Source organism: Bifidobacterium sp. LH_730, from assembly GCF_056355835.1.
This window is the reverse complement of sequence record NZ_JBKETB010000009.1, coordinates 57672-115342: the sequence shown is the minus strand read 5'-3', so window position 1 is coordinate 115342 and position 57671 is coordinate 57672. Positions and strand designations below refer to the sequence as shown.

Annotated in this window: 46 protein-coding genes and 2 tRNA genes (2 of these 48 cut by a window edge); 13 read left to right on the top strand and 35 right to left on the bottom strand. The window is 62.7% G+C overall.

Annotated elements, in window-relative coordinates; genetic code table 11:
- The 4 genes from AC1AUD_RS10550 to AC1AUD_RS10535 form a co-directional block, all read right to left on the bottom strand.
- Positions 1–553, bottom strand: the 5' portion of a protein-coding gene (locus AC1AUD_RS10550; RefSeq protein WP_476574341.1) for a LacI family DNA-binding transcriptional regulator. The gene continues 476 nt to the left of window position 1, outside the view; the window shows 553 of its 1029 coding nt (coding positions 1–553); its start codon is at positions 551–553; its stop codon lies off the left edge, out of view.
- Positions 554–854: 301 nt separating this feature from the next.
- Positions 855–1745, bottom strand: a complete 891-nt coding sequence (locus tag AC1AUD_RS10545; protein WP_476574340.1) for a carbohydrate ABC transporter permease — start codon at positions 1743–1745, stop codon at positions 855–857.
- A complete protein-coding gene (locus tag AC1AUD_RS10540; RefSeq protein WP_476574348.1) occupies positions 1742–2563 on the bottom strand; it encodes a carbohydrate ABC transporter permease in 822 nt (273 codons plus the stop codon). The genes AC1AUD_RS10545 and AC1AUD_RS10540 overlap by 4 nt, the downstream gene beginning before the upstream one ends.
- Before the next feature lie 295 nt (positions 2564–2858).
- Complete coding sequence (locus tag AC1AUD_RS10535; RefSeq protein ID WP_476574339.1) at positions 2859–4211, bottom strand: ABC transporter substrate-binding protein; 1353 nt, start codon at positions 4209–4211, stop codon at positions 2859–2861.
- A 337-nt stretch (positions 4212–4548) separates the two neighbouring features.
- Between AC1AUD_RS10535 and AC1AUD_RS10530 the strand changes: the two genes are divergently transcribed.
- Positions 4549–6708 (top strand): alpha-galactosidase, encoded by a 2160-nt coding sequence (locus AC1AUD_RS10530; RefSeq protein WP_476574338.1) that lies wholly within the window; start codon positions 4549–4551, stop codon positions 6706–6708.
- Positions 6709–6864: 156 nt separating this feature from the next.
- Here AC1AUD_RS10530 and AC1AUD_RS10525 read toward each other — a convergent pair whose 3' ends face one another.
- From AC1AUD_RS10525 to dnaB, 6 genes are all read right to left on the bottom strand, one after another.
- Positions 6865–8979, bottom strand: coding sequence for a glycoside hydrolase family 36 protein (locus AC1AUD_RS10525; protein WP_476574337.1), 2115 nt, complete (start codon positions 8977–8979; stop codon positions 6865–6867).
- Between the two features lie 265 nt (positions 8980–9244).
- A complete protein-coding gene (locus AC1AUD_RS10520) occupies positions 9245–11008 on the bottom strand; it encodes an ABC1 kinase family protein (protein WP_476574336.1) in 1764 nt (587 codons plus the stop codon).
- 38 nt (positions 11009–11046) lie between these two features.
- Entirely contained in the window at positions 11047–11268 is a 222-nt protein-coding gene (locus tag AC1AUD_RS10515) for a phasin family protein (RefSeq protein WP_476574335.1), read from the bottom strand.
- Between the two features lie 199 nt (positions 11269–11467).
- On the bottom strand, positions 11468–12220 hold the full coding sequence (locus AC1AUD_RS10510; RefSeq protein ID WP_476574334.1) for a type 1 glutamine amidotransferase: 753 nt from the start codon (positions 12218–12220) through the stop codon (positions 11468–11470).
- Positions 12221–12236: 16 nt separating this feature from the next.
- Complete coding sequence (locus AC1AUD_RS10505) at positions 12237–13742, bottom strand: MurT ligase domain-containing protein (RefSeq protein WP_476574333.1); 1506 nt, start codon at positions 13740–13742, stop codon at positions 12237–12239.
- A gap of 2 nt (positions 13743–13744) precedes the next feature.
- Positions 13745–15190 carry a replicative DNA helicase gene (dnaB, locus tag AC1AUD_RS10500; RefSeq protein WP_476574332.1) on the bottom strand — a complete coding sequence of 482 codons (1446 nt, stop codon included), beginning with the start codon at positions 15188–15190 and terminating at the stop codon, positions 13745–13747.
- Positions 15191–15536: 346 nt separating this feature from the next.
- Here dnaB and AC1AUD_RS10495 point away from each other — a divergent pair, with 346 nt between their 5' ends.
- Positions 15537–16865: an MATE family efflux transporter gene (locus AC1AUD_RS10495; RefSeq protein WP_476574331.1), complete on the top strand. Its 1329-nt coding sequence runs from the start codon at positions 15537–15539 to the stop codon at positions 16863–16865.
- Between the two features lie 218 nt (positions 16866–17083).
- Here AC1AUD_RS10495 and AC1AUD_RS10490 read toward each other — a convergent pair whose 3' ends face one another.
- The 4 genes from AC1AUD_RS10490 to ftsY form a co-directional block, all read right to left on the bottom strand.
- Positions 17084–18922 (bottom strand): [protein-PII] uridylyltransferase family protein, encoded by a 1839-nt coding sequence (locus AC1AUD_RS10490; RefSeq protein ID WP_476574330.1) that lies wholly within the window; start codon positions 18920–18922, stop codon positions 17084–17086.
- Between the two features lie 144 nt (positions 18923–19066).
- The gene (locus tag AC1AUD_RS10485) at positions 19067–19405 is read right to left on the bottom strand and encodes a P-II family nitrogen regulator (protein WP_476574329.1); all 339 of its coding nucleotides are present in this window, start codon (positions 19403–19405) and stop codon (positions 19067–19069) included.
- Position 19406: 1 nt separating this feature from the next.
- Entirely contained in the window at positions 19407–20690 is a 1284-nt protein-coding gene (locus AC1AUD_RS10480) for an ammonium transporter (RefSeq protein WP_476574328.1), read from the bottom strand.
- Between the two features lie 216 nt (positions 20691–20906).
- The gene (ftsY, locus tag AC1AUD_RS10475; RefSeq protein WP_476574327.1) at positions 20907–22100 is read right to left on the bottom strand and encodes a signal recognition particle-docking protein FtsY; all 1194 of its coding nucleotides are present in this window, start codon (positions 22098–22100) and stop codon (positions 20907–20909) included.
- A gap of 75 nt (positions 22101–22175) precedes the next feature.
- On the opposite strand from ftsY, the gene AC1AUD_RS10470 reads away from it, so the two are divergent.
- A complete protein-coding gene (locus tag AC1AUD_RS10470) occupies positions 22176–22871 on the top strand; it encodes a TetR/AcrR family transcriptional regulator (protein ID WP_476574326.1) in 696 nt (231 codons plus the stop codon).
- 68 nt (positions 22872–22939) lie between these two features.
- Positions 22940–23974 carry a glycosyltransferase family 2 protein gene (locus AC1AUD_RS10465; RefSeq protein WP_476574325.1) on the top strand — a complete coding sequence of 345 codons (1035 nt, stop codon included), beginning with the start codon at positions 22940–22942 and terminating at the stop codon, positions 23972–23974.
- 15 nt (positions 23975–23989) lie between these two features.
- On the opposite strand, the gene AC1AUD_RS10460 is transcribed toward AC1AUD_RS10465, so the two are convergent.
- Complete coding sequence (locus AC1AUD_RS10460) at positions 23990–24808, bottom strand: GntR family transcriptional regulator (protein ID WP_476574324.1); 819 nt, start codon at positions 24806–24808, stop codon at positions 23990–23992.
- A gap of 212 nt (positions 24809–25020) precedes the next feature.
- Between AC1AUD_RS10460 and AC1AUD_RS10455 the strand changes: the two genes are divergently transcribed.
- The 3 genes from AC1AUD_RS10455 to AC1AUD_RS10445 all read left to right on the top strand — a co-directional run bounded on the left by AC1AUD_RS10455 (position 25021) and on the right by AC1AUD_RS10445 (position 28874).
- A complete protein-coding gene (locus AC1AUD_RS10455; protein ID WP_476574323.1) occupies positions 25021–26250 on the top strand; it encodes an alpha/beta hydrolase family protein in 1230 nt (409 codons plus the stop codon).
- Between the two features lie 49 nt (positions 26251–26299).
- A complete protein-coding gene (locus AC1AUD_RS10450) occupies positions 26300–27571 on the top strand; it encodes an MFS transporter (protein WP_476574322.1) in 1272 nt (423 codons plus the stop codon).
- A 121-nt stretch (positions 27572–27692) separates the two neighbouring features.
- Positions 27693–28874, top strand: a complete 1182-nt coding sequence (locus AC1AUD_RS10445; RefSeq protein ID WP_476574321.1) for an MFS transporter — start codon at positions 27693–27695, stop codon at positions 28872–28874.
- Between the two features lie 116 nt (positions 28875–28990).
- On the opposite strand, the gene AC1AUD_RS10440 is transcribed toward AC1AUD_RS10445, so the two are convergent.
- The 3 genes from AC1AUD_RS10440 to AC1AUD_RS10430 form a co-directional block, all read right to left on the bottom strand.
- A complete protein-coding gene (locus AC1AUD_RS10440) occupies positions 28991–30304 on the bottom strand; it encodes an ABC transporter substrate-binding protein (protein WP_476574320.1) in 1314 nt (437 codons plus the stop codon).
- Positions 30305–30371: 67 nt separating this feature from the next.
- On the bottom strand, positions 30372–31478 hold the full coding sequence (locus AC1AUD_RS10435) for a glycoside hydrolase family 36 protein (protein ID WP_476574347.1): 1107 nt from the start codon (positions 31476–31478) through the stop codon (positions 30372–30374).
- On the bottom strand, positions 31459–32487 hold the full coding sequence (locus AC1AUD_RS10430) for a hypothetical protein (RefSeq protein ID WP_476574318.1): 1029 nt from the start codon (positions 32485–32487) through the stop codon (positions 31459–31461). The genes AC1AUD_RS10435 and AC1AUD_RS10430 overlap by 20 nt, the downstream gene beginning before the upstream one ends.
- A gap of 182 nt (positions 32488–32669) precedes the next feature.
- On the opposite strand from AC1AUD_RS10430, the gene AC1AUD_RS10425 reads away from it, so the two are divergent.
- Together AC1AUD_RS10425 and AC1AUD_RS10420 are read left to right on the top strand one after the other, a co-directional pair.
- On the top strand, positions 32670–33239 hold the full coding sequence (locus AC1AUD_RS10425) for a LacI family DNA-binding transcriptional regulator (RefSeq protein WP_476574316.1): 570 nt from the start codon (positions 32670–32672) through the stop codon (positions 33237–33239).
- Positions 33203–33736: a substrate-binding domain-containing protein gene (locus AC1AUD_RS10420; RefSeq protein ID WP_476574314.1), complete on the top strand. Its 534-nt coding sequence runs from the start codon at positions 33203–33205 to the stop codon at positions 33734–33736. The genes AC1AUD_RS10425 and AC1AUD_RS10420 overlap by 37 nt, the downstream gene beginning before the upstream one ends.
- Before the next feature lie 31 nt (positions 33737–33767).
- Here the strand turns inward: AC1AUD_RS10420 and AC1AUD_RS10415 are convergent, their stop codons facing one another.
- Complete coding sequence (locus AC1AUD_RS10415) at positions 33768–33980, bottom strand: hypothetical protein (protein ID WP_476574312.1); 213 nt, start codon at positions 33978–33980, stop codon at positions 33768–33770.
- Between the two features lie 101 nt (positions 33981–34081).
- A tRNA-Lys gene (locus tag AC1AUD_RS10410) sits at positions 34082–34154 on the bottom strand.
- Positions 34155–34378: 224 nt separating this feature from the next.
- Between AC1AUD_RS10410 and AC1AUD_RS10405 the strand changes: the two genes are divergently transcribed.
- Positions 34379–35707, top strand: coding sequence for an ATP-binding protein (locus AC1AUD_RS10405; RefSeq protein WP_476574310.1), 1329 nt, complete (start codon positions 34379–34381; stop codon positions 35705–35707).
- A gap of 111 nt (positions 35708–35818) precedes the next feature.
- On the opposite strand, the gene AC1AUD_RS10400 is transcribed toward AC1AUD_RS10405, so the two are convergent.
- The 3 genes from AC1AUD_RS10400 to AC1AUD_RS10390 form a co-directional block, all read right to left on the bottom strand.
- The gene (locus tag AC1AUD_RS10400) at positions 35819–36106 is read right to left on the bottom strand and encodes an Lrp/AsnC family transcriptional regulator (protein ID WP_476574308.1); all 288 of its coding nucleotides are present in this window, start codon (positions 36104–36106) and stop codon (positions 35819–35821) included.
- Positions 36107–36265: 159 nt separating this feature from the next.
- Complete coding sequence (locus tag AC1AUD_RS10395) at positions 36266–37237, bottom strand: nucleoside hydrolase (protein ID WP_476574306.1); 972 nt, start codon at positions 37235–37237, stop codon at positions 36266–36268.
- 101 nt (positions 37238–37338) lie between these two features.
- Positions 37339–38751, bottom strand: a complete 1413-nt coding sequence (locus AC1AUD_RS10390) for an MFS transporter (RefSeq protein WP_476574304.1) — start codon at positions 38749–38751, stop codon at positions 37339–37341.
- Positions 38752–38911: 160 nt separating this feature from the next.
- On the opposite strand from AC1AUD_RS10390, the gene AC1AUD_RS10385 reads away from it, so the two are divergent.
- The 3 genes from AC1AUD_RS10385 to AC1AUD_RS10375 all read left to right on the top strand — a co-directional run bounded on the left by AC1AUD_RS10385 (position 38912) and on the right by AC1AUD_RS10375 (position 40671).
- The gene (locus AC1AUD_RS10385) at positions 38912–39694 is read left to right on the top strand and encodes a GntR family transcriptional regulator (RefSeq protein ID WP_476574303.1); all 783 of its coding nucleotides are present in this window, start codon (positions 38912–38914) and stop codon (positions 39692–39694) included.
- Positions 39695–40048: 354 nt separating this feature from the next.
- Complete coding sequence (locus AC1AUD_RS10380) at positions 40049–40399, top strand: type II toxin-antitoxin system RelE/ParE family toxin (protein WP_476574301.1); 351 nt, start codon at positions 40049–40051, stop codon at positions 40397–40399.
- Positions 40396–40671 (top strand): helix-turn-helix domain-containing protein, encoded by a 276-nt coding sequence (locus AC1AUD_RS10375; protein ID WP_476574300.1) that lies wholly within the window; start codon positions 40396–40398, stop codon positions 40669–40671. Before AC1AUD_RS10380 ends, AC1AUD_RS10375 begins: the two co-directional genes overlap by 4 nt.
- A 159-nt stretch (positions 40672–40830) precedes the next feature.
- Here the strand turns inward: AC1AUD_RS10375 and AC1AUD_RS10370 are convergent, their stop codons facing one another.
- From AC1AUD_RS10370 to AC1AUD_RS10315, 12 genes are all read right to left on the bottom strand, one after another.
- Positions 40831–42315 (bottom strand): glycoside hydrolase family 1 protein, encoded by a 1485-nt coding sequence (locus AC1AUD_RS10370; protein WP_476574299.1) that lies wholly within the window; start codon positions 42313–42315, stop codon positions 40831–40833.
- 104 nt (positions 42316–42419) lie between these two features.
- The gene (yicI, locus tag AC1AUD_RS10365) at positions 42420–44846 is read right to left on the bottom strand and encodes an alpha-xylosidase (RefSeq protein ID WP_476574297.1); all 2427 of its coding nucleotides are present in this window, start codon (positions 44844–44846) and stop codon (positions 42420–42422) included.
- A gap of 161 nt (positions 44847–45007) precedes the next feature.
- Complete coding sequence (locus AC1AUD_RS10360) at positions 45008–45880, bottom strand: carbohydrate ABC transporter permease (RefSeq protein ID WP_476574296.1); 873 nt, start codon at positions 45878–45880, stop codon at positions 45008–45010.
- 3 nt (positions 45881–45883) lie between these two features.
- A complete protein-coding gene (locus tag AC1AUD_RS10355; RefSeq protein ID WP_476574295.1) occupies positions 45884–46846 on the bottom strand; it encodes a carbohydrate ABC transporter permease in 963 nt (320 codons plus the stop codon).
- A 100-nt stretch (positions 46847–46946) separates the two neighbouring features.
- The gene (locus tag AC1AUD_RS10350; RefSeq protein WP_476574294.1) at positions 46947–48251 is read right to left on the bottom strand and encodes an ABC transporter substrate-binding protein; all 1305 of its coding nucleotides are present in this window, start codon (positions 48249–48251) and stop codon (positions 46947–46949) included.
- Positions 48252–48449: 198 nt separating this feature from the next.
- On the bottom strand, positions 48450–49475 hold the full coding sequence (locus AC1AUD_RS10345; protein ID WP_476574292.1) for a LacI family DNA-binding transcriptional regulator: 1026 nt from the start codon (positions 49473–49475) through the stop codon (positions 48450–48452).
- A gap of 112 nt (positions 49476–49587) precedes the next feature.
- Positions 49588–51468 carry an amylosucrase gene (locus AC1AUD_RS10340; RefSeq protein WP_476574290.1) on the bottom strand — a complete coding sequence of 627 codons (1881 nt, stop codon included), beginning with the start codon at positions 51466–51468 and terminating at the stop codon, positions 49588–49590.
- A 300-nt stretch (positions 51469–51768) separates the two neighbouring features.
- Positions 51769–52056 carry a toxin-antitoxin system antitoxin subunit gene (locus AC1AUD_RS10335; protein ID WP_476574288.1) on the bottom strand — a complete coding sequence of 96 codons (288 nt, stop codon included), beginning with the start codon at positions 52054–52056 and terminating at the stop codon, positions 51769–51771.
- Between the two features lie 273 nt (positions 52057–52329).
- Positions 52330–52402, bottom strand: a tRNA-Ala gene (locus AC1AUD_RS10330).
- Positions 52403–52603: 201 nt separating this feature from the next.
- The gene (locus AC1AUD_RS10325) at positions 52604–53281 is read right to left on the bottom strand and encodes a DedA family protein (RefSeq protein ID WP_476574287.1); all 678 of its coding nucleotides are present in this window, start codon (positions 53279–53281) and stop codon (positions 52604–52606) included.
- Positions 53282–53348: 67 nt separating this feature from the next.
- A complete protein-coding gene (locus AC1AUD_RS10320) occupies positions 53349–54020 on the bottom strand; it encodes an HAD family hydrolase (protein WP_476574285.1) in 672 nt (223 codons plus the stop codon).
- A 208-nt stretch (positions 54021–54228) separates the two neighbouring features.
- A protein-coding gene (locus AC1AUD_RS10315) for a Spy0128 family protein (RefSeq protein WP_476574283.1) crosses the window boundary here: on the bottom strand, positions 54229–57671 show its end. Its footprint extends 4126 nt past the window's final position; the window shows 3443 of its 7569 coding nt (coding positions 4127–7569); the start codon falls outside the window, past its right edge; the stop codon is at positions 54229–54231.

The following is a 57671-nucleotide window of genomic DNA, read 5'->3' as shown; positions in this document are numbered from 1 at the left end:
TGTGGCCGAGAGACAACAGATAATCGGTGATCCGCCGGCCCGCCCGGTTCTCGCATAGGTCGATCTGATCCAGTTCCGGTTCACGATCGCCGGCGATGATGACCTTGGTCACGCTATCGGGCAGCATGCCAAGCGCACGCACCGCCAGATCGTCATATTTGAGCACGATGACGCCGCTGGGATTCTGGTCCATCGTCATATTGATCGATGCTTTGATGCCCGCGTCGCTGTCATCATCCAGCTTCGTGATGCTCAATGGATAGTTGTGGGCGCGGCTTTCGTCCTCAATGCCTTGGATCGTCATGGCCGAGCCATACAGCGTGGTGTTCGTGGTGAGCACCACCAGCGATTTCATGGAGGAGTTCACCAGTCCACGCGCCACACGGCTGGGATGGTAGTCAAGCAGTTTGATGGCGTGCGCGATGCGCTCGCGGCTCTCCTCGCTCAGTTTGGGAGAGTTATTGAGATACCGGGAAACCGTCGATACGGAGACTTTGGCAAGCGCGGCCACGTCCTTGATAACCGGCGCTCGTTTTTCCTTCGGTCGCTGCATATGAATCTGCCCATCTTTCATATTCCCCATATTCCCAGAACATATGTATACGGGGGAGGGGATTTAAGAAACGCGTGCTGATATGAAAATCCCGGGACCGACGGGAAGGAGGAAGGAGAAACGTCGGTTCCGGGATCTTCTGGACTGCTTCGCGCAGCCGGCGCCTGTAAACAGCCCACCGGGCTGTTTACTTAACGGCGCCTCCGGCAATTACGGACTCGCCTTATGGCGAGGCTCATCATTACCTTCGCTCGGCTTTCGCCTCGCTCAGGCGTCGCCTGTAAACAGCCCACCGGGCTGTTTACTTAACGGCGCCGCCCGTGATGCCCGAGATGATCTTGCGCTGGCCGATGACGAAGACGATCAGCAGCGGGAGGGTCATCAGGATGATGTAGGCGAAGATGAGATGCCAGTTGTTGAGGTACAGACCGGCCGACGCCACATTGTAGAGGTTGAGCGGCAGGGTATCCATCTTGCCCGACAGGATGAACAGCGAGTAGAACACATCGTTCCAGATGTAGAGCACCACGAGGATCGTGGAGGAGGCAAGCGTCGGGGCGAGCAGCGGGAAGATGATCTTGAAGAAGATCTTCATCGGGCTGGCGCCATCGATGCGGGCGGATTCCTCAAGCGACACCGGGATGGTTCTGATGAAGCCGGTGATGAAGAAGATCACCACGGACAGGTAGATGCCCACGTACACGAAGATCATGCCGGGAGCGGTGCCCGAGATGCCCATCATCTTGAGCAGCATCATGATCGTCACGACGGACGGCGGCAGGATGACGCCGGAGATGAACAGCGCATAGAGCATGGCCATGCCCTTGGAAGCGCGGCGACCGAAGATCCACGCGGCCATCGAACCGAAAAGCAGCGCGATGAACACGGACGGCACGGTGACGATCAACGAGCCAAGCAATGCCGACAGGATCTTGCCATCGGTGATGACTTCCTTGAAGTTGTCGATCATATGCCACTGGCTGGGCAGAGACATGCTCGGCACCACGGCCTCGGCCTGCGTCTTGCCGGCCGTGACGATGAGGATCCAGAACGGAATCGCCAGGAAGATCAGCATGAGGAGGATGACCAGCACCGCGTGCCCGATCTCGCGGCCCCTCGACTTCTTGCGGACGCCGCCGACATGGCTGTTGGTCTTGACGACACCGCTTTCGCTAAAGGTTGCGCTGCTCATAGGATCTTTGCCTCCCTCTTACGCAGATAGATGACCAACGGGATGGCGATGATCATCACCATCACGAACAGCACCAGGGACATGGTGGTGGACTGCGAATACAGGCCCTTGCCGAAGGTGCGCCAAATGAACAGGTTCAGGATTTCCGTGGAGCCGCCGGGGCCGCCGTTGGTGGTTGCCTGGACGACATCGAAGGAGTTCATCGAGCCGAGCAGTGCGGTGGCCACGTTGAAGGTCATGGCCGGAGCGACCAGCGGGAACTTGATCTGCCAGAAGGTCTTCCAAGCGTTGGCGCCGTCGATGGAGGCCGCCTCGAGCACCTCGGCGTCGATGGTCTTGAGACCGGCGAGGTAGGTGAGCATTGCGAAGCCCATCCACTTCCAGCCATGGATGAGGGTGACCACGACGATGGTCCATGTGGTCGAGCCAAGCCATTGGATCTCGACTGTGTGGCCGGCGAAGAAGCTGAGGATCTGGTTGAGCACGCCGTCGCTCTTGAGGATGGCCTGCCAGATATAGCCGGCGCCGAGGGCGGACATGATCACGGGGATGAAGAACATCGTGCGGGCGAAGCGGTTGAGGCGGGTGTCCTTCTCGAGGAGCACGGCCAGGCCCAAGCCGAAGACGTTCTGGAAGATGGCCACCAGCACGGCGTAGATCAGGGTGACCTTGATGTCCGCAAGCAGGGTGCCGCTTTCGAACAGGGATTTGAGGTTTTCGAGCCCGTTGAAGTTAATCGTCGCCTTGAACGCGGACCAATCGGTGAACGCGTAGACGAAGTTCATGATGGTGGGGACGAAGAAGAACACCACCAGCATCAGGCCCGCCGGGACGATGTAACGCAACGGATAGTTCTTGCGTTCCAATGCCCTGGTGCCTTTGATGCGTTCCTTATCGGGCGAGGCGCTCCCATGCCTCGTCCCGGTCGAAACACTTGCAGTCATTGTCTGTTTCCTTATGTCGGATCTTCCGCCGACGCGGACGGAATGGATTGTTGGGATATCACACACATGGATGGACCCGGCCGGATGGCTGGCTGAGCGGAAGCGGAAGCCGCCATCCGACCGGGTCTATGTCGTTGTCAGGAGCCTTGGCCCTTGCGGGCCACGGATGTCAGAATCCCTCGGCGCCCTGGGCCTTGGCGATCTGGGCGAACTGATCCTGGGTGGTCTTGGCCACATCCTCCGGGGTCATGGTGCCGTTGACCATGTTGGCCAGGTTCAGATACAGATCGGGGTTGGCGATGGCCTGGGACTGCATGGAGCCGACGGCGTTGGACAGCGCCTCGAAGGCATCCAGCGAAGCCTGCGGCACGGTGTCCGGGGTGTCGACGCCCTTGATGATGGAGACCAGGTTCTGGTCCTTGATGAAGTTCTCGTAGTCGGAGCCGAGCCAGAAGGAGATGAACTGGCGGGCCGCGGCCTCGCGCTTCTCATCGCCGCTCTTGAAGGCGACGATGCAGTTGCCCTGCTGCGGGATGGACGTGGCGACGTTGCCTTCCTTGGAGATCGGGAAGAAGCCGATGGTCTCGTCGAGCTTGGCCTTGTCGTTGTCGGCGAGCGCCGCGATGGAGGCGAACATCGAGTTGGTCTGGATGATCATGCCGGTCTTGCCATCGATCAGGGCCTGGGCCTGATCGACGTCCTTGGCGGAGCCGGCGTCCTTGTTGTAGAAGCCGTCGTCGAACAGGGACTTGTATTCCTTGATGGCGCCGAGGATGTCATCGCCCTCGAAGCTGTCCTTGTTGGCGTTGACGTTATCCCACAGGCCATCCTGGGCGGCCTCGGCGAGCTGGACGTTCACGGCCCACTGGGTGCCCCACTGGGAGCCGGCCATCTCGAAGAGCGGCGATTCGGCGGCCTTGGTGTCCTTGATCTTCTGGGCGGCGGCCTTGAACTCATCCCAGTTCTTCGGGGTTTCGGTGATGCCGGCCTTCTCGAAGACCTTCTTGTTATACCACACGCCTTCGGTGTCGGGCGCGGACACAAGCGCGCCATAGTAGGAGCCGTCGGTGGCCTTGCCGCCGGCGTCGGCGATGCCGTCCGCATACTTGTCGAGCCACGGGGCGTCGTCAAGCTTCTGCAGCTTGTTCTGCGCGACGAAACCGGCCAGGGTGGAGGGCACGGCCTGCCAGAACATGACGTCGGGGGCGTCGCCGGTGGTGATCTTGGTCTGCACGTTGGACTCGTAGTTGTCCGGGATGGTCTGCAGATCGATCTCGGCGCCGGTGGCCTTCTCGAAGTCCTCGATGACCTTCAGCGGGATCTTGTTGGAGTTCTGCGCCGCCCAGAAGGTCAGCTTGACGCCGTCGAGCTTGGTGTCCTCGGCCGGCCAGTAATCGGCGGCGGACGTATCGGTGTCATCGCTGCCGGAGGTCGTGGCAGCCGGGTTGCCGCAGCCGGCCATCAGCATGCCAAGCGCGGCGACCGAGGCGACGGCGGCGGTTGCTTTCTTCCAATTCCTCATCGTTGAGCCTTTCTTAAGGTCCAGGGTTGTTCTCCTTCGGAACAGCCATCTTCGGCAAGAGACCCATCTGACGCTGACCTCGCATCATTGCGTCCCTTATCGACATAACTCAGTATAGGTGGTATCGATTCCACGTCAAATTTCATCGGAGTGTCGACAGCACGTACAACCGGAATGCAGTGCATAAAATACCAATAAATTCATTGAAAAAGCTCATACTAGGGTTCTAAAAAAGCAAACGCCTAGAAGACTCTCGCAACATTTGCACACATCTAATGGCATCGGTACCATCATGTATGTTGTATAAGCGAAGCTCAAGTTCACAACGAGGTACACCATGCGCTCACAGACTCTCACACTTATCCAGCCGCATGCCGGCAACACCGTCGCCACGCACCTGTCCCTGGGATGGCATGACGGAGCGCTGCCCCATGTCTTCGCCATCGGCCGTTCGACGGATGCGCCGACGGCGCCGTCCGCCGAGGCATACGGCGCGCTGTTCCCGCAGACGCTCGACGCCGGCCTGTCCATCAGCGAGTTCCCCAGCATCCTGCCTTCGCAGGCTGAGGGATGGACCGGCATGCCGGCCATCCAGATTTCGCGCGGCGGGGTCGAGGTCTTCCCCCGTCTGCGCGTCACGGACGTCATCCACGACGCCTCCTCATGCACCATCACGGCATCCGATGACGAGGCAGGTGTCTCGCTCACCGCCGCGGTCGGCATCGGCGACGACGGCCTTATCCGACTCGATGCCGCCCTGACGAACCTTGCGGACGCGCCTCTGTCCGTCTCCCGGCTGACCCCGGTGCTGCCGTTGCCTCCCCAGGTGTGCGAGGTCGAGACGTGCACGGGGCATCATCTGCGCGAGCGCGCGCTGCAACGCCAGCCGCTGACCGAGGGACTGTTCGCCAAGGACTCGCATATGGGCCGCCCCGACTTCAATTCGGCCACGCTGCTCAGCGCTGGCGAACGGGGCTTCGGCTTCGAGCACGGCCTCGTCTTCTGCGCCCATGTCGCGTGGAGCGGCAACAGCACGGTGTTCGCCGAGCGCACGCCCTACACACATGGCGTGATCGGCGGCGGCGAGCTGCCGTATGCCGGTGAAATCACGCTCGCCAAGGGCGAGACCTATGCCTCGCCGACGCTGCTGGTCGCCGTGGGTGACGGTCTGAACGACGCCTCGGCGCAATACCACGCCTATGTGCGCGCGCATCACCCGCAGCTGGCCAAGCGCCCGCGTCCCGTCACCCTCAACACCTGGGAGGCCATGTATTTCGGGCAATCCGAGGAGAAGGTCATCGCCCTGGCCGACCGCGCCGCCACCATCGGAGTTGAGCGCTTCGTCATCGACGACGGCTGGTTCCTCGGACGTCGCGACGACACGAAGGGGCTCGGCGACTGGCAGGTGGACCGCGGCGTGTGGCCGAACGGGTTCACGAAGGTCGCCGAGCATGTGCATGGCTTGGGCATGGAGTTCGGCGTGTGGTTCGAACCCGAGATGGTGAACCCGGATTCCAACGTGGCGCGCGAGCATCCCGATTGGATCCTTGCGCCGAATGACTCTCGCCTGCCGATGGAAGGGCGCAGCCAGCAGGTCCTCGATCTGACGAATCCGGACGCGGCGCAATACATCGAGCAATCGATCGATGCGCTGGTGGGCGAATATGGCATCGACTACATCAAATGGGACCACAACCGATTCCTGACCGAACCGCTCTCCCGCCGTTCCGGTCTGCCCGCCGTGCACCGGCAAACCAAGGCCTTCTACGCCATCGTCGACGCGCTCAAGGCGCGGCACCCCGGATTGGAGATCGAGAGCTGCTCGTCGGGCGGCGGCCGCATCGACGTGGGCGCGCTGACGCACACCGACCGCGTGTGGGCCTCGGACTGCACCGACCCCATCGAACGCACGGATATCCAGCGGGGCACCTCGCTGATCGTGCCGCCGGAGATGCTTGGCGAACACATCTCCGAATCCCCGAATCACGCGACGCGACGCGCCACCACGCTCACCACGCGTGCCGCCGTCGCCTTCTTCGGGCATCTCGGCATCGAGTGGAACATCATGAAGCTCTCCGACGAGGGAATGGCGCAGCTGCGCCGGTGGGTGGAGCTCTACAAGGCCCGCCGCGATGCGATCCCCGCCGGTACCGTCGTGCATGTCGACAATCCGGACCCCGCCGTGCGTGTCGACGGACTGGTTTCCCCGGACCGCTCGCATGCGGTGTTCCGCTTCGCCGCAGTCGCCAGCTCCCAGGAATATCCCTATGGACTGACCCGCTTCGCCGGCCTCGACGCCTCCGCCGTGTACCGCGTGCGCCCGGTCGGCGGCACAGCGCTTTATGAAGGCGAGTCCAGCCCCAACTGCCGCACCACCTTGGGCTGGTGGAGCGACGAGGGCATCGACGTGCCCGGCGCAGCCCTGATGGAATGGGGCATCCGCCTGCCGCAATTGGCCCCCGAGCATTGCGTGCTTGTGGAACTCACCCGGCAGTGACATAAGTGACTGGCGTCTGCGATTAAGCGCAATGGGGCCGGCATCCTACGAACGGATGCCGGCCCCATTGCATTGACCATCGGCGAACCACTTGCACAATATGGTGGCCCGCCTTCCGCTGCGGAAGGCGGGCCACCGTATGCAATAGAGGATCTATCAGCGCAGCTCGAAGGTGCGCGAGACATACCCGGCGCCGGCAGGCACGGTGACGATCAGCTCGCCAGCCGTCTCATCCCAACGCACGGGCCAGTCGGCGAAGTCACCGCCGACCGGGAACACCGGAGCCACCTCGACGGCGCGACCGGCCAGATGCGGCATGGCCAGACGCACCTCGCCGCCCTCGGCCTCGCGCGCCCACACGGTCACCAGCGTGCGGTCGGCGGCCTTGACCCCCAGCGCCAGCACCTTGTCGTCCCAACCGGGCAGACCGAGCGGCCAGAACGGCTCGGAGCCGCCAATCACCGGCTGCACATGCTCCTTGTAGGCCTTGATGCCGGCCGTCACAATGCCCAACTGCGCCGGATCCATGCGGTTGATATAGCCGGAAAGGAAGAAACGGCCCAGGAACGTCGTGTTGATGTTGAACGCCGTCTGTTCGGCGGTCATATCGGACTGCGGATACGCCCAGCTGGCCGCCTGCTCGGGCAGCATCATCATCGGCGCGGCGGCCGCGATGGCCGGGTAGAGACGATAATCCTGCTGATCGGAGGTCGACTGCACCTGGAAGCGGGAGGTCTGCGCGAAGTCCTCGCGCATGCCGCCGGAGGAGCAGTTCTCGAGGATCACCTCGGGATGGCGCCGGTGGATGCCCTCGACCCATGCCGAATAGGCACGGTTGTGACCCAACAGGCCATCGCCCGGCGCATCGGCGTTGAGATCCGTGCCGGCGCCCGGCGAGACGTTGTAGTCCATCTTGAAATAGCCGATGCCATAGTCGTCGACGAGACGATCGACCACGGAGTCGAGATGGGCGCGGGCCGCGGGGTCGCGCAGGTCGAGGATATAGCGCTGCTGTTCGACCAAGCGGCGGCCGTTGCGCTGGAAGAAGGCGGAATCCGGCAGCTTGTCGGCCATCGGGGATTTGACGCCGATGACCTCGGGTTCCAGCCAGATGCCCGGCACCATGCCGTGGTCCTTGATGGAATCGATGACCTCGACGATGCCCTTTTCGCCCGGGAAACGGGTCTTCGAAGGCATCCACTCGCCCACCGAGGGCCACCAGTCGCCAGAATCGTCATACCAACCGCAATCGATGACGAAGATCTCGACGCCCGTCTTGGAGGCCGCCTCGATCAGCGGCAGCAGCTTGGCGGTGGTGGGGTCGCCGTTGATCGTGTTCATATAGTCGTTGAACACGGTGCGCACCACGGCGTTGTCGGAGTGAGGCGCGCGCATCGCACGGCGGTAGGCGGTCAGCTGGTCGACCGCGCTCTGGAAGTCGGAGGCCAGCGCCACGGAGGCGGGCACCGTATCGAATTCCTCGCCGGAAGCAAGGGTCTTGGACCACGAATGGTCCACATTGGTCGGGCCGGACAGCGCGAAATAACCGTCGACGGTGTTGTCGCCGACCTCGTAACGCCAGGCGCCGTTGTGCTCGATCTGGAACAGCCACGTCAGGCCAAGCTCCTTGTTCTCGAGCACGGCGAGCGGCGTGTGCTTGCCGGTGGACCATGTGCCGGTGGAGACCACGCGATGCTCGCTGCGCGGATCGTGCCCGGTGAGCTCCTGGGCCAGCACCGGGAACAGGCCGCGCACATCGACGGCATGCCAGCGTCCCTCGCCCAGCCAGTCGTAGTCGCCTTCGGTGAGCGTCCAGCCGTCAAGGCCGGCCGACTTGCCCTCGGGAGCACCGAAGGAGGCGACGAGGCTGGTCACCGACTCGAGATACACCTCCTGGGGGCCTTCGTTGCGAACCGCCACATGGGTGCGCAGCATCGCCACGTCGTCAGGCAGTTCGTAGGAAACCGTCACTTTGAGGTTGAGCTCAGGATGGCGCAGCACCACGTCCAGCCGCTTGCGATGATTCGCCGCGTCGACGCATTCCTCGTGCGATTCGTAGCGCAGTTCACGCCCGACCGAGGTATGAATCAGCCGGTCGTCGGCAATCCAATGCCCGGTGCCTGCCACCAGCAGTTCCGCCAGCGGCAGACGACGCGGAAAGACGGCCTCCACATCGCCTGCGGCGACCTTCTCGACGGCAATCGCACCGTTCTCATCGATGGAAAAGTCGAGGGACAACCGATCGTTGCCCCACACGAACCCTTGCGCCATATGATCCTCCATTGCATCGCCGGGTGACATCTTGTGGTATCGATTCCACATCATATTGGATAGCTTATACAACACCAAATCAACAGCGTCTCTAAATCTCGTGGTATCAATACCAACAAACAAGCCATGCAAGCTCGGACGCACGGCCCCATTCACAATCGCCACAGTGGCCTTTTATAACTTTTTATATCCTTTATATCTTTTATATCTTTTATATCTTTTATAGCTTCGCTTAACTATATGCGGGGCCCACGGCCGCCCAAACTCACCGCCTCCGCGGGCGGCGACCCTTCCAGATGATGTCGATCAGAATCCAGCACGACACCAGGAAGGCGATGACGTAGCCAAGGAAGCCGACGACGGGGATGCCGAAGATCACGGGCTTCATGCCGGCGAAATAGACGATCGACGAGCCGACGAACAGACCGACGACAATCAGCGCCATCGTGAGACGGTTGACCATGTCTCCGAGCTTGCGCATCGGGTCCTCGGAGCCGACGAGCTCCATATTGACCCGCAGCTGCCCGCGCGTGAGCATGCGTGCCGCGACCTTGAGCTCGCTGGCGGCGGCCAACGCCCCGTGCAGCGCGCGCCGCCCCTCGACGGCCAGCGACTGCGTTTCGTCCTTGACGCGCTGGTCGAGGGTCTTGCTGGCGGCGATGTGTTCGGAGATGATCTCGATCATGTTCACGTCGGGGATGAACTCGTCGAGCAGCCCTTCGAGCGTGACCAGCGCGCGGCCGACCGTGGTGACGGAGCTCGGCACCTCGATGCCGTGCCGCTGCGCCATCGAGGTCATCTCCGTCAGGAAGGCCGCGATGTCAAGGTCCTTGAGCTCCACGGTGCCGAATTCCTTGACGATCACATCGAGGTCGGCGAGCAGCGAGGGATAGTCCTCCGGATCGGCCTCGGCGCCGGCGAAGCGCAGCAGTCCGTCGGCGAGCGCCGGCGAATCCTGGGAGGCGACGGCGAAGATCATATCCCTGAGCACCGTGCGCGTCTTGCCGTTGAGCCGACCGGTCATGCCCAGATCGATGAGCACGATGGTGCCGTCGCGCACGATGATATTGCCCGGATGCGGGTCGGCGTGGAAGAATCCATCGTCGAGGATCTGCGTGGCGTAGTTGTCGACGAGCTTGGTGCCGATCTCCTTCAGGTCATACCCGGCTTCGACCAGTTCGTCGGGACGGGAGACGGAGATGCCGTCCACATAATCCATGACCAGCACATGCTGCGTGCACAGATCGGTATAGGGGCTCGGGCAGTCCATATAGGCGTATCGGTCCGCGAATCGCTTGAATTCGGCGAGATTGCGCGCCTCGATGGTGAAATCCGTCTCGGATTCGAAGGTCTCCCACAGCTCGTCCACCACGCCCTGCAGGTCGACGACCTGCGCGGAACGCACGAGGCGGGTCGCCGCCTTGGCGATCGAGCGCATGATGGCGACGTCCTGCGCCATGGTGCCGCGTACGCCGGGGCGCTGCACCTTGACGGCCACGTCCTCGCCGGTGACCAGCCGCGCGCGGTGCACCTGCGCCAGCGACGCGGAGCCGAGCGGCGTGGGATCGATCTCTGCGAACACCTCGTTCACCGGGCGCCCGTATTCGTGCTCGAGCACGGCGACGACGGTGCGATAGGGCATGGGATCGGCGTCGGCGCGCAGTTTGGCGAGTTCGTCGCAGAAGGGCTGCGGCAGAATCTCGGAGCGCATCGACAGGATCTGCCCGACCTTGACGAAGGTGGGGCCCAGTGCCTCGAGCAGCAGACGCAGTTTGACCGGGGTCAGGCCGTGCGCGATGTCGAAGCGTTGGACGATGCGCACCATCTGGCCGAGCCGATGGTATTTGCCCCGGCGGGTGAGATGGTATTTCGTCCGCAGATCATCCCGGCGATTGGAGAACAGTCCGATGGTTTCGTCCGACGGCGCCGGCGCTGCTGCCAAGCGCTCCGGGCGCACGAAAGCATCGCCGGGCGCAGCGGTGCGCCCGGCTCGCTGAGTCGGCTGCCGGAAACCGTGTTCGTCGGTCATATCGAAAGGATGCGGCGGCGGATGCCGCCATGGGAAGCTCAGTGCTCCCCCGCCTCCTGTTCGGCTTCCTTGGCTTCCTTGGCCTCGGTCATCTTGTGCTTGAGCTCGGTGTTGAGGGCCTTGCCCTGCTCGACGGTCAGCTCGCCCTTCTTCACCAGTTCGTCGACGATCTCCTGGCCCTTCTCCACCGTCGTCGCCAGCGCGCCGACGCCTGCCAGAAACACCTTGCGCAGGCCGTCGCCCAGATCGAAATCAGCCATGATATGCCTCCTTTGGTTATGCGTACCTCCCATGCTACCCCTTGGAGCCCGCCCAGCGCGGGCTTTCCCTTTAGGGCGCTATTCGCCGCGCCCCGGCCCATGAGCCGACCGAAGCCTGAATCGCGGCCTGACAACGAGAAGCCCGCCGACGTTTCCGCCGGCAGGCTTCATGCATATCAACGTAATAATCCCGAAAAACCTACCGCGGCCGGGAGGCTGCGACGTGGCGGGCGTGCAGGGCGATTTCGTCGAGATTCGCCAGCTCGGCCTTCATCTCGGGGGTCTGCCCCGACAGGTCGAAGGAGCCATAGCGACGGGTGACGGCCGTTTCGATGAGGAAATCGGAGATCGCCGGGTTCTTGGGCAGCAACGAACCATGCATATAGGTGCCGATGACGTTGTCGACGCGCGCGCCCTCGGTGTCATCCTCGCCGTTGTTGCCGGTGCCGATGACGGTGACGCGCCCCAGCGGCGCGGTCTCCTCGCGCAGGAAGGTCTGCCCGGAGTGGTTCTCGTATCCGATCACCCGTCCGAACTCGTCGGAGGTCTCGACGAGATTGCCGATCAGACGCGCCTCCTTGCCCACGGTGTAGGCGCCGATGACGCCGATGCCCGGCAGACGCGTGCCGTCGATCGTCTCGAAATACTCGCCGAACAGCTGGTAGAGGCCGCAGATCACCAGGATCGGCATGCCTTCGGCCGCGAGGTCGCGCAGTCGGTTCGCGCGCTTGAACAGATCGCGGATGATCTTCTTCTGGCCGGTGTCCTGGCCGCCGCCGCCGATGATCATATCGACCGACTCGGGCCAGTCGTCGCCCTGGTTGTAATAGCGGATGCGCGGCTCATAGCCGTAGAGTTCCAGGCGACGACGGATCGTCAGCACGTTGCCGTTGTCGCCGTAGATATTCATATCCCTCGGATACAGGGACACGACGTCGATGACCTTGCTCATATCTCCTCCGCTCGCCTCAGCGTCCGACCCCGGCGTCGGCGACGTCGGTGATATGCGACAGCCGCTGACGCACCTTGAGCATCGACGTGTAGGTGCAGTATATCCGCTTCGGCCTGCCGGGATGGCGGCTCACGAAGTCCGTCAGCGCCTCGGACAGGTTGGTGTTCGTCGTCTTGACCGGCACCCGGTCGTATCCCAGACGCAGGCTCATATCCCACGCGCGCTTGCCGGAGACCATCTCGACGCCGCCCGCCTTGAGCGAGCCGAAGTCGACATCCCACAGCCAGCTCATATCGCGGCCGTCGGCGTATTCGTCGCAGATCGCGATCATCGTGTCGGTGTCGGCCGGTTCGAAGGAGGCCAACGAAAGGCGGAATCCCATCGGATTCTTGACGAGCACGAGTTCGATCGGCGCGCCCTGGTATTCGATGACCTCGCCGCGGCCGAAGGCGGGCGTGACGGTGGAGAGCACCTCCATCAGACGACGGGCGTCCACGTTCTTGGGCGTGTTGATGTTGCCATGGGCGAGGATGGCACGCACCATCGCCAGCGCGCCGGCCGCGTTGAACAGATTGTAGACGCCTTCGAGACGGACCTTGGACGAGCAGTCGTCGCCGCCGATCCTGAAGCCGGCGGTATGATCGCCCACCTGGGTGAGGGTCACGTCGGCTGCGAGGCTATCCGGGCTTTCGCCGGACGCGCGCGCGGCGTCGGAGCCTTCGGCACCCGCGCCCGCGCCCGTCTGCGCGAGCATCGCGTCGACCGAGGCTTCGCCGCCTTTGACGCTCTGCTCGGCGATCGCATATAGATCCTCGGCGGTCAGCTTGGTCGCGGTCGCGCCCGCGCCGGCATCGGAGCCATGCATATCGTCATCGGAGGGGAAGAAGGAACGCAACGACGGAGCCAGGCCAAAGTAACGGGTCTCGGTGGCGGGGCGCACGCAGGAGGCGAGCGCGGCGATGCGCGGATCCTCGCGGTTGAGCACGACGGCGGTGGTGGTCGCCTCGGCCACATGGCTCAGCAGGCGGGCGGTGTTGTCAATCTCGCCGAAGCGGTCGAGCTGATCGCGCATCACGTTGAGCAACAGGCTGAAGCGCGGCTTGACCTGGCGCACGAAGTGCACGGCGTAGGCCTCGTCGAGCTCGAGCACGGCGATGTCGGCGTCGAGACGGCCCGTCAAATCCACTTCGCGCAGCAGCGCGGAGGCGACGCCGCGCGTGAAGTTCGAGCCGGTGGGATTGGTGAAGACCTTGAGGCCCAGCTCGGTGAGCATCGAGGCGACCATGCGCGTGGTCGTGGTCTTGCCGTTCGTGCCGGAGACAAGCACCACGCCGAGCGGCAGTTGGGCGAGCGCGCGCCTGAGGAAACCGGGGTCCATCTGCTCGGCGACCTTGCCCGGCAGCGCGGAGCCGCCATGGCGGGCCACGCGGGCGAGCAAACGCACGGACTTGCCGACGAACGGCACGGCGAACGCATACCAGGGTTTGGCGGGAAGCTGCCCGCCGTTGGGAATCTGGGTCACGCCTACACTCCTTGGTTGTAGTCCTGCGGCATGTCCTTGAACTTCGATGTGGCGCCCAGGAACGCGAGATGGAAAGTTTCGGTCGGGCCGTTGCGGTGCTTGGCCATGATGATATCGGCCTCGCCCGGACGGTCCTCCTTGTCATAGAAGTCCGGACGGTGGACGAGGAACACCACGTCGGCGTCCTGTTCGATCGAACCGGATTCACGAAGATCGGAAAGCTGCGGTTTCTTGTCGTTGCGCATCTCGGGGCCTCGGTTGAGCTGCGAAAGCGCGACGACCGGCACCTCAAGCTCCTTGGCAAGCAGCTTCAAGGCGCGGGAGAATTCGGAAACCTCCTGCTGACGCGACTCGACCTGCTTGCCCGAGCTCATGAGCTGCAGGTAGTCGATGACCACGAGCTTCAGGTCGTTGGTCTGCTTGAGGCGGCGGCATTTGGCGCGGATCTCCATCAGCGACATATTCGGGCTGTCATCGATGAACAGCGGCGCGTCCTGCAGCTTGCCCCAAAAATTATTGAGCGTGTTCCAGCGCTCCGGAGTGATCTCGTCGGCGCGGCGCAACGCCCCGAGCGGGATGTTCGTCTCGGCGGAGATGATGCGCTGGGCGAGCTCCACCTTGCTCATCTCGAGGCTGAAGACGATTGAGGTCATGCCGTGGTGCAGCGCGGCGGCGCGGGCGAAGTCGATGCCGAGCGTCGACTTGCCCATGGCGGGGCGGCCTGCGACGACGACCATCTGTCCGGGCTGCAGACCCTGGGTCAGGTCGTCGATGTCGCGGAAGCCGGTGGGCACGCCCTTGTTGACCAGTCCCTGCTGGAGTTTGTCGAGCTGGTCAAGCGCGTCATGGACAACCGGTCCGATCGCGGAATAGTCCTGGCGCACCTTGCCGACGGACATCTCGTAGACCTCGGATTGCGCGAGGTTGACGACGTCCTCGGCCTGCGAGCCCTCGGCGGAATAGCCGAGCTGGGCGATCTTCGTGCCGGCGGCGATGACATTGCGCAGGATCGCGCGCTGATGGACGATCTCGGCGTAATACGTGGCGTTGGCGGCCGTGGGCACGGATGCGACGAGGGAGTGCAGATAATCGGTGCCGCCGACCTTCTCGAGGTTGCCATCGGAGAGCAATTGGTTGGCGACGAGCACGGCGTCGACCGGCTGGCTGGCCGAGAACAGGTCGATGACGGCTTCGTAGATCGTCTGATGCTTGGGCTGGTAGAAATCGGTGACGTCGATCATCTGGGAGACTTCGCCGATCGCGTCCTTGCTCATCAGCATGCCGCCGAGCACGGCCATCTCCGCGTCGTCGTCATGCGGAGGCACGCGGTCGAACAGCGCGTCGCGCACAGGTGCGCCGGTTTCGCCGGGCACATACGACGAGCCGTCGCGATTGCGGCGCCCGCCGGTTTCAGGGCGCGCGTCGCCCTGCCAGTCACCTTCTGCCATAACGGCTCAGTATAGACCCATGCCGGACCGCGTTCCATATCCTCCCTATACGGTTTCGCACATGTTGGCTGTTCGATTCCGTGGACGAGTTGTTATGGTGCATAATTCACGACACACGCGGGGCTGAATGTGGATAAAAATTTGAGTTATCCACATCTTGGGCATAACTCTGTGGATAAGTGAGAAGTTATCCACAAGGATATCCACATATTGGGGATAATTCTGTGCACAACGTGGGGATGGGCGGGGATAAATATCAGCTACCCCGACGGCGACTTGCGCCATTGGCAAGCGCATGGTACAGCCTCTATGAACACTCACGAATGCCGTGCGGAAGAGGAGGACTATGGCGAGCAGGACCTACGGGCGGATTCTGGCGCTGGCAGTGCCGACCTTCGGCCAGCTCATCGCCGAGCCGACCTTCATCCTCATCGACACGGCCGTCGTCGGGCATATCGGCGACGCGGCGCTGGCCGGCCTGTCCGTCGGCTCGACGATCATCCTGACCACCGTGGGCCTGTGCATATTCCTCGCCTACGGCACCACCTCGCAGGTCGCGCATCTGATCGGCGCGGGGCGCCGGCGCGAAGGCCTGGAGGCCGGCATCGACGGACTGTGGCTGGCCCTGATCATCGGCATGGCCGTGTCGGTGGCCCTGTTCGGACTGGCCGAGCCGCTGTGCTGGGCGATGGGCGCGCGCGGAGCGGTGCTCGACAATGCGGTCGCCTATCTGCGGGCGATTGTCTTCGGCCTGCCGGGCATGCTGCTGGTCTATGCGGCCAATGGCATCTTCCGCGGATTGCAGAAGGTGCGCATCACGCTGATCGCGGCGGTGTCGGGCGCGCTGGTCAACACGGCGCTCGAGCTGCTCTTCGTGTTGGGCTTGGGCTGGGGCATCGTCGGATCCGGCGCGGCCACGCTGATCGCGCAATGGTTCATGGGAATATTCCTGGTGGCGCCTGCGCTGATGTGGGCGAAGTCGGACGGAGCCTCGTGGCGGCCGCGTTGGGACGGGGTGCTGCAATCGGCGGGCGACGGGGCGCCGCTGTTCCTGCGCACGCTGGCCCTGCGCGCGTGCATGGTGGCCACGGTGATGCTGGCCACTCGCATGGGCGTGACCGTGCTGGCCGCCTATCAGGCAGTCAATTCGAGCTGGAACTTCGTGATCAATATGCTCGACGCCATCGGCATCGCGGGACAGGCATTGGTCGCCACCGAATTGGGGGCCGGACGGCGGAGCGAGGCCCGCGCGATGACGCGGGCCGCCGGACGCGCTGGGCTGATTGGCGGAGTGGTCATTGGACTGGGGCTGGCGATGGCCGGATATCTGGCCGCGCCGTTGTTCTCGCCGACGCCCCAGGTGCAGGGGCTCATCATGGTGGGCATGGTCACGCTGGCCGTGTTCCTGCCGCTCGGCGGCTGGATGTGGGCTCTGGACGGCATCCTCATCGGCGCGGGCGACTACCGATATCTGGCCCTGACCTGCGGGATTACGGCCGCAGTGTATCTGCCCTGTCTGTTCGGCATCGCCACGCTCGACGGCATGGGCATGGCGTTCTTGGATTCGGATATGGCGCGCATGGTGGTGCTGTGGGCCACCATCAACATCCTGTTCGTCGGCCTGCGCGGACTGTTCAATGGCCTGCGCGTGCGCGGCGACCGCTGGATGAGGTAGGGCGGACCTAGACTGCAACGGACCGCCTCGCCCGTAGCGGCACGATTTTCAGACGACACGCCGCGTGTTCTGAAAAACGTGCCACTGAGTCCGGATCAGTGGCATGTTTTTCAGAAGATACAGCGTGTCGTCGGAGATTTGTGCCGCTACGGCAGACTCAGTGGCACATTTCTCAGAAGATACGGCGTGTCATCTGAGATTTGTACCGCTCAGCGCGATCACATGTATCGGCGGGCGGCGGCGACCATCTGGCGGACCAGGCCTTCGCGCCATTTGCTCCAGCCATAGCGTTTGGTGATGGTTTCGCCGGCGGTGGCCCCGAGCGAGGAACCGTCGGCGCGGGTCAGCTCGAAGAGCATGTCGAGCAGCGTGGAGTCGCCGTCAATCCGTTCAGCCAGAAGACGACCCGTCTCCGGATCCGCCGGGTCACGGCCCATGGCGAATTCGCTCAAGATCAGATGTTCGCGCACCAGCAACGTGGCCATGCGCACCACATCGTCGCCGAATCCCATGCGCCGCAGAATCACCGGCACATGGCGCGCGCCCTCGGCGGCGTGGTCGGCGACCGCGGGGCGTTTGCCGATGTCATGCAGCAGTCCGGCCAGCAACAGCGCGGCACGATGCGGCCCGTCATAGTGGCCGACGGGGCCATCCGCCCCGTCCGTGGCCAGCCGCGTCACCACCTCGACGCTATGGCGGTCAATGGTGAAGCGGTGCGCGGCCGAGGCACTGGGCCGGTTGCGGATGCCCAGCCATTCGGGAATCCACCGCCCGGGCAAGTCCACGACGTCAATCGCCTCCCACACCTCGGGCAGCGGCTTGCCGCATCCCAGCAGACGCAGGAACAAACCGCGAGACTGGTCGTCCCACTGATTGTCATGGATCGGGCACAGCCGCAGATGCGCCAAGGTGGTCGGATTGATCGGCAGACCGGTCTCGCCGGCCGCCACGGCCACGCGCAGCGCAAGGTCGGCATCGGTTTCCGGCCGGGCGCCGGGAGCCAGCACCAACTCGCCCTCGTGTCGGGCGACTCCAGGGGCCACCGTTTCGAAGGTTGGGGCCGCGCGGCGTCCCCCGCCGCGCGGCGACAGTATCTGGAAAAAGGAGAATCGCGGCCGCTCGTGGGTAAGGGAATGTTCGGCGCGCGAGGCCGTCGAATCCAGCGCGAAGGCGACGCGCCGCCCAAGGCGGGCCAGCAACGTCTGCATATCGTCGATGGACTTCGCCTCCCGCTCGCCGCCAAGCGGCAGCGTCGGATCGGCCAGGCCCAGCATCGCCGCGACTTTGTCCTGATAGGGCGTGAGCAGCAGATTCGTATCCTTGCGCGCGACCAAATGGATGCAATCGCGCACGTCAAGCAGGCGTTCGACGGCGTCGTCGTAGGCACCATGCGGACGGTCGGCCAGCCACGAGGCGGCGAGCGCCGAAACCAGCACCGCATCGCGCAGGCCGCCACGAGTCTCCTTGATATCCGGCTGATTGAGATAGGGCAGCTGCCCGAATTCCTCAAGCCTCGACTGCGCGGAATCCAACAGCTCGGGCAGGCGTTTGCGCGCGGCTTTACGCCATCGTTCGAGAATGGAATCGGCGGTGGTTTCGATCAACGCCTTGTCGCCGGCGAGGGGTTTCACATCCAGCCATCCCATCGCGGCCGGCAGATCATGATCGGTGACGGCCTCGCATTGCGCGCGGGTGCGCACCGCGTGGTCGAGGTCGAGCCCCGAATCCCAAAGCGGATACCACAGTTTGTTGGCCAGCTCGCCGATCTGCTCGTCGCCCAGGGCATGCCCGTCGGTGATGAGCACGAGGTCGAGGTCGGAGCACGGGCCGATCTGCCCGCGGGCCAGCGAGCCCACGGCGGCCAGCCCCACGCCGGAGGACGGCACATCGAAGGATGCGGACACAGCCTCGCAGGCCTCGCCCCATAGACCGCGCAGCGCCTCCATCGCCAGTTCGGTGCGGGCGCGCCGCTTGCCCGCCCCATCGCGCAGCACGCCGTCCGCATCCGGTTGGCTCAGCGCCGCGAACCGGTCCTTGAGGCCGTCGACCGATGACATATGTATCCCCTTCTTATGAAGAACCCCCTCGTAGTGAGGGGGTTGAGTTCCGCTATGAGTTGCGCTCTGTCATAAGGATGGCTCCGCCGGCACGGAAGCCCACAGGGCTTCCTCTGCGGCCGGCTCGCGCGGCCATCACATCTTTCAGATGGCCGCCGATCCGGTTTCGCCCGTGCGCACGCGGGTGACGGAGTCAAGCGGCGCGACCCAGACCTTGCCGTCGCCGATGGTGCCGGATTCGGCGGCCTTGACGATGACGCCGACCAGCGTATCGGCGTCGGCGTCGTCGGACAGCACCTCGATGCGGATCTTGGGAATCAGATCGACGGTGTATTCGGCGCCGCGGTAGACCTCGGTGTGCCCGCGCTGGCGGCCGTAGCCGTTCGCCTCGGAGACGGTCAGGCCGTGCACGCCGGCGGCCGCCAGGGCCTCCTTGACGTCGTCGAGTTTATGCGGCTGGATGATGGCTGTGATGAGCTTCATCTCACTTCACCTCTTTCAGGATGGAGCTGGCGGTGCCAGCGAAATCATAGGCGCGCTCGCCCTGGTCGGCCAGATCGACGCCGCCGATCTCCTGGGCCTCGGTGACGCGCCAACCAATGGCCTTCTCCAGGGCGAAGGCGATGATGCCGGTGACCACAGCGGAGTAGACGATCGCGACAAGGGCGATGATGACCTGCACGGCCAGCTGACGCCAGTCGCCGCCGGCGAGCAGGCCGGTGCCCGCGCCGAAGAAGCCGATGAGGACGGTGCCAGTCAGGCCGCCGACGCCGTGCACGCCGACCACATCAAGCGAGTCGTCATAGCCGAGCTTGAACTTGAGGCTGCAGGCAAGGCAGGTCAGGATGCCGGCGATGGCGCCGATGACCATGGCCCACAGTGGGGAGACCACATCGGCGGCGGGCGTGATGGCGACCAGGCCAGCGACCATGCCGGAGGCGGCGCCCATGGCGGTGTAGTGGCCGGAGCGGATCTTCTCGGTGAAGCCCCAGGCCAGCATGGCGGCCGCGGCCGCGGCGGTGGTGGACACCCAGGCGTATCCGGCGGTGCCGTTGGCGGCGAAGGCGGAGCCCGCGTTGAAACCGAACCAGCCGAACCACAGCAGGAAGGCGCCGAGCATCACGAAGGGCACGTTATGCGGGCGGAACGGCTGCGTGCCGAAGCCCTTGCGCTTGCCGATGATGAGCACGATGACCAACGCGGCGACTGCGGCGTTGATATGCACGACGGTGCCGCCGGCGAAATCATGGGCGGAGGCGCCGAGCGCCTGCGAGATGGCGCCATCAGGGCTCAGCAGACCGCCGTTCCACACCATATGGGCCATCGGGGCGTAGCACAGGGTGACCCACAGCGCCACGAAGATCATCCAGGTCGAGTACTTGATGCGCTCGGCGATGGCGCCGGTGATCAGAGCGACCGTGATCATCGCAAAGGTGGTCTGGAAGGCAACGTCGATGGAACCGGGATAGTTGCCGTCGGTGTTCGCCGCCGTGTAGACGCCGTCCTGCGCCACCATGGAGTCCTTGAGCAGGAAGCCCGTGGCCGGGTCTCCGAAGATGCCGCCGATGTCATTGCCGGCGTAGGCGATGGACCATCCCCACAGCACCCAGATCACAGCGGTCACCGACAGTGCGGCCGCCGAAAGCATAAGCATGTTGAGCACGGCCTTCGCACGGACCATGCCTCCATAGAAAAACGCCACACCCGGCGTCATGAGGAAAACCAAGGATGCTGAGGTCAACAGCCACGCGGCGTTTCCGGTATCCATGTCACCCTCCCTCTCTATTCGAATTCATTTGCGTCGCCCTTATCGGGGTCAACATGACGGTATCGAACGCCCCTTGGATGTTGGGGACGTTACGAGAGGTTACGGGTATGTAAAACGACGGACGCCGCAACGGCTTATACCGTTGCGGCGTCTGGAATGGGACCGGACTTGGGTGGGGACGGCTCCCCGCGCGGATACCCCTTTGGGGGAAGCCGGTCAGGCGAGGATGCCGTCGACGAAGGAGACCGGGTCGAAGGGAGCCAGATCGTCGGGGCCTTCGCCGAGGCCGACGAGCTTGACGGGCACGCCGAGCTCACGCTGGACCGAGATGACGATGCCGCCGCGGGCGGAGCCGTCGAGCTTGGTCAGGACCACGCCGGTGATGCCGATGGCCTCGGCGAAGACCTTGGCCTGCGTCATGCCGTTCTGGCCGGTGGTGGCGTCGAGCACCAGCAGCACTTCGTCGACCGGCAGGTTCTTCTCGGTGACGCGGCGGATCTTGCCGAGCTCGTCCATGAGGTTGGACTTGTTCTGCAGGCGGCCGGCGGTGTCGATGATGAGCACGTCGACGTTGTCGGCCTTGGCACGGGCGGCGGCCTCGAAGGCCACGGAGGCCGGATCGGCGCCATCCTGGTCGGAGCGGACGACCGGCACGCCGACCTTGGCGCCCCAGGTTTCGAGCTGGTCTGCGGCCGCTGCACGGAAGGTATCGGCCGCGCCCATGACGACGGATTTGCCTTCGGCGACGAACAGTCGGGCGAGCTTGCCGGCCGTGGTGGTTTTGCCGGTGCCATTGACGCCGACCATCATGATGACGGAGGGGCTGGAGGCACCGGGCTTGGCGGCGTTGAGCGTGCGGTCGGTGTCGCGGCCCACGAGGTCGAGCAGCCGGTCCTTGAGGCCCGCGCGCACTTCGGCGGGGTCGGATTGGCCGGCGATGCGCGCATCGGCGCGCAGGTCAGAGACAAGCTGTTCGCTGGCCTCGGCACCGACGTCGGCGAGCAGCAGGGTGTCTTCGACATCCTGCCAGTCGTCCTCGGAGAGGTTGTCCTTGGCAAGGATGTTGAACAGCGCCTTGCCGAAGGGGTTGGCCGACTTGGACAGGCGCGCCTTGAGGCGGGTCAGGCGCGAGCCGGTGGATTCGGGGGTTTCCAAGGCGGGGGTTTCGCGTTCCTCGGAAGCGGGAGTGGGTGCCGGGATTTCGCGTTCCTCGGACGGAGCTTGGGAGGAGACGGCCTGCGGTTCCTGCCGTTCGTCGGTCCCAGCGCCTTCCCCGAACTTCGCGTCCTCCAACGCGGAAGCCTGCGGCTCCCCAGAGCCCTTGCGAGAACGTGCGAACAGCACGCCCGCGACGATCGCCACGACGATGATGGCGGCGATCACAATGCCGATGATGATATTCGTATCCATAGCCCTTTAGTCTACGCAACACAGGCACCGGACCCGACCGGCGGCTAAGCTGGTCCCATGGCCTCTTCCTCACGCATGACGTCGTTTCAGCGCCGCGAACAGCTGATCGACGTAGGGCGCTCCCTGTTCGCCGACAAAGGCTTCGAAGCGGTGAGCGTGGAGGAGATCGCCAGCCATGCGAAGGTTTCAAAACCCATCGTCTACGAGCATTTCGGCGGCAAGGAAGGCCTCTATGCGGTGATCGTCGACCGCGAGATGCGCGCGCTGACCGAGGCGCTGACCGCCGCGCTCGGCGATCCTCAGCTGCACCCGCGGCAGATCGTGGAGCGCACGGCGCTGGCGCTGCTCACCTATATCTCCGACAATGCCGAGGGGTTCAAGGTGCTGTCGCGCGATTCACCGAGCACCGACCCGTCCGGCTCGTTCAGCTCCCTGCTCGGCGATATCTCGATGCGCGTCGAGGACCTGCTCACCGACGCCTTCAAACGGCGCAAACTGTCGCCCAAGGGCGTGCCGTATTACGCGCAGATGCTCGTCGGCATGACCGTGTTCACCGGCCAATACTGGGCCGACCGTCCCAAGGTGAGCAAGGAACAGCTCGCGGCCTATATCGTCGACCTTGCCTGGCACGGCCTGTCTCGCCTCGATTCCAAGCCGACGCTGGTGTTCGAGGGCAAGGGCACGCGCCGCCCCCGACCGGCCCCCGAGGAGACATCCGGGGAAAAACCGGGGACGGAGGACGCGAACGAAGGTTCAGCCGACGGCGAATAAGTGCTAACGTGTGGTTCGCCGGGCAAACGCACGGCCCCACCACCATCGCAGTACCAAGGAAGTAACGTATGCCCACACCAGCAAAGACGCTCACCTTCGTGGTGCCCGCATACAACATGGAGACGTGGCTCGAGCGCTGCGTCCACTCGCTGACCGCGGCGCGGCGCATCGACGACATCGAGGTGATCGTCGTCGACGACGGCTCCTCCGACGGCACCGGCGCGGTGGCCGAGCGATTCGCCGAGCGTATGCCCGATGTGGTGCGGCTGGTGCGCCAGCCCAACAAGGGGCACGGCGGGGCCGTCAACACCGGCATCGCGGCGGCGCGGGGCCTGTATGTCAAGGTCGTCGACGCCGATGACTGGGTGGGGCCCGAATCGCTGGAGCAGGTACTGTCCGCGTTGCGTGAGCAGGCGGCCTCCGACGCGCCGGTGGACATGGTCGTGACCAATTACGTCTACGACAAGGTCGGCAAGCGCCGCAAGCACGTCGTCAATTTCCGTCGCGCGATGAAGGCCGGGGAGACGCTGGGCTGGGACGATCTCGGGCGTTTCGGCATCGCCGAATACATCCTCATGCATGCGCTGATCTTCCGCACCGAGGTCGTGCGCGCCTCGGGCATGGAGCTGCCGGAGCACACGTTCTACGTCGATTTCATCTATTCCTACGCCCCGTTCCCGTGGGTGAAGACGATGCTGTATCTGGACACGCCGTTCTATCACTATTTCATCGGACGCGACGGGCAGAGCGTGCAGACCGATGTGATGGTGCGCCGCGTCGACCAGCTGCTGCTGGTCAATCACCGGATGGTCGAGGCGACGCCGGAGCCGGGCACGGTGCCGGAAGGGCTGTATCGGTATATGATCCATTTCCTCGCCATCGAGAGCTCGGTGACCAGCGTGTTCCTGATTCTGTCGGGCAAGCCGGAGAACTATGAGCGCCGGGACCGTCTGTGGACCGATATCGAGGCACACTCCCCCGCCGTCGCGCGCGATGTGCGCCGCAAGCTCATCTCACGCGCGCTGCGTCTGCGCGGGCCGGTCGGCCGCTGGCTGATCCGCAACGGCTATCGCGTCGCCGAGCATTTCATCGGGTTCAACTGACGGAGGCCATGCCGCCTAGAACGCACGCGTCAGGAAGGGGCTGCGCCCCATATCCTCGGGCGTCGTGGACACGGTGATGGACATGTATTCGGGCCGGCAATAGCTTTCGGAATACTCGCAGATCCGCTCCCCCGCATAGGCGCGTCGGGTCTGCTTGAGCAGCGGGCTGCCGACCGCGGCGCCGAGCAGCCGCGACTGGATGTAGTCGGCCGCCGTGGCCGTGACGTTGATGCGCGTGGCCGTGAACCGCACTCCGTAATGTTCCTCCAAGGATTTATAGAGGAAGTGGATCTGCCCGTCATATTGGTCCAGCGCGGGGAAATCCTCGCGGCGCAGGTAGCTGATGACATAGAGGAACGGCTCTCCGTCGAGGATCTTCTCGCGTTGCAGCCGCCAGACCGGCGTTCCCTCGTCGACCTCCAGCGCCTGGGCGACTTCCGCCGAGGCCGGGACCGTATCGATGGTGGAGGGTTGGCCGACGATGTCCTGCGCGTCGCGCCCGGCGAAATCGGTGCTCACCTCGGTGCGTCCGGTCAGCGCGAAGGCATAGCTGTCCATGCGCCGCACCGGCAGCACCTCCGTGCCCCGGCCTTGGGTGACGCGCAGGAAGTTGTCGTTCTTGAGCCGCTTGATCGCATTGCGCACAGTGGTGCGGCTGGCGTCGAACCGCTCCATGAGCTCGGCCTCGGGCGGCAGGAAGCTGCCCTCCGGATAGGTGCCGTCGAGGATATCGGCGCGCAGGCGGTTGCAGATGGCGATGTATTTGGGGGTCGTCGAACGGCCGTTCCCCGCCACCGCGCCGTCCGCCGGTTCCTTTGCCGTAGCGTCCGTCATATCCGTCTCCGCTTCTATTGATGAGTCCTTTTCATCCTCTTTCAGATACTAAATTGATACCTTTTTTTCAGCGCCATGTCAACGATATGCGCAAATTCGCCTTCGCCCGACTTGACATCCCTTTAAAACATATCGTATTCTTTTCATACCTTTTAAAGATGTTTAACGGAGACATCACCGAAAGGTCTGAAATACGAGAGAAAGGTTCGCAGGTGAATCGACAGGATATCTGGGCCCCGACCGGGGACGCCATCTCCGACGGCAAGATGGCCGACATATTGGATTATTTGCACGTCGCGCATAACGGCGGCGCCGACATCGACGCCTTCGTGCGCTCGGACTACGGGCAGGCCTATGGCGAGCGCATCCGCCTGGGCTTCCGTTTCGAGGAGGACCCGGCTGGCAAGGCCATCGACGAGCATTACGCCGGCCTTGGCCTGAAGCGGCGCATGATGCAGAACGACGACTATTACCAGCGCTGGATCCTCATCACCCCCGAGGAGATGGAGCGGGAGGCGGCGACGGGCCGCCGCTTCCCGCTGGTGTTCGTCAACCATGGCGGCTTCGTGCCGATCCCGACCGACGAGTTCGCCAGCGGATGGCCGCAGGTCGCCGCCAAGGAACGCATCATCGTCGTCATGCTGCAGAACACCAACTGGCAGAATGTGCGGCGCGTGCTCGACCGGCTCGTCGAGCTGTGCCCGGTCGACGTCGAACGCGTGTATATGACCGGCGAATCGCAGGGCGGCTATCAGGTCACCTCGGCGATGTTCCGCATGCCGGAGCGCTTCGCCGCCGTGGCCCCCTGCGGCAACGACATCTGGCGCGACTGGGACAACTTCAACACCCCCTTCACCGACGAGGAATACGCGCGGCTCAAGCGCACCTTCGTGCCGTTCATGCAGGTCGTGGGCCAATACGAGGCCTCGAACTTCGCGCCGGTCAACGACTGGGGACCGCGCAAGGACTGGGGCCGCAAGGAGGACACCTCGCACACCTACCGCGATCCCAGGCGCGACGACGAGAGCGACCCCACGCATATCGTCGGCGGACGGCGCGCGTTCTCGGACCAGCCCGCCCCGCCCGAAGGCGCCGACAAGCACGAATGGATGATCGAACGGCTCAACAAGCGCATGGACAGCCTCGGATGCGCCCCGCGCGACGCCGCCACCTGCATCTCCTATCTCGACGAAGCAGATAGCGAGCTGCACCGGGTCGTCGGTTTCTACGGCGACGAGGAGCGCACGGACATCCATTACGGCGCCAAGCACTGGATGGTCGACATCCGCAATGCCGATGGCATCGACGCCTTCCGCTACGTGGTGGCGGAGAACGCGCCGCACTGCTGGCCGCTGATGGCCGCCGAGCTGGCGTGGGACTTCTTCCGGCAATTCCGACGCGACGCCGCCACCGGCGCCATCGTCGCCGACGACCGGCACTGACGCCAGCCGACTCCATAACACGACGACATATGACGAGAAAGGCACTGACATGACCTCCACCGACACCCGATCCGCCGACATCGCCGCCGAGCGCGGCTCCGGCTCCGGCTCCAAAGCGACCATCTGGTCGCTCGCCTTCGCCGGCCTGCTGCTGGCCTATTTCCTCGTGAACCTCGGCCTGAACATGGCCAACAACCTCTCCACGCCCTACGCCAAGTCCCTCGGCGCCACACCCGTCGTCATGGGCATCGTGGCCACCGGCTTCACCTACGGCTCGATGGTCTTCAAACTGGTTTCCGGACCGGCCATCGACTCCTTCAACCGCAAGTGGCTGCTGCTGGGCGCCGTCGGCATCATCGGCGTCGCGTTCATCGGCGACGCCTTCGCCACATCCGTGCCCGTGCTCATCACCTTCCGCATCCTGCAGGGCGTCGGGCAGGCCTTCACGGCCACGACCTTCGTGGCGCTGGCGGCGGACACGCTCAGCAAGGAGAAAATGGCCTCCGGCATGGGCGTCTTCGCCTTGGGCACCGCGGGTTCGACGCTGCTCGGCGCCTTCGTCGGCCTCAAGATCCAGGAGGCGACCAGCTTCCGCACCGCGTTCCTCATCGCCTTCGTCGTGCTGGCCGTGGGCTTCGCCTCCGTGCTGTTCGCCCCGCTGCGCCAGACCAAGTCCACCAAGAAGTTCAGGATCTCGCTCTCCGGTTTCATCGCCAAGGAGGCGCTGCCGCCGGCATTGATGCAGTTCCTGTTCATGATGGCCTGGTCCAGCGTGTTCGCCTTCCTCGTCGTCTTCGGTCAGGAGCAGGGCCTGGGCAGCAATGTGGGCCTGTTCAACACCGCCTACGGTTTCGTGGTCTTCTTCGCCGCGCCGCTGGCAGGCCGCCTGGTGGACCGCTTCGGCTACTACATGGTGCTGCCGATGCTTGCGCTTATGGCCACCTCCCTGTGGCTCATCAGCTTCTCGAACAACCTCGGCATGCTGATCTTCGCGGCCGTCGTGGGCGCCTTCGGCTACGGCGCCGCCGGACCCGTCGCCCGCTCCATGGCCATGAGCATGGTGCCCAAGGAGCGCCGCGGAGCCGCCAGCAGCACCCTGTTCGTCATGTCCGACATCGGCCAGCTCGTCGGCCCCATCGTCGGAGGCGTGTTCGTCTCCATGTTCGGATACGCCGTCATGTTCCGCATCGCACCCGTCTGGGTGCTGCTCGCGGCCATTCTGCTGGTGGTCACCAAGCGGTATGTGAACCGTCGCATCGCCGCGCAGACCGCCGCCGAGGACACGGCCGAAACCGCCGAGGCCGCGCCGTCCAAGGCCTGATGCCCCGCTCGACGGCGGGCGGCCAACCGCCCGCCGCGCACCTTGGGCGGCGAAGCTAAGATGGAAGCATCCTTGGCTTCGCCGCCCGCATCCATCCTGTGAAGTCGTTGGGAGGACAACGGTGTCCATCACGTCCAGCACGCATCCGTTCGCCACGGTGTTCGTCGCGTATCTGCTCATCAATCTCGGATTGGAATTCGGCGAGACCCTGGTCTCCCCGCTGGCGGCATCGATGGGCGCCACGCCTGTGCTCATCGGCATGGTCGCCACCGGCTTCACCTACGGCTCGATGCTGTTCCGTCTGGTCTCGGGACCGGCCATCGACGCCTTCAACCGCAAGCATCTGCTGGCCGTGGCCGTCGCCATCATCGGCGTATCCTTCGTCGGCAGCGCCTTCGCCACCTCCGTGCCCATGCTCCTCGCGTTCCGCATCCTGCAGGGCGTGGGACAGGCGTTCACCGCGCCGATCTGCCTGACGCTCGCAGCCGACGTGACCGCCCGCAAACGCATCGCCAGCGGCATCGGCACACTGGCCGTGGCCCGCGGACTCGCCGGCATGATCGGCCCGTTGACGGCATTGAAAATCTGCGAGGCAACCGACTATCGCACGGCGTTCATCATTGCGGCCATCGTGGAGGCGGTCTGCCTATTCACCGCGCTGCGCCTGCCGGTGCGTGGCCCGCAATCCCGCAAGCCGCTGCGCATATCCCTCTCCGGCTGCATTGCCAAGGAGGCGCTGCCTCCGGCCATGATGCAGTTCCTGTTCATGATGGCCTGGTCCTGCGTCTATGCCTTTCTCATCGTCTATGGGCACGAACAGGGGCTCGGCAGCAATGTGGGCCTGTTCAATACCGTCTACGGCATGGCCGTGTTCGTCGCCGCGCCGCTGGGAGGCCGCCTGACGGATCGTTACGGGCATCTCATGCTCATCCCGATGCTGATGCTGATGTCGGGTTCGCTCTGGCTGATCAGTTTTTCGGACGATATCGGCACGCTTATCGCCGCGGCCGTCGTGGGCGCCTTCGGCTACGGCGCCGCCGGACCCGTCGCCCGCTCCATGGCCATGAGCGTCGTGCCCGAGGAACGGCGCGGCGCGGCCAGCAGCACCCTGTTCGTCATGTCCGACATCGGCCAGCTCGTCGGCCCCATCGTCGGCGGGCTGCTGGTCTCCGCGTTCGGATACGCCGTCATGTTCCGCATCGCCCCCATCTGGCTCGCCCTCGCCGTGATCCTGCTGCTGTCGACACGGCACTATGTGCGACGGCAGGCGGCACGCTGGGCGGATTCCGGCGAGGCGGCATAGCGCGATTCAATTCTCTACGCATCTTTCGTAAAATCCCCGAGTACGTCACAGGCTCAGCCTCATATACCAAAAACGGGAGGCCACAAAGTGGCCTCCCGCAACACAACCATGAACCGTCAGTTCACCGTGTAGCCCTGTTCCTTACCGTATGTGACCAGATCGTCCTGCCAAGCATCAAGTCCCTGCTGCAGGGTCTGGGCAGAGGGGTCGCTGTAGCCCTTGCCGACTTTGTCGGGATAGATGGTGCCGGCATAGACCTGATAGGGCAGGTATTGGTAGCGTTCCTTAACGTGCCCGGCAGAGGCGGCGAATACTTCGTTAATCTTCTGCCCGCCGAAATAGTCATCGGTTTTGTCGAGGAACGGGGCCTCTTCGAGTTCGGCGGTGGAATTCGGGAAATCGCCGTTCTCCACACGCACCTTGGCGCCTTCGCCAACGCTGATGTATTTGGCGAACTCGTAGGCTTCCTTCGGATGCTTGGTGCCTTTGACGATGGACAGTCCGCCGCCACCGTTCTCAGTGCTCACGGGATCGGACGGATCCCACATCGGAATCTCGGCGACGCGCCACTTGCCATTGCCATCGGGGACATTGGTCTTCAGATTGACCGGCATCCATGCGCCGATGAGCAGCGAGGCGATGCGTCCGGAATTCATGCCGCGATACCAATCGTCCGTCCAGCTCTTGGTCGTGGTATCGACCAAGCCATCGGCCAAAAGGCTCTGCCACATATCGGCAACCTTGTTGACGTTCTTATCGCCCTTGAGGTTGATGGTCACATGCTCGCCATCGACCTTGAAGGGCTTGCCTCCTGCTTGCCAAATCAGCGAATTGATGAAGCCGGCATCTGGGCTGTCGTTGGTGATGTAGACATCGTCGCCGAGGGCATGAATCTTCTGCGCCGCGACGATATAGTCGTCCCAGGTCTTCGGCGGCTCGGTCACACCGGCCTTGTCGAAAAGTTCCTTGTTATAGAACAAAGCCATCGGACCGGTGCCCATCGGCATGATGTACATCTTGTCGTTGAAGACGGCCGCGGACTGCGCACCCATGGTCAGCCCATCGAGCACATCTTTTGCGCCGAATTGGTCCAGCTCCTCCAATGCGCCCTGAATGGCGAACTGCGGCATGGCGTCCGCATTGAGCATCACCAGATCCGGGGCACCGGACCCTGCGGAAATCGCATTGCCCAGCGCCACGTATTCATCGTTGCCAGACCCTGCGTTCACCAGCTTGATTTGGATGTTCGGATGACTCTTGTTCCATGCCTTGACCGCATGCGGCAGCACCGGGTCCCAAGACCACAGCGTCAGGTTCACGACTTCGTCGTCCGCCCCCGATCCGCCGCCGGCGGTCGTGCCGCAAGCTCCCAACGAAAGCGCCATCGCCGCCACCGCAACCGCGCCCATCGCCTTGTTCAACCTCACCATTGGTATCTCCTATCTCTGGATGATGTGTATTCAGTTATGAGTCGAAGCATTCGTTTCGCGCTGCGCATCACGCAAGACGCACCAAGAAGGTCGCCGCCTGGTGGACACCTTGGGGAAGGGCCAGCGTCAAGGCCCCGGATTGGGGATTCCAGCGAGCCGACCAGTCGCGAACCGCGTCCCGTTCCCCGTCACCACCCGGGAACACAGCTTGCACATCAGCCGCACAGCCGGCCCATCCCGGCACCGGCAACTCGACGTCGCGCATATCGGCGTCCCTGCACCACACGGTGACCAGCGCCCGGCTCTCCGTTCTCAGTCCATAGGCGACCACCCGGTCCTCCCATCCCGGCAGTCCCGCCGACCAGAACGGAACAGAATCGGCGATAAATGGCCTCACATATCGCTTGTATTCCTCCACGGCGTCCCTGACCCGCGCGATCTGTGCATCGGACATGCGATTGAGGTATCCGGACAGATAGCAACGCCCGAGCATCGTCGTGTTAAGGATGAACTCGTTCGTCCTCTCGTCAAAATCGGCCTGGGGATAAGCCCAGTTCGCCGCCTGCTCGGGCAGCATCATCATCCCCGCCGCAGCGGCGATGGTCGGATAGGCCCTCCAATCGGTCTGGTCGGAGGTGGACTGCAGCTGCACGCGAGACAAGGTGGCGCCATCCATCCGCATGGCCCCTGACGCACAGTTCTCGATGATAAGGTCTGGATAGCGGCGATGCAGATCATCGATCCATTCCAGATACGCACGATTGTGCCCGAGCAGACCGTCACCGGGACTGGGATTCCGCGAATCGGTGCCGACGCCGGTGGTGACGTTGTAATCGAATTTGAAGTATCCGACGCCCAGCTGATCAATCAGACGGTCCACCATGGCGTCAAGATGTCCACGGGCGGCCGGATCGCGCAGGTCAAGCAGATAACGCTCCTGCTCGACGACCCGTCTTCCCATGCGTTGGAAGAACGCGGATTCCGGCAACCGATGCGCCAACGGACTGCGCACACCGATCACTTCCGGCTCTAACCATATGCCCGGAACCATGCCGGCCGCGCGAATCGCATCCGTGACCTCGGACAGACCTGCGGGGAAACGCCGCGCCGACGGACGCCACTCGCCGACCGACGGCCACCAGTCGCCGTCATCGTCATACCAACCGGCATCGATGCAGAATATCTCCGCCCCCCGCCTTCGCCGCCGCCCCGACCAGCGGAAGCAAACGTTCGGTGGAGGGGTCGCCGCAAAGCGTATTCATATAGTCGTTGAAGACGATATGCACGGTCTCGTTGTCGGGATGGGGCACACGGATGGCGCGACGATAGGCGGTCAGAGCTTCCACGGCCGTGTCTTGGTCCGCGGCCACCGTGAACGACGCGGGAACCGTCGAGAAAGACTCACCGGGAGCAAGCGCATGCGTCCAGGAATGGTCGATGTCGGTGGGGCCCGAAAGGGAATACAATCCATCGTCGACCTCATCGGCAATCTCCCAGCGCCATGCCCCGTTGTGCTCGACCTGAAACACCCAGGTCAGTCCGAGGTCGCGGTTATCAAGCAGCGCCAACGGCGCATGGGCGGCGGTCGGGAACGACCCCGACGACGCCACTTTGTGCTCCCCACGCACTGCGCCGCAGTCGGCCAGGCGTGGGCATAGATCACGCACCCTGGAGCGACGCCAGCGCCCCTCTGCCAGCCAGTCATTGTCGGCGGACAGAAGATTCCAGCCCTCCATGCCGGCGGACCGGCCTTCCGGAGCGCCAAACGCACACGACCAACTGGTCACCGACTGCAGGATCAGCGGCGATTGCGCGCCATTGGTCACCTCGACGCCCACACGGATCATCGGGGCATCGCCGATCAGCTCGAACACCGTGCGCACACCGATGCCATCGGGACCGACTTGCGCAACGACCAGCCGACGTCTATCGCCGTCACGCTCCTCGCGATGCGCCTCATAACGCAGGTCCCGCCCGACAACGGTATGGGAAAGCCGGTCACCGGCCAGCGTATGGCCGTATCCCACGGCGGTGATCTCGACCATCGGCACCCGATGGGGAAAGGCGACCGTCACACCGTTCATCGTCAGAGAGGCCATGGTCACGCAGGATTCCTCGTCCCATTCCAACGCCAGACGCACAGAATCATTGCCCCATGCCTTTGACACGCGCCGTTCGCTCATATCCACCTCGACACTGATATGGAATCGTTTACCTACTATGCCGCATTGGCACCATCTATTTTTTGAAGTATATATGGAAACGATTACATATCAAAATTCACTCACTCAAGGCGTGTCGAACTTTGCCAGCCCACAAATTAATATGAAATCGTTCACCTAAACACGCCGCCCAAGGAGGCCATATGCCACGCGCCGGCAGCAGACGCACCGCGACGATACTGGACGTGGCGCGATGCGCCGGGGTGTCGGCGGCCACCGTGTCCCGCTACCTCAACGGCAACGGATATGTCAGCGACGAGACGAGCGATCGAATCGCGCAGGCCATCGCCAAGCTCAATTACAGACCCAACCAAGTGGCGCGCGCGCTGGTGCACGAACGCTCGCAATCGCTTGCGGTGTTCTCCTCGGAAACCGCGCTTTACGGCGCCGCAAGCTTCATCAAGGGAATCGAACGCCGCGGCACACAGGCCGGATACCTGGTCAGCATCGTGTCAACGGATCGAGAGGACATCGCAGGAAGCCGACGAGCCGCCGAGCTCATCGGCGCACAAGCCCCGACGGGAGCGCTGTTCATCAGCGTGGACCCCGCGATCGAGGAAGCATATCGCACGCTACCGGCCCACATGCCCAAAGTCCTCGTCGGGCAACCCTGGCGCAACGGCATGCCATATGTCTCGATTTGCGAAGAACAAGGCGGATATGACGCGACGGCCCATTGCTGTCGCTCGGTCACCGAACCGTTCACCATGTAGCAGTCGACTATGCATCAGGCAGTTCGTCGCGCACCGCCGGCTGGCAACGCGCACTGCAGGAGACCGGAGCACCGATTCCCAAACCCATCATCACGGATTGGTCACCCGAAAAAGGCTATGAAGCGGGGGCACAGCTAGCATGCATGAACGACGTGACAGCCGTATTCGTCTCGAACGACGAGCTGGCGATGGGCGTAATCAGCGGGTTGTGCGACCATGGACGCCGCGTGCCCGAAGATGTAAGCGTCATCGGTTTCGACGACCATCCCTTGGCCAAGGTGTGCCGACCTCCGCTAACAACGATTCACCAACACTTCGAAGAAGCCGGCGGACGCGCCGTGGACATGCTGCTGCATTTAGTGGAATGCGCCGACGCGAACAGAAGCATCGAGCCGCAGGCGATGTCGGACAACTTGCCGGGCCGGCTCATCGTCCGTTCGTCCACATGTGCGCCAGCCGCCCGATGTGATGCCCTAGGAACCGCCGGGCTCTTTTGAAATCATCTCCGGCAAAAGCGAACAAGCCGACTCACCAGCGCGGCTTGAGGGAGTTGCTGGCGTAGCCGTCCTCCATCTTGCGGGAGACGGAGCGCAGGGCTTCGGCTTCCTCCCGGTCACGGACGTCGGCGCTGGATTGCAGTTTGTCAGCTTTGCGCTCGACGCCGCGCTGCGTGCTGAAACGCATGCACACAATGCAGATGACCACGACGGCGACAACCGTCACCCAGAACGTCCAGTCCATAATCCCCTTCCGATGTCCGCTGATTTATGCCCGGAACCAGGCTCAGCTATGACAAACCCCTCGGATCGCTGGGATTCCAAGGGGCTATGTGCCACGGCCAGTGCCCCCTGTGGGATTCGAACCCACAACCCACGACTTAAAAGGACGCTGCTCTAACCGTTGAGCTAAAGGGGCGCGTTCACAAGACGTGGCACAATGGCCCATCATACAACGCAACCGCGGACACGCCAAATGCAACGGAAGCCTCGAAACAATGCGTTCCGAACTTCGGCCTATCCTCCAGAGGATATATTTTGTGAATAAAAACCGTATTTCGCTTGATATTTTGTGAATGAAACGCTGATTTTCTTGTATATTTTGGGAAAAAGGTAGTATTTCCAACGGTTTCGGAGGATGTCATGCTCAAGCGTCACGCATACGACCGATTGCTGGATTGGAAACGATTCAAAACCAAGCAGGCTCTGCTGGTCATGGGAGCTCGCCAAGTGGGCAAGACCACGCTCATGCGCCACTTCGCGGCAACGGAATACGCCAATCTGGCTGAGATCAACTTCATCGAAACCCCCGGCGCGGCAGAAACCGTGGCACAAGCCACAAATGCCGAGGATCTCCGGCTGCGCCTGTCCGTGCTTTCCGGAACGGAAATCACACCAGGCAAGACGCTGCTGTTCCTTGACGAAATCCAAGCATGCCAAGACATGCTCACCTGGGTGAAGTTTCTCGCCGGTGACCAGCAGCTCGACGTGGTGTTGTCCGGCTCGATGCTGGGCATCGACTTGTTCAACGTTCGATCAATACCCGTCGGTTTCATGCAGGACATGACGATGTATCCGTTGGATTTCTTCGAATTCTGCGATGCATGCGCCCTGCCAGACAGCGCAATCGCCGTAGTCCGCGAATGCTTCGCCAAGCGCGAACCCGTACCGGATTGGCTGCACGAACGACTGACCGACCTGTGGTATCGGTATCTGCTGGTCGGCGGCATGCCCGATGCGGTGCAAACATTCGCAGACTCGCCGGACATCGCGAAGGTGCGCAATATCCAAAACGACATATACGCAACCTACGAGTATGACATCACGAAGTATGTGGAGAACACAGTCGAACGACGTCATATCAAAACCATCTATGAGTCCATCCCCAACCAGCTCAACGCAGTCAACAAACGCTTCAAATTCACCAAACTCGGCCCCAATGTGCGCTTCGCTCATATGCAAACCGCTTTCGACTGGCTTGCCCATGCTGGCATCGCGCTGCCAACGTTGAAAGTGAGCGAACCCCGTTATCCGCTCGGCAGTCATGCCGACGAAAGCTCGTTCAAATTGTATATGAACGATGTTGGCCTACTGACTTCACGATTAATGCGTGACGCCGACCTGAACATCCTCAACCGTAGGTCGAGCATGAACTACGGATCGATTTTCGAAAACGTCGCGGCGCAGGAGATTATGGCCAAAGGCTTCGATCTCCATTACTACAATCAGGGGAACATAGGCGAAGTCGACTTCCTGCTCCAGGATGCGGCAGGAGATGTGTCGCTCTGCGAAATCAAATCGGGCAAAGACTACACACGTCACCGCGCAATGAACAATCTCCTGGCCACGGAAAATTACGCTTTCGCCCACGCTTATGTGTTCCATGACGGAAACGTTGAGACTAATGGACGGGTGGAATACCTGCCGATTTACATGCTTGCATGCCTTGAAGGGCCGGCACGCCGTCGTTAAGGCAACAACACGTGGGTTTGGAGATAAGCAAACCGCCATGTTCAGAGAAAACCGCCATATTCCGGCGATACTGTCCCAAACACGGCAGCTCGTTTACCGACACGAATCGTCTCAGTCGAGCCCCAGCTCGTAGGCGGCGTCCAGCTCGCGGCCGGAATAGGTTTTGAAGGCCATGAGGGTGCGGGTGCGGGTGACGCCGTCGACCTTGGCGATGCCGCCGGGGATGATCTCGGTCAGGCCATCGTGGTCCGCGGCGGAGACGACCGCCACCAGATCAACGTCGCCGGCCACTGAATAGACCTCGCGCACGCCGTGGATCTCGGTGATCGCCTGCGCCGCTTCGTTGACCTTGCCGCTCGTCACATCGATGAGCACGATTGCGTCAGTGCGTTGCGCCATGGAAACTCCTTTGTTCGGCATATCGAATGCATCGGATGAATTGACTTCATTATAAATGCGGACGGAGCCGCGGACGCGCGACGGGAATGGATATGACATCCCAAAATTCCGAGCGCTTCTGCGGCTCCGTCAATCGCTAGCGGTTAGCCGGTCACAGCCTCACGCCGCGTTAATCACCTCGACCAAATGCCCGGCGACATCGGCGTCGACACGCAGCGCCACGCGCACATGCGCGCCCTCGACATCGTGCCAGCCGGTGCGCTGCCCGCGCAGGTCGCAGATGAGCTGGCCGCGGCCCGGCCCTTGCGTGTCGTCCACGTCCACCGGCACGCAGGGCGCCAGATCGGGCACGATGCCGCCGGCGCAGATGGCAGCGGTGAGCGGATCGTGCAGCGCGCTGCAGCGGCGTCCGTATTCGGGCACATGGAAATCGAAATAGAAGTCGAGGATTTCGCCGACGGCGCGACCCACCGGATTCGGCCCATCGAGCAACGCATGACGGTGCTCTTCCTCGAAGGTATTGGCCATGGTCACATCCAACGGCGCCACCATAATCGGCCAGTCGGCCGCGAATACGATGCGCGAGGCCTCCGGATCATGCCCGACGTTCGCTTCGGTGACCGGGCTGATGTTGCCGGGCACCATCGCGGCACCGCCCATGATGGTCACGGACGCAATGCGGGACGGCAGCGCGGGATCGACTTCAAGCGCTGCGGCGAGGTTGGTCAGCGGCCCGACCGCAAGCACATGCAGCTCGCCGGGCATGTCGCGGGAGAGACGCAATAGCATCTCGACGGCGCTTTCCTGCTCCGGCTGACGCTCGGCATGCACCAGTTCGACGTTGCCAATGCCATTGTCGCCGTGCACATTGCGCACACCGCCGCCGAAGTGGTTCACGCGATAATCGCGCGCACCCACGGCAACCGGCACATCGTCGCGCCCGCCCAACGCCAGCAGGTCCAGCGCGTTGCGCGCGGCCTGGTCGGCGCTGGTATTGCCGCACACCGTGCCGACGCCGACAAGTTCGACGCTCGGCGAGGCCATGAGATAGGCGAGAGCCAGCGAATCGTCGACACCGAGGTCGCAGTCGAAATACACCTTGCGGACTGCGTTGTCATTCGTTGTGGTCATGTATCCACGCTCCTTCTGCGAGAGGCTGAGATCAATCGTTGCATAGCACGGCTACAGCTGGCTGGGCGGCGCGGCCGCGCATCACGCCGCCCCGGGTTGACTCAGGACTGCTCGCTGCCTTCCGCGGCCTTCATCACCATGCTGGAGGCGAAGGCGAACGCCGTGATGACGATCGAGACGATAAGCGCCATGCGCACGCCGCCGACGGTGCCGTTCGAAGCGAACGGGGAGACGAGCGCGGTGCCCAGGCTGGCGCCAAGGCCGAAGCATGCGCCGGAGACGGCCGGCAGAGAACCCTTGGAAGCCTCGGGCGAGAGCACGACGCCCAAACCATTGAGCGTGGTGAGGGCCAGCGCGTTGTATCCGATGCCAAGCACACCCACACAGACAACCATAACCGCAAGATTGGTGGGAATGGCGGCCATGACGGCGAGCGCGGCAAGACAGATGATCAAACCGATGCGCAGCGTGCGGATCCAGCCGATGCGCGGAGCAAGCCAGCCGACGGCCGGAGCACCGATGATGCCGATGACGGCGGGCGGCACAAGGAAATACAGCGAGGAGATCGAAGCGCTCATGCCGAAGCCGATCTCGGCGTTCTGCGCGAACACGATAACGGTGAAGTTGATGACGGCGAACACACCTGCCAGCGTGAGCAGCACGGCCGCAACCAGAGGCCAGACATGGCGAGACTTGAGCTCGTGCAGGCTGATCAGCGGATCCTTGGCACGCGATTCACGCATCACGAACAGCACAAAGGCAACAACAGTGACCGCGAGGAAGATCCAGGTGATCGGAGCGGCCCAGCCATGGCCGTCGGAGGTGCCGTAGGTGATGAAGCGGCCGAGGCAGATGACACCGACGCTCATGAACGCGCCGCCCCACCAGTCGAAGCGGCCCTTCGAGCTGGGCGGAAGCTTCGGAAAGACAGTGGCCACGCCGACGGCAGAGATGAGCACGAAGACGATGATGACGATGAACAGGGAGCGGAAACCGAAGTTCTCGGTGAGCAGGCCGCCGAAGTACCCATCGACGCCGCCGACGCCGCCGTTGATCGCGGTGATGACGCCAAGCGTGATGCCGAAGGTCTTGGCATCGAGCGCCTCGGAAAGCACCAAATAGGAAATCTGGAAGGTGGCGGAGCTCAGACCCTGCAGTGCGCGGCCGACGAGCAGCACGGGCAGATTCGGGGCGAATACGGCCAGCAGCGAACCAGCGAACAGACAGCCCAAGATGAAGAACAGCATATTGCGTCGGCCGATGTAGTCGCTCCACCGGGTCAGGCAGATGCCGCCTACGGAGCCGAAGAGCATGAACAGCGAGCTGATCTGGGAGACATCGTTGAGCGAGGCACCCAACTCGTCCGCGATGTTCGGCAGGGCCGGCGTGACCATGCTGGCGTTGAGCTGATACGACAGCACACACATCACGAGGGTTGCGACGAGCAAGATCATGCGCTTGCCCGTCAGGGGCCCGGCGACGCCACCCACACGCTGGGTATCGGTATTGGTCATGGTGACTCCTTTGTCATGTTCTATCCACTGGGTATGATTTCATACCCTAGTATGAAGTAAGATATCATACTTATTGGTATGACATCATATCGCGTGTCGCGGGCGGATAGAATGGAAGACAGTATCCGATCATTCGAGGGAAATAGCCGAAGGAGCCGCCATGCATACCGCCGCCACCGATTACCTATCGCAACCCCTGCTCGTACCTGCGCGCCAACCCATCCGCATCGCCGTATATTCCCGGATTGCCGCCGGCATCCGCTCCGGCACACTGCCGGCCGGCACACTGCTGCCACGTGAATCGGAACTCGCCGCGATGCTCGACGTCAGCCGCACCCCCGTGCGCGAAGCGCTGATTCTCCTGGAGGAGGATGGCCTGCTCACCACCAAACGCGGCGTCGGTCGTTTCGTCTCGGACACACTGCCCACGGTGGGCCTCGAGAAAATCCGCCCCTTTGAGGAAGCGCTGACCGACCCCGACGCCCCATTTGACATCGCGATGGTGCGACTGACCAACGACCCAGCCACCGAATTCGCGGCAGAGCACCTTGAGATTCCCGTCGGCGCGGCGACATGGTTCCGCGAAAACCTGCTGTCACGCAACGGACAGCACAAGGTCATTGTGCAGGAGCATGTTCCCGCCGATCCATCCACTCGACTTGGAGAGCGGCTGAATGCACTCATCCGCCAGCATGGCGACGACGACCGCACGCTGCTCGGCACACTGATCGACGCGGGCAATATGACAATTACCGCCGGCGAATGCCGCATCTGCATCAGCACAGCCGGCAAATCCCGAGCCGCGCTGCTCGAGGTTGACCCCGACGCCCCCGTGCTGGTGCTGACCGAAATCGTGCGGAACAAGGAGCAGCCGGTCTACCTAGGCAAAGTCATCATCGCCAAAGGACTGGGCGATCTGTCGATTATGCAATCCGCGATCTAAGCACGCAGGACGCCCGCACGCCCCGAGCCGGTTCCTTCCGCCGTCGCACGCACCTCGATACCGCTTTCTCAGCATCACTCCGACGCTGCGTCAGTTCCATTGTGGATAGCCCAAACCCTATCCACAAGAGGTTATCCACAACACGCCGGTACCCCAACCTCCGACCACAATGCCCGGTCAGACTCGACATGACGCTCGGCCAAGCCATAGCGTCGAAATGAACGCCTGACAAAGACATCGGAGCAAACGGAGGGAAACGGACATGAGGGGAACACAGCACGACACGACATTCGCAGAATCTATCAAATTTGATAATATCAAACTTGATAACCACGAGAACATGGCGAGGCAACGATGAATGACTTCGCCATCATGTATTACTCGACCCCGGATGGAGACGTGCCAATGCTCGACTTCCTGAAAAACCTCGACATCAAGCTCCGCGCCAAAGTGCTCCGAGACATGGCACTACTCAAGGAGTACGGCAATGCGGTGCGCGAGCCCCAATCCAAATACCTGGCCGAGGGCATCTTCGAACTCCGCAGCAAACAATCCACCAATATCGCCAGATCGCTGTATTTCTTCGAACCCAACAGAACAGTGGTTTTCACAAACGGCTTCGTCAAGAAAAGCACTGAAACGCCCCGTAGCGAACTCGACAAAGCCATCACACGAAAAATCGATTGGGAAAGGCGTCACCGATGACCGATGATTTCACCATGTTCCTCGAGGAACAACTCAAAGATCCCACGTTTCGCAAGGAATGGGACGCACTCGAGCCCGAATACCAGGCGGCGCGGGCCGTGATCCAGGCGCGGATCGACGCCGAGATGACACAGGCCGAACTGGCCGAGCGGTGCGGGATGAAGGCCTCGAATATCAGCCGGCTGGAATCGGGCAACTCCGTGCCCACGATCCGCACGCTATGCCGCATCGCCAAGGGGTTGGGCAAGACGCTGCGCATCGAGATTGTGTGAGGGCGCGCACGAGGGACGCAGAGAAGGGACGCTCGAAGAAATAATGCGCCCGCGTACAGTTAAGCGAGCCGCCATCGGGAAAACCACTTTCGTTGGAGAATAGCGGTTTTCCAGTTTGATATGGCGGCTCGCTCATATATCAACGCGTATCAGAGCATGTCAGATCGCATTGTCACGCACGATCTGGCGATAACGCAGGCCCGAATCCTTCCAGATGCGCTCCTGCGTGCCATAGTCGACGCGGACGATGCCGAAGCGCTTCGTATACCCGAGGGCCCACTCGAAGTTGTCGAGCAGCGACCACGCGTAATATCCGGTCACCTTCGCACCGGCTTCGATGGCATCGGCGACGGCGCGCACATGCGCGTCGAGGTAGGCCACGCGCTTGGGATCGTGCACGATGCGCCCTGGAACGACGGCGACCATGCCTTCCTCCGGCCCCGCGACGCCGGTGACGGACTCGTCCTCGGTCACCTCGTCCTCCCATGCCGAGCCATTCTCGGTGACCATCAATTCCAGCCCCGGATAGCGGCGCGACAGCTCGACCAGCAAATCGGTCAGCCCGGCTGGCTCCTGGTTCCAGCCCATCGCGGTCAGCTCGCCGGTCGGCGGCAGCGTCTCGACCTCCTCTTGCGCGGGAATCGGGTCGTTGTGAACATCGAGACCGGCCGGAGTCATCGCCGCGGGCACTTGCGCCGCAACGCCGTCGCCCTCCCCCGCGCTCGCCCCACGCCGGCGCACGGTGTTGGTCGAGTAATAGTTCACGCCAAGCACGTCGATCGGCTGGTGCGCCGTCGCCTCATCGCCGTCGCGCACGAAGGCCCAGTCGGTCACGTCGGCCGTCGCCTCGAACAACTCGGGATCGTAGCGTCCCTCGAGCATGGGGCCGAGGAAAACCTCGTTGTTGAGCAAATCGGCGCGATGCTTGGCCGCCCCATCCTCCGGAGACGTCGATGCGGCGCGCGTCACCGACAGGTTCAACGTCACCGAGCAGCGGGCCGCGTCCCCGAGCTCGGCGCGCACGGCCTGGACGCCCAAGCCATGCGCCAGATTGAGATGATGCACGGCGGCGAGCGCGGCCGCATGGTCCTTGATGCCGGGCGCATGGTCACCGCAGCCATAGCCGAGATACGCGGCGCACCACGGCTCGTTGAGCGTGGTCCAGGTGTCGACGCGATCGCCGAAGGCATGCGCAAGCACGCCCGCATACTCGCCGAAGCGCAGCGCCGTGTCCCGAGCCGGCCACCCGCCGGCGTCCTCCAGATATTGCGGCAGATCCCAGTGATACAGCGTCACCACCGGTTTGATGCCATTGTCGCGCAGCATATCGAGCACGCGCAGGTAATGGTCGACCCCCGCTTGATTGACCGGCCCTCCGGCCTCGGGGATGATGCGGGACCACGACACCGACATGCGGTAGGCGCCGATGCCGAGGTCCTTCATCAGCGCGATGTCATTGGGATAGCGGTGATATTGGTCGCAGGCGAACTCGCCCGACGAATGGTCGAAGATGCGCCCGGGTTCGGCGCAGAACACATCCCAGATCGACGGGGTGCGCCCGTCTTCGCGGATCGCGCCCTCGACCTGATACGAGGCGGTGGCGGTACCCCAGATGAAATCATTCGGGAATCGGTAGGTCATCATTGCTCCTTTGCAAATATCAAGCGGTCACAACTCGGAGATAGCTTTCCAAGAAGGGCGGAAAACCGCCATTCCATTCAGACTATCTCCGAGTTGTGACCGGTGGTTCAGTCAGCCAGCTCCGCCTTGCCGCCGTTGGAGGCGACGGCTTCGCCCATGCCGATCGCGGCGGCGAAGTCGCGTCCGTCGGAGCTCGTCACCTCAATGCCGGCCGCAGTGCGTCGCGCGGCGAAGGTTACGGACGCGCCATTCGGATCGGTGACGACGGCTTCGGCCGCATCGACCTGATTGAGGAAGACGCGCACCGTCGCGCCGTCGCCATAGGCGTAGTCCGGACGCTCGGCGCCGGGATGGGTGGCGATGATCGACCCGTCGCGCACCCACAGCGGCACGGTGTCGTAGCCGTGGGTTTCATGGCGCCACACGCCGGCCTCGGAGCGCACCGTCTCGCCGGTGAACCAGTTCGTCCACGTGCCGGCGGGCAGGAAGTACTCGACCTCGCCGGAATAGGTGAACACGGGGGCGACGAGCAGCGAGGGACCGAACATATACTGCCGGTCGAGCGGGCGGGCCGCGGGGTCGTCGGGGAACTCGAGGAACATCGAGCGCATCACCGGGGTGCCGTTCTCATGCGGTTCGAGGCCCGTCTGATAGACGTAGGGCATGAGCTCGAGCTTGAGCTTGGTGAAGGCGCGGGCCACGTCGACGGCGCTCTGCCCGGGCGCATTGACGACGCCGTTCTTCGCGTCCTCCTCGTCGAACAGCCACGGCACACGGTAGACGGTGGAGCCATGCAGACGCGAGTGGGAGCCGAGCAGACCGAAGGCAAGCCAGCGCTTGTAGACGGCCGGGTCGGGGAAGGCGCCCTCGAAGCCGCCGATATCGTGGCTCCAGAAGCCGAAGCCGGAGCTTGTCAGCGACAGGCCGGCGCGCAGCGTCTGCGCCATGCCGTTGAACGTGGATTCGCAGTCGCCGCCCCAGTGCACGGGCTGCATCTGGCCACCCACCGTGGCCGAGCGGGCGTAGAGGCAGGCCTCGCCCTTGCCTCGAACCTCTTCGATCGCCTCGAACACGGCCTGGTTGTAAAGCTGCGTGTACCAATTGTGCATCGAGAGCTTGGGCGAGCCGTCGAACCACACCACGTCGCGCGGAATGCGTTCGCCGAAATCGGTTTTGATGGCGTCGACGCCTTGGGCGAGCAGACCTTTGACCTTGTTCTTGAACCATTCGCGGGCGTCGGGGTTGGTGAAGTCGACCAAGCCCATGCCGGCCTGCCAGAAGTCGGTCTGCCACACCTCGCCGTTGGCCTTCTTGACGAGGTATCCGCGCTCCTTGCCCTCCTTGAACATGGAGCCGCGCTGGCCGATGTAGGGGTTGATCCAGGCGCAGATATGCAGGCCCTTGTCCTCGTGCAGGCGCTTGAGCGTGGATTCGATGTCGCCGAAGAACCGGGAATCCCATTCGAAGTCGGTCCAGTTGAAGCCGCGCATCCAATAGCAGTCGTAATGGAAAGCGCTCAGCGGGATGTCGCGCTCGGCCATGCCGTCGATGAACGAGTTGATCGTTGCCTCGTCGTATTCGGTGGTGAAGGAGGTCGTCAGCCACAGGCCGTAGCTCCAGGCGGGCACGTTGGCCGGGCGACCGGTCAGCGCCGTGTAGCGATTCAGGATCTCCTTGGGGGTGGGGCCGTAGATCACGCAGAAATCGATGGCCTCGCCGGGCACGGAGAACTGCACGGCCTCCGTGTTTTCCGAACCGATTTCGAAGGAGACATGGCCGCGGTTGTTGACGAGCACGCCGTAGCCGTTGGAGGTCATGTAGAACGGAACGTCCTTATATCCCTGCTCGGAGGAGGTGCCGCCGTCCTCGTTCCAGATGTCGACGCTCTGGCCGTTCTTCACATAGGTGCCGAAACGCTCGCCCAGGCCGAAGACCTGCTCGCCGACGGACAGGCCCAGCTGGATGCCGGTGAATGTCTCGGATTCGTCGCGCGCGGAGCCGTCCATGCTCACGCCGAATTCGCCGACGGGTTGGGCGGACACGGCAGCGCCCGGGTTCAGCTTGAAGCGGCCCAGCGACTTGCCGGTCGAGGAGGTCAGCGGCTTGCCGTCGGCGCCGAGGAATTCGAGCTTCCACGGGGCGCCCTTGGTCACGCGGGCGGTCAGGCCGCCGCTGGTCAGCTCCACGGTGGCGCCGTCCTCGCCGATCTCGCCGTCGCCCTCGCCCACGGCCTTCGCGCTCACATAGGGACGTTCGCCGGGCGCGGCCGCATCCTCGTTGAGTGGGAAGCCGGGATAGTCGGTGGCGCCCAGCCAGTGCGCGGCGCGCACACGGAGCACGCCTTCGGCCGGCGCGGTGACGCTGACCTCGAAGGTGGGCAGGTTGAGCACATCGGCGCGGCCGCGGACCGGCGAAGTGGGGGCCAGCACGTCGAGGCTTTCGCCGTCGGCGCCGACGCCGATTTCGAAGGCTTGGCGGGCGTACAGTGCCTCGACACCGTCGCGAATCAGCCAGTAACCGTTGGTGAACTTCATATGACACTCCTTTGCGGGATTCGTTCGTGGGATTCGCCGCCGGAATCCGGCCCGGAACGGCTCGCCGCCGCTCCGGGCCGGTCTTCCGGCCATCGCTGGGGTTTCGCCGCCATATTATCCGCGCGGCGGACGGATTGGCCCCATCCATGGGGCCGTCTGCCTTACTTCACCGCGCCGGTGGTGATGCCGCGCGACAGCGTGCGCTGGAAGATCAGGTAGAAGATCAACGTGGGCACCAGGCTGATCAGCGAGGCGGCCGCGGTGGTCGTCACGTCCATGAGACGGTCGCCGGTCAGCGAGCTGACCGCGATCGGCACCGTCTGGGTGGCGTTGTCGACGAGGAAGGCCATCGGAATCATGTATTCGTTCCACGTCCAGATGAAGAAGAACACGAGCATAACCGACAGCGTGGGCTTCGAAATCGGGAAGACGATGTCCTTGAAGATCGTCCAACGGGAGGCGCCGTCGATCGTCGCGGCCTCGAGGATGGCCTTCGGGAAGGTGCCGTACACGCTGGAGAGCAGGTAGGTGCCGAAGGCGGACTGGATGACCGTGAAGATGATGACGATGGACCACTGGGAGTTGTAGAGGCCGATCTCCTTGAACATGATGTAGAGCGGGTAGAGCAGCGCCTCCTGCGGCATCATGTTGGCGAGCATGATGAGCAGCACGATCCAGCGGCGGCCCTTGACGCGGCCGATGCCCAGCGCGAAGGCGTTGAACATCGACAGGATCACGGCGAGCACTGCCACCAGACCGGAGGTCCACACGCTGTTCCAGACCTTCTCGGGGAAGTTGGAGCGGTCCCAGAACTTCATGAGGCCGTCGAGGCTGAACTCGCTGGGCATGCTCAGCGGGCCCGTGGCGTTGTAGTCGGCGGTGGTCTTGAAGGCGTTGAGCAGCAGCACGATGAACGGGAAGAGCATCACCAGGCCGCCGACGATCAGCAGCGCCAGCACCAGCCAGTCGCCGCCGGAGCGGTTCTTGCGCGCCTTGGGGATGCGCACCTTCGCGGGTTTGATTGCGGTGGTCATGGCTTACTCCTCGTCTTCCTTCTCGACCTTCTGCTGCAGGTTGGTGAACACGATCGAGACGATGATGATCACCACGGTCAGGGCGGTGGCGATGGCGGCGCCGTATCCGACCTGCTGCGACTGGAAGAACTGGGTGTACGAATAGTAGGACGGCACGATGGTGGAGGTGCCGGGGCCGCCCTTGGTGAGCATGTAGACCGGGCCGAACACCTTGAGCGCCGCGATGGTGCAGGTCAGGGCCACGACGAAGATCTCGGGCTTGATGGCCGGCAGGGTGATGGCGAGGAAACGCTGCCACCAGTTCGCGCCGTCGAGGTCGGCGGCCTCGTAGAGCTCGGGATCGACGCGCTGCAGGCCGGACATGAAGATGACCAGCGGATAGCCGAGCTGGATCCAGATCATGATGAGCATGAGGAAGATCAGCGAGGTGTCGGGTTTGCCGAGCCAGTCGTGTTGCAGCCCGCCCAAGCCGATGGCTTCGAGCACGGCGTTGAGCGCGCCGTTCTCGGGGCGGAAGATCCAGCCCATGACCAGCGAGGCGACGGCGATCGGCAGCAGCTGCGGGAAGTAGTAGATCGCGCGCATCGTGGAGGCCGTCTTCGCGCCGAATTTCTTCTGGACCACGTCGAAGATCAGCGAGGCGAGCACGAGGCCGATGAGGATCGGGATGACCACCATGGCCACGATCATCCAGATGGAGTTGCGGAAGGAGACCCAGAAGGTCGTGTCCTTCATCAGGCGGGCCCAGTTGTCGAGACCGGCCCAGGTCGGCGGCTTGATGCCGCGATAGTTGGTGAAGCTCAGGTAGAGGTTCCAGATGGCCGGGATGATGATGATCCACAGCAGCATGAGGAAACCGGGGATCAGATACAGCCAGAATCTATTCGAGGGACTGCCCGGGATGCGGGACATACCCTTCTCTCGCGGCGCCCCTGCTGCCGCCTTGGTGCGTTTGTGCGCGTTCATATTCGAAAGTCACTTCCCTACGTCGTTGTATCGGGGTGAGGGACCGGCCGGCCGCGCGGCTGATATTGCGTCACGCGGCCGGCCGATCGTCACGGCATCGTCACTGCTTGACGCCGGCGGCTTCGACGCCCTTGTTGTAGTTCTCCTCCATCTGGCCCAGAACCGTCTTCGTGTCGGCGGTGCCGTTGACCAGCTCCTGGAGGGAGGCGTTGAGCTCGTCATAGAAGGTGGAGGTCGGCCAATCCGGGTAGAAGCCCAGGCCGTCGGATTCGAGCACGCCGTTGAAGGAGGTGATGAGCTCCTTGGTCTTCTCGTCGGTGATCTTGTCCGGGTCGGCGGCGATCGGCAGGCCGCCGGCGTTGCCCATGAGGTTCTGCACCTCGTCGCTCAGCGTGAAGTCGATGAACTTGGCGGCGGCGTCCTTCTTCTTGGAGTTCTCGGGGACCACCCAGATGTTGCCGGAGGAGCCCACGACCTTCTCGGTCTCGGGGAACAGGGAGAAGGTCCAGTTGGTGTCGGGGATGTCGGACTGGAAGCGACCGAACCACCAGGTGCCGGAGAAGAACATCGGATAGGTGCCCTTCATGAAGTTCTGGCCGGCGTCCTCGGCCTTGAGGCCGGTGGAATTCTTGGAGATGAAGCCCTTGGCGACCCAGTCCTTGATGGTGTCGGTGGCGTAGGTGAAGGCTTCGTCGGACCAATCCACGTCGCCGTCATACATCTCATAGGCGCGCAGAAGCTTGTCGTCGGCCTTCTGGAGCACAAGCTGCCACCACAGGTGCTGCAGCGGATATTCGGCCACGCCTTCGGAAAGCGGGGTGACGCCGTTGTCGACGAACTTCTGCATGGCGTCCTCGAGCTCGTCCATGGTGGTCGGAATCTCGATGCCGTACTTGTCGAACATGTCCTGGTTGTAGTACATCACGATGTCCTCGCCGTAGTTCGTGATGCCGTACCAGTTGCCGGAGCCCATGACGCCCTTCTCGTCGTACTTGCCGGTGTCGGCGAGCGCGCCCGAGATCTTCTCGTCCCACTTGTATTCGGAGACGTAGTCGTCGAGGTTGCTCAGCAGGCCCTGGCTGGCGAGCAGGCCGGCGGTGGCGTTGCCCTTGTTGTATTCCATGACGTCGGGGGCGTCGTCGGAATTGAGCACCTGCGAGGCGGTCTGGCGGATCTGCTCGAAGGACTTCTTCTCGAACTCGACCTTGATGCCGGTCTCCTGCTCGAAAAGCTCCATGGCCTTGGCCCAGGCCTTGCCCTGCGCGCCGTTGTCCTCTTCGTAGTGCCAGATCTTGATGGAGGTCGGATTCTCTTCCTGCGCGGTCTCTCCTCCGCCGCAACCGGCCATGCCGACCATCGCGGCCAGGGCGATGCCAGCGGCGAGCCACTTCTTCGTAGTCTTCATCGTGTCTCCTTCGTTACTGATCGACCGGTTTCGATTGATTGTCGAAACCGCCGTACTGGAAGAGTAAATGATTTGACTATCTAATTTCAACTTATTTCGATAAATTTCGATTATTATTTTCGATTTATTTTGCCGATTTTCCAGCGCATTATCCAACGCGACAGGGGGGGGGGGGCAGCTTATTTCGACATATTTCGATTACTGGAGCGATGTTTTCCGCGCGCCGACCGTGCCCCACGCCCGGTATTCCACCGGCATCAGCTCCACATGGCCCGCGTCGCTTCGACGCCCTTCCAGCACCTCCACCATGAGATCGACCGCCCGCGCACAGGTCTCATTGGGCTGCATCGGCATCTCATCGACCGGATTCGTCATCTGCGCCACGCCGTAGGTGCACGCAGCCATCACCGACACATCCGCTGGCACCGACAGCCCCCGGCGGCGCAGCGCGGCCATCATATTCTGCACATGCGCCGTATTCGTCTGGCACACGATGGCGGTCAGATCGGGATGTTCGCCAAAGGCCTCGTCCAACAGCAGCTCCACATCGGCCGCGGCATAGCCGGTGGATGGCTTGAAGAGCACCTCCATCCCCAGATCGGCGCCGCGTTTGGCCGCGGCATCGCGGAACCGCACGAGGAAGTTCGAACCATCCTCATAAGCGAAGCTTTTCGACCCCACAATCAGCACCATGCGGTGCCCAAGGGCATGCAGCCGCTCGACGGCCTCGCGCCCCATGCGCTCGAAATCGAGATCCACCGAATAGATCGCCTCGGAATTACTCGGATATCCCACCGCGACCACCGGCACGTCAAGCGTTTTGGCCACTTCGGCGCGGGCATCCACCATAAGCACGTCGAGCAGCAGGATGCCGTCGACCATGCCGTTGTCCACGACGCGGGTCAGCTCGGCATCGCCGTATTCATGCATCAGCAGAAGAATGTCATAGCCGTGGCGCTTGGCTCGCGTGGCCAACGACAGGAAGAAGATGGAGTAGTTCGAATAGTCGGTGTAATCATGGACGGGCGAGCTCAGGGCCAGCACCTTTGTGCGGCCGGACGGCATCAGGCGCAGATCGCGGGCCTTGGCATAGCCGACCTCACGCGCGGCCTGCAGCACCTTGCGTTTGGTGTCCTCGCCGATCGAGCGTTTGCCGCTCATCACATACGACACCGTGCTGATCGACACACCGGCTTTCGCCGCCACATCCTTGATCCCAGCCACAGGCACCTCCCGTCGCAGGCCATTTTACCCAGACGGGCGCAACGAGGGGATGGCCTGGAAAGTACGACGGAAGCCGCCGGTCTTTCCGCACCATCCCCTCGCCATCACCGGCCTATTCGGCGCAGACGATGACCTTGGCCTCGTAGGGCTTCAGCTCGACGCCGGACGGCAGCGGCACGCCCTCGATGCTGATGAGCTCGGCCGACTGCGCCTCGCCCGAGAAGTTGAACAGGCCGAGGATCGTGCGGGTGCCGGCCTTGCGCACTATGGCGAGCACCGCGTCGTTGGCGGTGTCCCATGTGGTCACCCACGCGCCGGGCGCGAAGCAGGGGTCGTCGCGCATATCGCGCAGCGACTCCATGCCCTCCCACAGCTGGTTCTGCAGCGTGCCCGGCGTGACGCGCTCGGCCGCCTTGTCCCAGTCGAAATGGCTGCGATGCAGATTGCGGCTGTCCTCGCGGCGGTCGGGATCCTCCTTGTAATCCCAACCGTTGAGCTGGCCGATCTCGTCGCCGCAGTTGAGCATCGGGAAACCGCGGAGGAACGACATCGCGCGGTGCATGAGCAGATCGCGTTCCACGGCGGTCTCCAAGGCCGGCTTGTCATGCGTGATGATCGCGCGCTCCACGCCGCACAGGGAGGCGGCGGTGCCGCAGCTGCGCGCGTCCTTGCTGGCCTCGTCGTAGTTGTAGAGCTCTCCCATCGCCCAGCTGCCGGGCACGGCGCCCTCGTAGAAATGATAGAGGAATTCCTTGTGCTTGAGCGGGTTGATGGCCAGGCGCACCTCCTCGTCCTCGTCGAGGCCCCAGCCGATGTCGTCGTGGCAGCGGATGTAGTTGACGAACCAGCAGTTCTCGGGCAGCGCGTTGAGCTTGTCGAGCTGGTCCTTGAGCAGACGCACGTCGCCGCTGGCGAGCGCGCTCCACAGGTTGACCATGATGGAGACGTTGTAGAGCATATGGCATTCGGGGTGCTCCGGGGTGCCGAAATAGGCGGCGAGCTCCTTGGGGGCCATGACAACCTCGCCCTTCAACACCACGGCCGGGCAGACGACCTCGAGCATCATGCGCATCATGCGGACGATGGTGTGCACCTGCGGCAGGTTGCGGCAGTTGGTGCCGAGCCGCTTCCAGATGTAGGGCACCGCGTCGAGGCGCAGCACCTCCACGCCAAGGTTCGCCAGGTTCATGACGCTGATCATCATGGCGACGAACACCTTGGGATTGCGGTAGTTGAGGTCCCACTGGAACGGGTAGAACTGGGTCATCACCCACTTGCCCATCTGTTCGTTCCACGAGAAGTTGCCGGGGGCGGTGTTCGGGAAGACCTGCGGCACGATGGCGTCGTATTGGTCGGGCACGGTGCGGTCGTCGTAGCAGAAGTAATAATCCTGATACACCGGGTCGCCGGCCTGCGCGGCGCGGGCCCAACGGTGCGACGAGGCGGTGTGGTTCATCACGAAGTCGAGGCACAGGCTGATGCCGGCTTCGCGCAGCTTGGCGGTCAGATCGGCGAGGTCTTGGTTGGTGCCGAACATCGGGTCGACCTTGTCGAAGTCCTCGACCGCATAGCCGCCGTCGTTATCAGGGTGCGGCATGGTGAGCAGCGGCATCAAGTGCAGATAGGTGAGCTTCTGCTCCTTGAAGTAGTCGATCTTGCCGGCGAGTTTCTTGAGGTCGCCCGCGAACAGGTCGGTGTACATGGTCATGCCGAACATATTCCCGCGCTTGTACCAGTCGGGATCGGCCTCGCGGCGAGCATCGAGCTCCTTGAGGTCGGCGGGGCGGGCCGCATAGGCCGCGGCCATGGCGCCCTCGAACTGCTTGAACTCGGGCGAGTCGCCGTAGAGCATGGTGAACAGGGATTTGAGCTCGTCGTGATGGCGGGCGAGGCGGGCGGCGAACACGTCGTCTGACTGCGGCGGGGCGGGCGGGTTGACCGGTGACTTCCGGGAGTTGGCTGATTGGCTGGACTGGGGATTGACCTCGGTCATATGGTTCTCCTTTGAGGAAACATCTTCGTCTCATTGATTCGTCGCCAGCTTAGCATCGAACCGCTTCGATATCAAACCGGTTCGACCTCAGCGCGTGTTTCAGCTCGAGACTATCTGCGGACACTGCACGGCCAGGCTCCAATGCCTTGGGAAAAAGAAAAACCTCGGGGGAGGAATCCCGAGGATTAAGTGGAGCCGACGGCAATCGCAAACAGCGTTATAACCCAGCCATTTCTTCGCTGTTTAAAGATGCGCACCTATTTGCGTACTCATCTCACGCACGGTAAACGTCGCTCCGATCTATGCAGCCTGGCGTTCCAGCTCTCTGTGACACACCTCGCGCATGAGGTCGGCGAAGGATATGCCGCGGCGCTGGGCGACCACGCGCAGCTTATCCGCTTCGTCCCCAGGCATGCGGAACGTGACGGGGACCAAGGGCTCCTCGCACAACTTCGGACGACCGAGCGGCTTCTTGATGACGAGCTTTCCCGCCTCGCCATGGTAGATGCCGTTGTTGGCGTCCTCATCCCACCGGTCGATCATTTCGTCGGTGACTTCGACGCCACCCTTTGCTCTGTAGTTCGCCATGATGGCTACCTCCTTCCAATCCGACGGCCATCATCTGGTCCGGCTCGTAGCTGCCTTGCCGGGGAAGCATACGTGCGGCGTCCGACCATGTGGCGACGATTTCTTCCTCATCGAGCCACGGGCGCTTCTCCAGCACCCTTGGATGGACCAAAACAGCCAATCTACGCTCCCGACACTTTCGTATACGAAATTATGGTAATACGGCCCTAGGCTTAATTTCAGCAGTTCCGAGAAAAGAAAAGGCCTCCGGGGGTGGAATCCCGGAGGCCCGAGTGGAGCTGATGGTAATCGAAACCACGACCTCTTCGATGCGAACGAAGCGCTCTACCAACTGAGCTACAGCCCCGTGGATGTTGTCATGCTCCGCAAGACAACTCTCGATACTTTAATACGACCCGTGGCCAAATGCAACCGGCGCGTCGCGGACTGCGGACCATATCGCAAACCGCCTCCCCTATAAGCGAGCCGCCATGTGCGGAAACATTGCGCTGGTAAATGGCCGTTTTTGCCGAGAGCATGGCAGCTCGCTTATCGCAAAGGGCGGCACTCAGGCCTGCTGCTCCTTTTTCTTGCCAAACTTCGCCTTAAGCAATCCGATGATCGTCGGCAGCAGCGATATCACGAGGATGAGGATGATCACCAACTCGAAGTTGTCCTGCACAACGGGGATGCCACCGAAGAAATAGCCCAGGAACGTGAACAGCGAGGACCAGGTCAGACCGCCGAGCACCGAGAACGGCGTGAACCTGGACCAGCGCATGCCGGAGATGCCGGAGATGAACGGCATGAACGTGCGGATGAACGGGAAGAATCGCCCGAGGAACACCGCCAGCGGCCCCCACTTCTCGATCATCTTCTCGGTTTTCTCGATGCGTTCGGGGGTCATGGCCTTGACTTTGCCCGACTGGATGATGCGACGCCCGAAAAAATGCCCGATGAAGTAGTTGCACTGGTCGCCGACAATCGGCGCGATCCACACAACCGGCAGCAGCGCGGCCAGCGGCAACGCTCCCGGCTCTCCCGTGGCCGCGTCGGGCGCGGCGAAGAAGCCGGCGGCGAACAACAGCGAGTCACCGGGGAGGAACGGGAAGAACACCACGCCCGTCTCGATGAAGATGATGAGGAAGATGAAGCCGCAGGTCGGTGCCACGCCCATCGCGATCCAGCTGGCGATGGCGGCGCGCGGATCCTTGAGCAGCTCCACGATGAAATTAACGAAACCCATGAAAAGTCCTGTCATGTACGGACGGCGAATAACCGCCCCTCAGCCTATCAGCGGTCGGCGAGACGGATCAGGCGGCGAGGCGACGCTGCACAAAACCGTCAAGCATGGCCGCGTCGATGCCCTCGTAGGAGCCAATCGAAGCAAACTGTCCCAGCCCGGAGGTGTCGTTACGGATCCACCCGGTCTGCGCAATGGTCGTGGCACCGGAAGCGACGCCCGCGCGGATGCCGGAGGCCGAGTCCTCCATCACAACACAGCTGGGCATGTCCTCGGGAGCGATGCCGAGCTTCGCGGCGGCTGCTAGGTACGGCGCCGGATCCGGCTTGTGCGTCACAGGATCGTCGCCGCAGACGTAATCGACGAGCAAGCCGTCGGCCTGCGCAAGGATGTTCTCGGCCATGCGCCGGGGCGAAGTAGTGACCAGCAGCGAGGAAATACCGGCGTCAGCCAGCGAACGCAGCACATCAAGCGCACCATCAATCCACGGCAAGCGCGTCACCTCGGCGTTATAAACGTAGTCTTTGAGCTGCACGTCGATCTCCTCGACGCTCAACCGCGTGCCTTTCGCGATCATGCGACGAGCCACATCAGGAACCGGCGTGCCAGAGCCTTCCCAGCCGTCGTCGATGGTCCATTCGCCGCCGTTGGCATGGGCGATTTCGATCTCGCCCTCATGCCACAGAGGCTCCGAGTCGATAAGAGTGCCGTCCAAATCCCAGAACACGGCCTTCAGCAGCATGATTCCTCCGTAATGTCGGTCCGTTGGATACCTCCATCTCACCAAATCAACACGACAGGATTACGGAGCACAGGCGGGCGGAAATGGAGCCATCGCACGCATGGTTCTTCGGACGAACGCGGGCGTGCGCGGCGCATATAAGCGGCGGGGCCGCCGCGGCACGATGCGTGTCACGGCGGCCCCGCCGCCCGTCCCTAGAAGGCTTCCGTCACTTGGTCAGGTGATGGCCGCGCGCGGTGCCGAGGCTGTTGCGGCGGCGCACGCCCACGAGGGTCACGCCGGCGAGCAGCAGTCCGGTGGCGAGCGCGACAAGTCCGGACACGGCCACGCCGGTGTCGGCGGTCTTGCCGGGGGTCGTGTCAGAGGTGCCGCCATCGCCCGGCGTCTTGTTCTCGTTGTTCTCACCGGGCTTGTCCGACGTGAACGTGTTGGTGAACACGGGCGCGGAGCCGCCGTCATACGCGACCTCGGCGATCAGCTGGCCCTTGAGATCGTCGGTGACGGTGATGGTCACCTTGTGCGAGGACTTGTCGTAGGTGATGCCGGTGGCGTTGCCCGCGACCTCCACGAGAGTGTATTCGTAGGTGCCCGGCTTGTCGAACGTCAGGTCGGCGAACACGATGCGGCCGTCCGCGCCGTTCTTCGCGGTGGCGACGACGTTGCCGTCGGCGTCACGCAGCTGGAACTCGAACTCGCCCGCCTTGAGATCGCGGCCGGTGAGCTTCTTGGTCGCGTCCACCTCGATATCCTCGGCGGGCTTGGCCTCGTAGGCGTTGCGGAACACGATATCGTCCGCGGTCTGGCCGTTCGCCGTGATGGCGGTATTGGCGACAAGCTTGCCGTTGACTTCGGTCACGGTGACCGTGATCGTGTAGATCGTGTCGTCATACGTCACGCCATCGATCACCTTGCCGCCGTTGACCTCGCGCACCGTGTAGGTGTAGGTGCCGGCCTCGTCATACGTGATGCCGTCGAAGCGGAAGTTGCCGTTCGCATCGTTGGTCGTCGTGTCGATGACCTTGCCGCTCGCGTCCACCAGCTCGAAGGTGAACTCGCCCGCCTTCAGGTCGCGGCCGGTGAGGACCTTGAGGCCAGGGTCCATCTTCCACGTCACCGGGGTTGGGTCAGTGGGTTGGGGCGGAGTCGGAGGCGTCGGTTTGTTGTAGGTGTTAGTGAAGATCGGGGAGCCGACCTCATTCTGCACCGTCGCCGTCAATGCGCTACCATTCGCTTGAACCTTCACCTCGTACGTGTACTCATGCGTATCGTAGGTCATATATTCCGCAGCCGGATCAGGAACGATCTCCTTAACCGTCACCTTATAGGTGCCAACCTTGGTGAAGGTAATGTCGCCGAAGGTAACCGAACCATCAGCAGCGTTTTCAGCAGTAGTGTCCGTTGGCAGCGTAAAGCCACCATCCGGGGAACCTTCCGCCGCTTCGACACTCATAGCAAACGAGAACTCGCCCGCCTGGAGGCCCTCGACACGGTTGCCTTCAAGCACCTTTTTCACGTCAACCGGCGTGTTGGTCGCGCTTCCCGGCGTGAAGGTATTGGTAAACGCAGCAGTTGCCGAGACACCTTCAGGAATGGTGCCAGTACTGTCTGTCGAGCTTTGGCTGTATCCAGCCACAGCGGTCTCGGTAACGGTGTAATTCGTACCTGCGGGCAGTCCTGTGATACTCACAGAGCCACCATTAGCGAGTACAATCTTCCCGCCATTACCAATGGTCCCGGAATACGATGTCGAACCATCACTGGTTCCGCTGAACGAGTAAGTGCCCGTGAGCGCTTGGTTCGCGGAATCCGCCAGGGTCACGATGAACTCGAACTTCTGATTCGAGTCAACCGGCTCGCCAGAAGTACCAGCCACAACGGTCTTGGTGATCGTCAGATTGCCCGAAGCCGGTGTGTACTTATTGACGAACGGAATCGTCGCGACTTGAGCGTCACCAATGTCGTTGCTAGAGACCGTGGTTTTCTTAACTTCGACCGGGTTGGCATTCTCGCCGGCACCCGGCTTAGTCACGATAGTCGTGGCAGTTAGTGTGCCGTCGCCGTTGTCTTTAACCGCAATAGTCACCGTGTAGACGGTGTCATCGTAGGTGTACTTATTCGACACAGTTGAGGGGATGACCTCTTTGACCTCGTAGGTGTAGGTCTTGTCAGCGTCACTCTGAGTGAAAGTCAGACCGCTCTCCGGCAGCAGGTCGATCAGAGCAGAGCTTCCCAAAGCAACGGAAGAGCTGACGTAGGTCTTACCATTCCGCACCGCGTCTCCGGTGATACCTAGCTTGTCACCGGCTTCTTCCGCGGTGCTCAGTGTCGTTTCCTCGCCACCTTGATCGATACTCTTGCTGTCCTTCGGCGTCACCAAGAACTTAAACTCACTGGACACGTCACTGGTTCCCGACGTCGATTCAAACGACTTCGAGATCTTCAGCCCGCCCTTAGCCTGGTAATCAAGCGTTGCACCGTATTCATTCACGAACGGCACAGTCGGCGTTCCGGAATCAGGCTTGGAGCTGTCATAAGTCTCGACGAGGTTCTTGTTCTCATCAAGACTATCAATCGTCTCGTCGGTCAAGCTGCCAGTCGCATCCGGCCCCTTGACCACAGTGGTCACCGTGTAGATGGAACCGCCGTTAGCCTTCACTGCGATGTACACGTAGGCGTCACCAGGATATGCGGTGTCGTACTTATATCCTTGAGCTTCCGAGGGTTTCGTCTCAGAAACCTTGTAGACATAGGTATTGCCGATGTCCGTCTGATCGAAGTTCATCGCGAGCTTGCCACTCATCGCAGCTACATTGTTCTCATTGCCCGCGCCATTGGTGAACGAAGCGCTGTCGTTCGGAACATTCGGCGCATTCGGCGAGACTTTCTCAATTGTGAACGTGTAGTCACGACTGCTGAGCTTCTTGCCCGCCATCTTCTTGGTGACCGTGATGCCGGCATATGCTCCAGACGCCGTGTACGTATTAGTGAACGCAGCAGCGTTTTCCTCATCCTTATCGGCTTGAGTGGAGCCACCAGCATTGTCGTATTTCACGGTCGCAGCGAGCTCACCCGTATGGTTCTTGCTTTCATTGAGATCACTCACCGTATAGGTGACTGTCACGGAATGAGTGTCATACGCTATGCCATTGGAGGCGCCCGTCGGCTGGTTTTCCTTGACAGTGTACGTATAGGTACCCACCTTGGTGAACGTGAGCTTGCCATACGTGATGGTCGCGGAAGACTCGCCACTGGTGACGTCCGAACTTGAAACCGAGTTCTTGACCGAAGTGCCGAAACTGGCACCATCAGCCGGGTTATTCCTTCCCCGAGTCACTGTGAACTCGAACTGATCGTCCGTCGTCCAATCTCGATTGGACAGCGTCTTCTTGATCTTCAAGTCAGCAGTAGCCGGAGTAACCGCGAAGGTGTTGGTGAACACAGGCCTATCATTCACGGGAGTGGCGCTGGCCCCATCCTTGGTCCAAGAAGTTTCGACCTTCACAGAGCCATCGCCATTCGCGGAGACCTTATACGTCACCTTCCAAACCGCGGGGTCATAGGTCATGCCGTTCAGCGTGTACTCGTTGTCCGCATTGGCACCGCTGGGAATGACCTCACGCAGCTCATACGCATAGGTATGACCGACATGCT

What these genes read in the sequence shown, in the direction of transcription:
- AC1AUD_RS10515 (WP_476574335.1), bottom strand. Translation starts at nt 11,268, where the DNA reads ATGGCTGATTTCGATCTGGGCGACGGCCTGCGCAAGGTGTTTCTGGCA.
- AC1AUD_RS10520 (WP_476574336.1), bottom strand. Translation starts at nt 11,008, where the DNA reads ATGACCGACGAACACGGTTTCCGGCAGCCGACTCAGCGAGCCGGGCGC.
- AC1AUD_RS10510 (WP_476574334.1), bottom strand. Translation starts at nt 12,220, where the DNA reads ATGAGCAAGGTCATCGACGTCGTGTCCCTGTATCCGAGGGATATGAAT.
- AC1AUD_RS10460 (WP_476574324.1), bottom strand. Translation starts at nt 24,808, where the DNA reads ATGACGGACGCTACGGCAAAGGAACCGGCGGACGGCGCGGTGGCGGGG.
- AC1AUD_RS10385 (WP_476574303.1), top strand. Translation starts at nt 38,912, where the DNA reads ATGCATACCGCCGCCACCGATTACCTATCGCAACCCCTGCTCGTACCT.
- AC1AUD_RS10430 (WP_476574318.1), bottom strand. Translation starts at nt 32,487, where the DNA reads ATGAGCGAACGGCGCGTGTCAAAGGCATGGGGCAATGATTCTGTGCGT.
- AC1AUD_RS10480 (WP_476574328.1), bottom strand. Translation starts at nt 20,690, where the DNA reads ATGGATACCGGAAACGCCGCGTGGCTGTTGACCTCAGCATCCTTGGTT.
- dnaB (WP_476574332.1), bottom strand. Translation starts at nt 15,190, where the DNA reads ATGGCAGAAGGTGACTGGCAGGGCGACGCGCGCCCTGAAACCGGCGGG.
- AC1AUD_RS10465 (WP_476574325.1), top strand. Translation starts at nt 22,940, where the DNA reads ATGCCCACACCAGCAAAGACGCTCACCTTCGTGGTGCCCGCATACAAC.
- AC1AUD_RS10320 (WP_476574285.1), bottom strand. Translation starts at nt 54,020, where the DNA reads ATGCTGCTGAAGGCCGTGTTCTGGGATTTGGACGGCACTCTTATCGAC.
- AC1AUD_RS10490 (WP_476574330.1), bottom strand. Translation starts at nt 18,922, where the DNA reads ATGTCATCGGTCGACGGCCTCAAGGACCGGTTCGCGGCGCTGAGCCAA.
- AC1AUD_RS10395 (WP_476574306.1), bottom strand. Translation starts at nt 37,237, where the DNA reads ATGACCACAACGAATGACAACGCAGTCCGCAAGGTGTATTTCGACTGC.
- AC1AUD_RS10380 (WP_476574301.1), top strand. Translation starts at nt 40,049, where the DNA reads ATGAATGACTTCGCCATCATGTATTACTCGACCCCGGATGGAGACGTG.
- AC1AUD_RS10545 (WP_476574340.1), bottom strand. Translation starts at nt 1,745, where the DNA reads ATGAGCAGCGCAACCTTTAGCGAAAGCGGTGTCGTCAAGACCAACAGC.
- AC1AUD_RS10450 (WP_476574322.1), top strand. Translation starts at nt 26,300, where the DNA reads ATGACCTCCACCGACACCCGATCCGCCGACATCGCCGCCGAGCGCGGC.
- ftsY (WP_476574327.1), bottom strand. Translation starts at nt 22,100, where the DNA reads ATGGATACGAATATCATCATCGGCATTGTGATCGCCGCCATCATCGTC.
- AC1AUD_RS10425 (WP_476574316.1), top strand. Translation starts at nt 32,670, where the DNA reads ATGCCACGCGCCGGCAGCAGACGCACCGCGACGATACTGGACGTGGCG.
- AC1AUD_RS10525 (WP_476574337.1), bottom strand. Translation starts at nt 8,979, where the DNA reads ATGGCGCAAGGGTTCGTGTGGGGCAACGATCGGTTGTCCCTCGACTTT.
- AC1AUD_RS10400 (WP_476574308.1), bottom strand. Translation starts at nt 36,106, where the DNA reads ATGGCGCAACGCACTGACGCAATCGTGCTCATCGATGTGACGAGCGGC.
- AC1AUD_RS10355 (WP_476574295.1), bottom strand. Translation starts at nt 46,846, where the DNA reads ATGAACGCGCACAAACGCACCAAGGCGGCAGCAGGGGCGCCGCGAGAG.
- AC1AUD_RS10530 (WP_476574338.1), top strand. Translation starts at nt 4,549, where the DNA reads ATGCGCTCACAGACTCTCACACTTATCCAGCCGCATGCCGGCAACACC.
- yicI (WP_476574297.1), bottom strand. Translation starts at nt 44,846, where the DNA reads ATGAAGTTCACCAACGGTTACTGGCTGATTCGCGACGGTGTCGAGGCA.
- AC1AUD_RS10375 (WP_476574300.1), top strand. Translation starts at nt 40,396, where the DNA reads ATGACCGATGATTTCACCATGTTCCTCGAGGAACAACTCAAAGATCCC.
- AC1AUD_RS10405 (WP_476574310.1), top strand. Translation starts at nt 34,379, where the DNA reads ATGCTCAAGCGTCACGCATACGACCGATTGCTGGATTGGAAACGATTC.
- AC1AUD_RS10335 (WP_476574288.1), bottom strand. Translation starts at nt 52,056, where the DNA reads ATGGCGAACTACAGAGCAAAGGGTGGCGTCGAAGTCACCGACGAAATG.
- AC1AUD_RS10325 (WP_476574287.1), bottom strand. Translation starts at nt 53,281, where the DNA reads ATGGGTTTCGTTAATTTCATCGTGGAGCTGCTCAAGGATCCGCGCGCC.
- AC1AUD_RS10495 (WP_476574331.1), top strand. Translation starts at nt 15,537, where the DNA reads ATGGCGAGCAGGACCTACGGGCGGATTCTGGCGCTGGCAGTGCCGACC.
- AC1AUD_RS10540 (WP_476574348.1), bottom strand. Translation starts at nt 2,563, where the DNA reads ATGCTGGTGGTGTTCTTCTTCGTCCCCACCATCATGAACTTCGTCTAC.
- AC1AUD_RS10485 (WP_476574329.1), bottom strand. Translation starts at nt 19,405, where the DNA reads ATGAAGCTCATCACAGCCATCATCCAGCCGCATAAACTCGACGACGTC.
- AC1AUD_RS10360 (WP_476574296.1), bottom strand. Translation starts at nt 45,880, where the DNA reads ATGACCACCGCAATCAAACCCGCGAAGGTGCGCATCCCCAAGGCGCGC.
- AC1AUD_RS10390 (WP_476574304.1), bottom strand. Translation starts at nt 38,751, where the DNA reads ATGACCAATACCGATACCCAGCGTGTGGGTGGCGTCGCCGGGCCCCTG.
- AC1AUD_RS10350 (WP_476574294.1), bottom strand. Translation starts at nt 48,251, where the DNA reads ATGAAGACTACGAAGAAGTGGCTCGCCGCTGGCATCGCCCTGGCCGCG.
- AC1AUD_RS10470 (WP_476574326.1), top strand. Translation starts at nt 22,176, where the DNA reads ATGACGTCGTTTCAGCGCCGCGAACAGCTGATCGACGTAGGGCGCTCC.
- AC1AUD_RS10535 (WP_476574339.1), bottom strand. Translation starts at nt 4,211, where the DNA reads ATGAGGAATTGGAAGAAAGCAACCGCCGCCGTCGCCTCGGTCGCCGCG.
- AC1AUD_RS10415 (WP_476574312.1), bottom strand. Translation starts at nt 33,980, where the DNA reads ATGGACTGGACGTTCTGGGTGACGGTTGTCGCCGTCGTGGTCATCTGC.
- AC1AUD_RS10370 (WP_476574299.1), bottom strand. Translation starts at nt 42,315, where the DNA reads ATGATGACCTACCGATTCCCGAATGATTTCATCTGGGGTACCGCCACC.
- AC1AUD_RS10340 (WP_476574290.1), bottom strand. Translation starts at nt 51,468, where the DNA reads ATGACCGAGGTCAATCCCCAGTCCAGCCAATCAGCCAACTCCCGGAAG.
- AC1AUD_RS10440 (WP_476574320.1), bottom strand. Translation starts at nt 30,304, where the DNA reads ATGGTGAGGTTGAACAAGGCGATGGGCGCGGTTGCGGTGGCGGCGATG.